At 43.2% G+C, this 56,588-nt stretch carries 59 protein-coding genes and 1 riboswitch (2 of these 60 only partly in view); of the genes, 36 read left to right on the plus strand and 23 right to left on the minus strand.

All coding sequences use genetic code 11. The features are described 5' to 3' along the window. On the minus strand, positions 1–921 hold the 5' portion of the coding sequence (locus ABN702_RS02200; protein ID WP_417899211.1) for a 1,4-dihydroxy-2-naphthoate polyprenyltransferase. The gene continues 18 nt to the left of window position 1, outside the view; only the first 921 of its 939 coding nucleotides appear in the window; its start codon is at positions 919–921; its stop codon lies beyond the left edge, outside the window. Between the two features lie 256 nt (positions 922–1,177). Here ABN702_RS02200 and ABN702_RS02205 point away from each other — a divergent pair, with 256 nt between their 5' ends. The 11 genes from ABN702_RS02205 to ABN702_RS02255 all read left to right on the plus strand — a co-directional run bounded on the left by ABN702_RS02205 (position 1,178) and on the right by ABN702_RS02255 (position 12,961). After that, complete coding sequence (locus ABN702_RS02205) at positions 1,178–2,572, plus strand: isochorismate synthase (RefSeq protein WP_417899212.1); 1,395 nt, start codon at positions 1,178–1,180, stop codon at positions 2,570–2,572. Further along, positions 2,572–4,329, plus strand: coding sequence for a 2-succinyl-5-enolpyruvyl-6-hydroxy-3-cyclohexene-1-carboxylic-acid synthase (gene menD / locus ABN702_RS02210; RefSeq protein WP_417899213.1), 1,758 nt, complete (start codon positions 2,572–2,574; stop codon positions 4,327–4,329). Before ABN702_RS02205 ends, menD begins: the two co-directional genes overlap by 1 nt. Then, the gene (gene menH / locus ABN702_RS02215) at positions 4,326–5,138 is read left to right on the plus strand and encodes a 2-succinyl-6-hydroxy-2,4-cyclohexadiene-1-carboxylate synthase (RefSeq protein WP_417899214.1); all 813 of its coding nucleotides are present in this window, start codon (positions 4,326–4,328) and stop codon (positions 5,136–5,138) included. Before menD ends, menH begins: the two co-directional genes overlap by 4 nt. A gap of 21 nt (positions 5,139–5,159) precedes the next feature. Beyond that, positions 5,160–5,981, plus strand: a complete 822-nt coding sequence (gene menB, locus ABN702_RS02220) for a 1,4-dihydroxy-2-naphthoyl-CoA synthase (RefSeq protein ID WP_386646030.1) — start codon at positions 5,160–5,162, stop codon at positions 5,979–5,981. Positions 5,982–6,065: 84 nt separating this feature from the next. Next, positions 6,066–7,568, plus strand: a complete 1,503-nt coding sequence (locus tag ABN702_RS02225) for an o-succinylbenzoate--CoA ligase (protein WP_417899215.1) — start codon at positions 6,066–6,068, stop codon at positions 7,566–7,568. Then, positions 7,555–8,673 (plus strand): o-succinylbenzoate synthase, encoded by a 1,119-nt coding sequence (menC, locus tag ABN702_RS02230; RefSeq protein ID WP_417900791.1) that lies wholly within the window; start codon positions 7,555–7,557, stop codon positions 8,671–8,673. The genes ABN702_RS02225 and menC overlap by 14 nt, the downstream gene beginning before the upstream one ends. Positions 8,674–9,020: 347 nt before the next feature. Continuing rightward, positions 9,021–9,947: a metal ABC transporter solute-binding protein, Zn/Mn family gene (locus ABN702_RS02235; RefSeq protein ID WP_417900792.1), complete on the plus strand. Its 927-nt coding sequence runs from the start codon at positions 9,021–9,023 to the stop codon at positions 9,945–9,947. An 18-nt stretch (positions 9,948–9,965) separates the two neighbouring features. Further along, positions 9,966–10,712, plus strand: a complete 747-nt coding sequence (locus ABN702_RS02240; protein WP_386646019.1) for a metal ABC transporter ATP-binding protein — start codon at positions 9,966–9,968, stop codon at positions 10,710–10,712. A 10-nt stretch (positions 10,713–10,722) separates the two neighbouring features. Next, the gene (locus ABN702_RS02245; protein ID WP_417899216.1) at positions 10,723–11,808 is read left to right on the plus strand and encodes a metal ABC transporter permease; all 1,086 of its coding nucleotides are present in this window, start codon (positions 10,723–10,725) and stop codon (positions 11,806–11,808) included. 65 nt (positions 11,809–11,873) lie between these two features. After that, the gene (locus tag ABN702_RS02250; RefSeq protein WP_417899217.1) at positions 11,874–12,080 is read left to right on the plus strand and encodes a hypothetical protein; all 207 of its coding nucleotides are present in this window, start codon (positions 11,874–11,876) and stop codon (positions 12,078–12,080) included. Then, a complete protein-coding gene (locus ABN702_RS02255; RefSeq protein ID WP_417899218.1) occupies positions 12,077–12,961 on the plus strand; it encodes a metal ABC transporter permease in 885 nt (294 codons plus the stop codon). The genes ABN702_RS02250 and ABN702_RS02255 overlap by 4 nt, the downstream gene beginning before the upstream one ends. Positions 12,962–13,038: 77 nt before the next feature. Here ABN702_RS02255 and ABN702_RS02260 read toward each other — a convergent pair whose 3' ends face one another. Then, positions 13,039–13,200 carry a DUF1540 domain-containing protein gene (locus ABN702_RS02260; RefSeq protein WP_386646012.1) on the minus strand — a complete coding sequence of 54 codons (162 nt, stop codon included), beginning with the start codon at positions 13,198–13,200 and terminating at the stop codon, positions 13,039–13,041. Positions 13,201–13,642: 442 nt separating this feature from the next. Between ABN702_RS02260 and ABN702_RS02265 the strand changes: the two genes are divergently transcribed. After that, complete coding sequence (locus ABN702_RS02265) at positions 13,643–13,921, plus strand: DUF2325 domain-containing protein (RefSeq protein WP_417899219.1); 279 nt, start codon at positions 13,643–13,645, stop codon at positions 13,919–13,921. 44 nt (positions 13,922–13,965) lie between these two features. On the opposite strand, the gene ABN702_RS02270 is transcribed toward ABN702_RS02265, so the two are convergent. Both ABN702_RS02270 and ABN702_RS02275 read right to left on the minus strand, forming a co-directional pair. Continuing rightward, positions 13,966–14,997, minus strand: a complete 1,032-nt coding sequence (locus ABN702_RS02270; RefSeq protein ID WP_417899220.1) for a cytochrome d ubiquinol oxidase subunit II — start codon at positions 14,995–14,997, stop codon at positions 13,966–13,968. A gap of 15 nt (positions 14,998–15,012) precedes the next feature. Continuing rightward, a complete protein-coding gene (locus ABN702_RS02275) occupies positions 15,013–16,365 on the minus strand; it encodes a cytochrome ubiquinol oxidase subunit I (protein ID WP_417899221.1) in 1,353 nt (450 codons plus the stop codon). A 252-nt stretch (positions 16,366–16,617) separates the two neighbouring features. On the opposite strand from ABN702_RS02275, the gene ABN702_RS02280 reads away from it, so the two are divergent. Further along, positions 16,618–17,568 (plus strand): CobW family GTP-binding protein, encoded by a 951-nt coding sequence (locus tag ABN702_RS02280; RefSeq protein ID WP_417899222.1) that lies wholly within the window; start codon positions 16,618–16,620, stop codon positions 17,566–17,568. Positions 17,569–17,824: 256 nt separating this feature from the next. Here the strand turns inward: ABN702_RS02280 and ABN702_RS02285 are convergent, their stop codons facing one another. Both ABN702_RS02285 and ABN702_RS02290 read right to left on the minus strand, forming a co-directional pair. Further along, positions 17,825–18,856, minus strand: a complete 1,032-nt coding sequence (locus tag ABN702_RS02285; RefSeq protein WP_417899223.1) for a metal ABC transporter solute-binding protein, Zn/Mn family — start codon at positions 18,854–18,856, stop codon at positions 17,825–17,827. Between the two features lie 89 nt (positions 18,857–18,945). After that, positions 18,946–20,127, minus strand: a complete 1,182-nt coding sequence (locus tag ABN702_RS02290) for a GTP-binding protein (RefSeq protein WP_417899224.1) — start codon at positions 20,125–20,127, stop codon at positions 18,946–18,948. 164 nt (positions 20,128–20,291) lie between these two features. On the opposite strand from ABN702_RS02290, the gene ABN702_RS02295 reads away from it, so the two are divergent. After that, positions 20,292–20,858, plus strand: coding sequence for a beta-class carbonic anhydrase (locus tag ABN702_RS02295; RefSeq protein ID WP_417899225.1), 567 nt, complete (start codon positions 20,292–20,294; stop codon positions 20,856–20,858). Here the strand turns inward: ABN702_RS02295 and yidD are convergent. Next, positions 20,855–21,082: a membrane protein insertion efficiency factor YidD gene (gene yidD, locus ABN702_RS02300; protein ID WP_417899226.1), complete on the minus strand. Its 228-nt coding sequence runs from the start codon at positions 21,080–21,082 to the stop codon at positions 20,855–20,857. The genes ABN702_RS02295 and yidD overlap by 4 nt on opposite strands. A gap of 138 nt (positions 21,083–21,220) precedes the next feature. On the opposite strand from yidD, the gene ABN702_RS02305 reads away from it, so the two are divergent. From ABN702_RS02305 to ABN702_RS02315, 3 genes are all read left to right on the plus strand, one after another. After that, positions 21,221–21,694, plus strand: coding sequence for an S-ribosylhomocysteine lyase (locus ABN702_RS02305; RefSeq protein ID WP_204418218.1), 474 nt, complete (start codon positions 21,221–21,223; stop codon positions 21,692–21,694). A gap of 411 nt (positions 21,695–22,105) precedes the next feature. Then, a complete protein-coding gene (locus ABN702_RS02310) occupies positions 22,106–23,113 on the plus strand; it encodes a permease (protein WP_417899227.1) in 1,008 nt (335 codons plus the stop codon). A 17-nt stretch (positions 23,114–23,130) separates the two neighbouring features. Continuing rightward, positions 23,131–24,105, plus strand: coding sequence for a TIGR03943 family putative permease subunit (locus ABN702_RS02315; protein ID WP_417899228.1), 975 nt, complete (start codon positions 23,131–23,133; stop codon positions 24,103–24,105). A 99-nt stretch (positions 24,106–24,204) separates the two neighbouring features. Here ABN702_RS02315 and ytzI read toward each other — a convergent pair whose 3' ends face one another. Further along, the gene (ytzI, locus tag ABN702_RS02320) at positions 24,205–24,366 is read right to left on the minus strand and encodes a YtzI protein (protein WP_417899229.1); all 162 of its coding nucleotides are present in this window, start codon (positions 24,364–24,366) and stop codon (positions 24,205–24,207) included. A 149-nt stretch (positions 24,367–24,515) separates the two neighbouring features. Between ytzI and ABN702_RS02325 the strand changes: the two genes are divergently transcribed. Beyond that, positions 24,516–24,956 (plus strand): Dps family protein, encoded by a 441-nt coding sequence (locus ABN702_RS02325; protein WP_417899230.1) that lies wholly within the window; start codon positions 24,516–24,518, stop codon positions 24,954–24,956. A gap of 72 nt (positions 24,957–25,028) precedes the next feature. On the opposite strand, the gene ABN702_RS02330 is transcribed toward ABN702_RS02325, so the two are convergent. Next, complete coding sequence (locus tag ABN702_RS02330) at positions 25,029–25,277, minus strand: DUF6154 family protein (protein WP_417899231.1); 249 nt, start codon at positions 25,275–25,277, stop codon at positions 25,029–25,031. Between the two features lie 138 nt (positions 25,278–25,415). Between ABN702_RS02330 and ABN702_RS02335 the strand changes: the two genes are divergently transcribed. The 3 genes from ABN702_RS02335 (at position 25,416) to ytkD (ending at position 26,795) form a co-directional block, all read left to right on the plus strand. Further along, positions 25,416–25,814, plus strand: a complete 399-nt coding sequence (locus ABN702_RS02335; RefSeq protein ID WP_417899232.1) for a phage holin family protein — start codon at positions 25,416–25,418, stop codon at positions 25,812–25,814. Between the two features lie 78 nt (positions 25,815–25,892). Further along, the gene (locus ABN702_RS02340; protein ID WP_417899233.1) at positions 25,893–26,213 is read left to right on the plus strand and encodes a hydrolase; all 321 of its coding nucleotides are present in this window, start codon (positions 25,893–25,895) and stop codon (positions 26,211–26,213) included. Between the two features lie 111 nt (positions 26,214–26,324). After that, positions 26,325–26,795, plus strand: a complete 471-nt coding sequence (gene ytkD / locus ABN702_RS02345; protein ID WP_417899234.1) for an RNA deprotection pyrophosphohydrolase — start codon at positions 26,325–26,327, stop codon at positions 26,793–26,795. An 11-nt stretch (positions 26,796–26,806) separates the two neighbouring features. Here the strand turns inward: ytkD and ABN702_RS02350 are convergent, their stop codons facing one another. From ABN702_RS02350 to ABN702_RS02360, 3 genes are read right to left on the minus strand one after another with little or no spacing between them, the layout of a single operon-like run. Continuing rightward, positions 26,807–27,613 carry an ABC transporter permease gene (locus ABN702_RS02350; protein ID WP_417899235.1) on the minus strand — a complete coding sequence of 269 codons (807 nt, stop codon included), beginning with the start codon at positions 27,611–27,613 and terminating at the stop codon, positions 26,807–26,809. Beyond that, positions 27,591–28,370 (minus strand): ABC transporter ATP-binding protein, encoded by a 780-nt coding sequence (locus ABN702_RS02355; RefSeq protein ID WP_417899236.1) that lies wholly within the window; start codon positions 28,368–28,370, stop codon positions 27,591–27,593. The genes ABN702_RS02350 and ABN702_RS02355 overlap by 23 nt, the downstream gene beginning before the upstream one ends. An 11-nt stretch (positions 28,371–28,381) precedes the next feature. After that, complete coding sequence (locus ABN702_RS02360) at positions 28,382–29,377, minus strand: ABC transporter substrate-binding protein (RefSeq protein WP_417899237.1); 996 nt, start codon at positions 29,375–29,377, stop codon at positions 28,382–28,384. 79 nt (positions 29,378–29,456) lie between these two features. On the opposite strand from ABN702_RS02360, the gene ABN702_RS02365 reads away from it, so the two are divergent. Beyond that, positions 29,457–30,275 carry an alpha/beta hydrolase family protein gene (locus ABN702_RS02365; protein ID WP_417899238.1) on the plus strand — a complete coding sequence of 273 codons (819 nt, stop codon included), beginning with the start codon at positions 29,457–29,459 and terminating at the stop codon, positions 30,273–30,275. A 736-nt stretch (positions 30,276–31,011) separates the two neighbouring features. Here ABN702_RS02365 and pckA read toward each other — a convergent pair. Beyond that, positions 31,012–32,598, minus strand: a complete 1,587-nt coding sequence (pckA, locus tag ABN702_RS02370; protein WP_417900793.1) for a phosphoenolpyruvate carboxykinase (ATP) — start codon at positions 32,596–32,598, stop codon at positions 31,012–31,014. A gap of 265 nt (positions 32,599–32,863) precedes the next feature. Further along, a riboswitch (SAM riboswitch) is annotated at positions 32,864–33,031 on the plus strand. A gap of 175 nt (positions 33,032–33,206) precedes the next feature. On the opposite strand from pckA, the gene metK reads away from it, so the two are divergent. Beyond that, a complete protein-coding gene (metK, locus tag ABN702_RS02375) occupies positions 33,207–34,406 on the plus strand; it encodes a methionine adenosyltransferase (RefSeq protein WP_204418205.1) in 1,200 nt (399 codons plus the stop codon). 388 nt (positions 34,407–34,794) lie between these two features. Here the strand turns inward: metK and abc-f are convergent, their stop codons facing one another. The 5 genes from abc-f to ABN702_RS02400 all read right to left on the minus strand — a co-directional run bounded on the left by abc-f (position 34,795) and on the right by ABN702_RS02400 (position 39,454). Then, positions 34,795–36,690, minus strand: a complete 1,896-nt coding sequence (abc-f, locus tag ABN702_RS02380) for a ribosomal protection-like ABC-F family protein (RefSeq protein WP_417899239.1) — start codon at positions 36,688–36,690, stop codon at positions 34,795–34,797. A gap of 132 nt (positions 36,691–36,822) precedes the next feature. Next, positions 36,823–36,954 carry an RAxF-45 family protein gene (locus ABN702_RS02385; RefSeq protein WP_417899240.1) on the minus strand — a complete coding sequence of 44 codons (132 nt, stop codon included), beginning with the start codon at positions 36,952–36,954 and terminating at the stop codon, positions 36,823–36,825. A gap of 100 nt (positions 36,955–37,054) precedes the next feature. After that, on the minus strand, positions 37,055–38,197 hold the full coding sequence (locus ABN702_RS02390; protein WP_417899241.1) for a glycosyltransferase family 4 protein: 1,143 nt from the start codon (positions 38,195–38,197) through the stop codon (positions 37,055–37,057). Positions 38,198–38,226: 29 nt separating this feature from the next. Further along, complete coding sequence (locus ABN702_RS02395) at positions 38,227–38,778, minus strand: phosphatase PAP2 family protein (protein ID WP_417899242.1); 552 nt, start codon at positions 38,776–38,778, stop codon at positions 38,227–38,229. A 157-nt stretch (positions 38,779–38,935) separates the two neighbouring features. Next, a complete protein-coding gene (locus ABN702_RS02400; protein ID WP_417899243.1) occupies positions 38,936–39,454 on the minus strand; it encodes a gamma carbonic anhydrase family protein in 519 nt (172 codons plus the stop codon). An 82-nt stretch (positions 39,455–39,536) separates the two neighbouring features. Here ABN702_RS02400 and ABN702_RS02405 point away from each other — a divergent pair, with 82 nt between their 5' ends. From ABN702_RS02405 to ABN702_RS02415, 3 genes are read left to right on the plus strand one after another with little or no spacing between them, the layout of a single operon-like run. Beyond that, entirely contained in the window at positions 39,537–40,328 is a 792-nt protein-coding gene (locus tag ABN702_RS02405; RefSeq protein WP_417899244.1) for a lysophospholipase, read from the plus strand. Positions 40,329–40,330: 2 nt separating this feature from the next. Then, complete coding sequence (locus tag ABN702_RS02410; protein WP_417899245.1) at positions 40,331–41,404, plus strand: tetraprenyl-beta-curcumene synthase family protein; 1,074 nt, start codon at positions 40,331–40,333, stop codon at positions 41,402–41,404. Further along, a complete protein-coding gene (locus tag ABN702_RS02415) occupies positions 41,404–41,544 on the plus strand; it encodes a hypothetical protein (protein ID WP_417899246.1) in 141 nt (46 codons plus the stop codon). The genes ABN702_RS02410 and ABN702_RS02415 overlap by 1 nt, the downstream gene beginning before the upstream one ends. A 127-nt stretch (positions 41,545–41,671) precedes the next feature. On the opposite strand, the gene ABN702_RS02420 is transcribed toward ABN702_RS02415, so the two are convergent. Both ABN702_RS02420 and ABN702_RS02425 read right to left on the minus strand, forming a co-directional pair. After that, positions 41,672–42,244 (minus strand): class I SAM-dependent methyltransferase, encoded by a 573-nt coding sequence (locus ABN702_RS02420; RefSeq protein WP_417899247.1) that lies wholly within the window; start codon positions 42,242–42,244, stop codon positions 41,672–41,674. Beyond that, complete coding sequence (locus ABN702_RS02425) at positions 42,241–43,206, minus strand: TIGR01212 family radical SAM protein (protein WP_417900794.1); 966 nt, start codon at positions 43,204–43,206, stop codon at positions 42,241–42,243. Before ABN702_RS02425 ends, ABN702_RS02420 begins: the two co-directional genes overlap by 4 nt. A gap of 188 nt (positions 43,207–43,394) precedes the next feature. On the opposite strand from ABN702_RS02425, the gene ABN702_RS02430 reads away from it, so the two are divergent. The 7 genes from ABN702_RS02430 (at position 43,395) to ABN702_RS02460 (ending at position 50,525) form a co-directional block, all read left to right on the plus strand. Next, positions 43,395–43,658: a YtzC family protein gene (locus ABN702_RS02430; RefSeq protein WP_417899248.1), complete on the plus strand. Its 264-nt coding sequence runs from the start codon at positions 43,395–43,397 to the stop codon at positions 43,656–43,658. 17 nt (positions 43,659–43,675) lie between these two features. Then, the gene (locus ABN702_RS02435; protein ID WP_204418196.1) at positions 43,676–43,843 is read left to right on the plus strand and encodes a glycogen biosynthesis protein GlgD; all 168 of its coding nucleotides are present in this window, start codon (positions 43,676–43,678) and stop codon (positions 43,841–43,843) included. 158 nt (positions 43,844–44,001) lie between these two features. Next, on the plus strand, positions 44,002–45,195 hold the full coding sequence (locus ABN702_RS02440; protein WP_417900795.1) for an MDR family MFS transporter: 1,194 nt from the start codon (positions 44,002–44,004) through the stop codon (positions 45,193–45,195). Positions 45,196–45,350: 155 nt separating this feature from the next. After that, positions 45,351–47,231: a molecular chaperone HtpG gene (gene htpG / locus ABN702_RS02445; RefSeq protein ID WP_417899249.1), complete on the plus strand. Its 1,881-nt coding sequence runs from the start codon at positions 45,351–45,353 to the stop codon at positions 47,229–47,231. Positions 47,232–47,409: 178 nt separating this feature from the next. After that, positions 47,410–47,982, plus strand: coding sequence for a TetR/AcrR family transcriptional regulator (locus ABN702_RS02450; protein WP_417900796.1), 573 nt, complete (start codon positions 47,410–47,412; stop codon positions 47,980–47,982). Between the two features lie 18 nt (positions 47,983–48,000). Next, positions 48,001–48,918 (plus strand): ATP-binding cassette domain-containing protein, encoded by a 918-nt coding sequence (locus ABN702_RS02455; RefSeq protein WP_417899250.1) that lies wholly within the window; start codon positions 48,001–48,003, stop codon positions 48,916–48,918. After that, a complete protein-coding gene (locus tag ABN702_RS02460; RefSeq protein ID WP_417899251.1) occupies positions 48,915–50,525 on the plus strand; it encodes an ABC transporter permease in 1,611 nt (536 codons plus the stop codon). Before ABN702_RS02455 ends, ABN702_RS02460 begins: the two co-directional genes overlap by 4 nt. Positions 50,526–50,774: 249 nt before the next feature. On the opposite strand, the gene ABN702_RS02465 is transcribed toward ABN702_RS02460, so the two are convergent. Then, positions 50,775–51,197 (minus strand): organic hydroperoxide resistance protein, encoded by a 423-nt coding sequence (locus tag ABN702_RS02465; protein ID WP_417899252.1) that lies wholly within the window; start codon positions 51,195–51,197, stop codon positions 50,775–50,777. Between the two features lie 180 nt (positions 51,198–51,377). On the opposite strand from ABN702_RS02465, the gene ABN702_RS02470 reads away from it, so the two are divergent. Then, positions 51,378–51,803, plus strand: a complete 426-nt coding sequence (locus ABN702_RS02470; RefSeq protein ID WP_417899253.1) for a MarR family winged helix-turn-helix transcriptional regulator — start codon at positions 51,378–51,380, stop codon at positions 51,801–51,803. A gap of 36 nt (positions 51,804–51,839) precedes the next feature. Here the strand turns inward: ABN702_RS02470 and ABN702_RS02475 are convergent, their stop codons facing one another. Together ABN702_RS02475 and ABN702_RS02480 are read right to left on the minus strand one after the other, a co-directional pair. Next, entirely contained in the window at positions 51,840–52,691 is an 852-nt protein-coding gene (locus ABN702_RS02475) for a hypothetical protein (protein WP_417899254.1), read from the minus strand. A gap of 167 nt (positions 52,692–52,858) precedes the next feature. Further along, complete coding sequence (locus ABN702_RS02480; RefSeq protein ID WP_417899255.1) at positions 52,859–53,614, minus strand: hypothetical protein; 756 nt, start codon at positions 53,612–53,614, stop codon at positions 52,859–52,861. Positions 53,615–53,766: 152 nt separating this feature from the next. On the opposite strand from ABN702_RS02480, the gene ABN702_RS02485 reads away from it, so the two are divergent. Together ABN702_RS02485 and ABN702_RS02490 are read left to right on the plus strand one after the other, a co-directional pair. Beyond that, positions 53,767–55,137, plus strand: a complete 1,371-nt coding sequence (locus tag ABN702_RS02485; RefSeq protein WP_417899256.1) for a sigma-54 interaction domain-containing protein — start codon at positions 53,767–53,769, stop codon at positions 55,135–55,137. Between the two features lie 246 nt (positions 55,138–55,383). Further along, positions 55,384–56,588, plus strand: partial view of a GntP family permease gene (locus tag ABN702_RS02490; protein WP_417899257.1) — the 5' portion only. 118 nt of this gene lie beyond the right edge of the window; 1,205 of the gene's 1,323 nt are visible here — the first part of the coding sequence; it begins with the start codon at positions 55,384–55,386; its stop codon lies off the right edge, out of view.

Consider the following 56,588-nt stretch of genomic DNA (forward strand, 5'->3'; position numbering starts at 1 on the left):
TACCAAACCAATTCCGAGCAGAAAACCGAAAATGGTATTGGTCTGTGCAGTTGCCACCATTGCAGGCATCATGGTGACATTGCTTTTGTTGTTCGAAAAGCCTTTTATGGCAGATAACGGCTTGACGATGGACAAGAATACTAATAATGACCAGAGTGATGCGTAGTCCAATGCGATAAAGAGCACAATAAGCGTATAGGATATGATGAACATAGCCGCAAGCAGTGTGATGGCGTTTTTACGCCCAATCAAGATTGCCACCGTTTTACGACCGTTCTCCTTGTCGCCAACGATATCACGTATATTGTTTGCCAAGAGAATAGCCCCAACAAGTATGGAGATTGGGATGGAAATAAGCATGCTTGTCGAAGAGACTGTCCCAGTTTGAATATAGAATGAAATCAGGATGATCACAAATCCCATAAAGAAACCTGCTACAATTTCTCCAAATGGGGTATAGGCAATAGGGTAGGGACCACCTGTATAAAAGTACCCCGCTGCCATACAGGCTGTGCCGATTGCGGCAAGCCACCATGTACTATTAAGGCAGATGTATACACCGAGCAGTGTGGCAATCCCAAAGAAAATAAAGGCCAATTGCAAAACAGTCTGGGGCTTGACTCCGTGACGCACGATCGCGCCACCGATCCCGACTGAATTTTCATTATCCAGGCCTTTCTTGAAATCGTAGTATTCATTGATCATGTTTGTTGCTGCCTGGATTAAAAGGCTTGCCAATAACATGGCTAAAAACATTGGCCAATCGATGGCCGTTTCATAAAGGGCGAGCGATGTACCAATAAAGACAGGTACAAATGCTGCGGTTAATGTATGTGGACGCAACAGGTTCCACCAGACCTTCCATCTTTTTTCAGAAGGTGCTTGAAAACCAGGTTGTGAAGAAATAGTCTGAGGCTGCATGATGACCCCTCCATCTAATAAATGAAATACAGAAATATAATATTATAAATACAGTATAAGTGTATGTAAAGGGACAAAGGGTGTCAACGGTTTTTCATAAGAAATAAAGGGAAGATTTAACATGCTATAATAATAATGAAGATAGTAGAAAATATAGGGTCATTTTGTTGACATAAAAAGGTTTTGAGGTGTATCTTAAAGGAAGCTATTCGAGAGACTAAAGTCTTGCGGTATCAAGGCCTCGGGGGAGTCTTACATGATTACAAAGCAATATCATCATATAGTGGGTTTATGGGAAGAAGCAAAGGTGAAAGCAGCTTCCATAAATCATCCGGTACTTATCAGCTATACAAAAAAGGTGGATCAGTTGCATCCCATGCAATTCTTTCAAGCAGGTGCACATTATTTTCCTGGACAACGTTTTTATTGGTCCAATCCATCCAAGAACCATGTCATGGTTGGAGCCGGTGTCACGAAAGAATTTACTGCTGGTGGGAATGAGGAAAGATTTCACCAAATTGAAGAAGAATGGAAGCGTTTTACCGAGCAATCGGTGAAAAATCAGGACACGCAGCATATCGGACCAGTAATTTATGGCGGCTTTTCTTTTGATCCAAAGAAGGAAAAGACAAAGCTCTGGAAAAATTTTGCGGATGCCCTGTTCGTCCTTCCGACTATTATGCTTACTTCAATTGATAACGTGACGTATTTGACCATCAATTATTGGAGCGACTGTGAAGAGTCACATCTACAGGAGCTTATGAGAATAAAAGAGGAGCTGATTGAAGGAGGCTCTTCTATTAGGCATGCATATGCACCAGGGATTGTGAAATGTTTGGAGATGGATCCGAATGATTGGAAGGATTCCATTCAAACCGTCACAAACCGGATTTCTGATGGAATAATGGATAAAGTTGTCCTGGCTAGAGAGCTAAGGGTGCTGTTCCACGACGAAATCAATGTAGATAGCGTTTTGGAGAACCTATTGGAAGAACAGACGAACAGCTATCTTTTTACCGTAGAAAGAGGAACGGATTGCTTTATAGGCGCAACGCCGGAGCAATTGGTGAAAAAGGCTGGGAATGAAGTGCATTCCATGTGTTTGGCTGGTTCGACAGGGAGAGGCGCCACTTTGCAGGAAGATGAGAAGCTGGGGAAATGCCTATTAACTGATAAAAAAAATATTCATGAACATGAGCTTGTCGTTCAAATGATTAAAAGTGCCCTGCAGGAAGTGTGTCATGATGTTACAACACCAAATGAACCGAACCTTTACAAGATGAAGCACATCCAGCATCTTCACACACCCGTGATGGCAAGTACAGATAAGGAAGTAAGTCTGGCTGATCTGGTGAATCTGTTACATCCAACCCCGGCACTTGGCGGCTATCCAAGGGAAATATCCATGGAAACGATCAGGGAAGTGGAAAAACTGGACCGTGGCTGGTATGCAGGACCACTTGGCTGGATGGATGCGCAGAATAATGGGGAATTTATTGTGGCAATCCGTTCCGGGCTGCTGCAGGGCAAAGAGGCATCCCTGTTTGCAGGCTGTGGGATTGTCGGCGATTCTGATCCTGAGAGTGAATACCGTGAAACACAAATGAAATTCAGACCAATGTTATCTGCATTAGGGGGCATCAAGGAATAATGAAAGAATCAGACGACATGACATATTATCTTGCGGCTTTTGTAGACGAACTGGTACAGAGCGGAATGACGGATGTAGTGATCAGTCCAGGCTCCAGATCGACCCCTATTGCATTACTAATGGCAGAGCACCCCAAGCTTGAGGTGACAGTTCTTATTGATGAACGCTCTGCTTCTTTTTATGCACTTGGGCTGGCTAAGACAACCGGCAAGCCGGTGGCAATACTTTGTACGTCAGGTACAGCCGCAGCAAATTATTATCCAGCTATTGTGGAAGCGTTCCAGGCACGGATACCTTTGTTGGTGTTAACGGCTGATCGACCGCATGAACTCAGGGATATCGGTGCGCCGCAAGCGATCGATCAGATTAAAATGTACGGAAGCTATGTAAAGTGGTTTGTGGAAATGTCCTTGCCGGTTGATGAGCGGTCGATGATTCAGTATTCCCGGACCATGGCAGCTAGAGCAATTGGAACTTCTGTTAGTGCGCCGGGAGGACCAGTTCATTTGAACTTTCCACTTAGGGAGCCGCTGCTTCCGAATCTGCAGTTTGAAGACCTTTGGACCAAATATGGGGAAGCGAATGGCTCAATTGTCAATGTTCAAGTAGGAGGCTATACGATTACCGAGGACCGTGCGAAATTTTTTGGACAGCTTTTCTCGGCAAAGAAAAAAGGAATTATTGTCTGCGGAGAAATGCCTGGCAGGTCCGATTTTTCTGAACTGGTCACAGAGCTTGCGGAAGCACTTCAATATCCGATTTTTGCAGATCCTTTATCCGGCTTGCGGGCAGGATCACATGCCAAAGAGATGATATGCGAAGGATATGATGCTTTTTTAAGAGAAGAAGCGGTCAAGGAAGCATTGGAGCCAGAGGTTATTATTCGTTTTGGATCCATGCCGGTTTCCAAGTTTCTGATGCAATACATAGCTAGAGCTTCTAGTGCGGATCATATTGTCATTGACGGAGACGGTGGATGGCGTGATCCGACCCTGCAGGCAAGTTTTATGGTGCACTGCAAGGAGGATGTGTTCTGCAAAAAAATCCTCCCATTACTTGCACTGAGAAAAGAATCTTCTTGGCTTCAGAAAGTCATCTCAGTAAATCAACGCACAAAAAATCTCCTATCTTCACCTGTAAAGAGTGAAAGCCTGTTTGAAGGGAATGTCATCACGGAGCTTCAAGCGCTGCTCCCGGAAGGATCTGCTATTTTTGTTGGAAATAGTATGCCAATTCGGGATGCCGATACTTTTTTCCTTACAGATGATAAGGACATAAAGGTTTTGGCCAATAGAGGCGCAAATGGAATTGATGGAGTAGTATCGACTGCATTGGCAGCAAGTAAAGCTTTTAAACGTTTGGTTCTGGTGATAGGGGATTTGTCTTTTTACCATGATATGAATGGGCTACTTGCAGCGAAACTTTTAAAGCTTGATGTAACAATCGTGCTGATCAATAACAATGGCGGTGGAATTTTCAGTTTCCTGCCACAATCCAAAATCGAGAATCATTTTGAAGCGCTGTTCGGTACACCGATGCACATGAATTTTGAGCACGCAGCAAAACTGTATGATGCGGACTATTCACTTATAGAATCATGGGAAGAGTTTCGAAGTAAGCTCTTGGGATCCTTGTCACATAAAGGCTTGCATATCATCGAGGTTCCGACAAATCGCGAGGGAAATGAACAAGAGCATCGTAAATTGTGGAAAAGTGTTTCCCAGGAAATTAAATTGTCATTAAGTCGTGAAATATGATGGAAGTAAATGGTGTATCTTATCATTTGGAGACGATTGGCAATGGTCCCAAAAAGCTTCTGTGGCTGCACGGATTTACGGGAAAGGGTAATAATTTCAAAGAAGCATTGACTTTTTTCGAAAACCATGAAGAGTACACTTTTATTCTATTGGACTTTTTGGGTCATGGAAACAGTTCCATTCCAGTAGATTCCGGGCGTTATTCGATGGAGAATACAGTCGAGGATATCAAAGTGATCCTGGATAAGATGGGGATTGCAAAAATATCATTGTTGGGTTATTCCATGGGGGGAAGGGTCGCACTTGCTTTTACCGCAACATATCCATCCTACGTGGAAAAACTAGTTCTCGAAAGTGCCTCTCCAGGGTTAAGGGCGGAAGAGGAACGTCTGGAAAGAACAAAGGCTGATAAAAGATTAGCTGAGAGGATCCTGCATGATGGATTGGAAGACTTTGTGGAATATTGGACGAACATCCCGTTATTCCAGACACAAAAGCAGCTTTCCGATGATAGGCAACTGCAGATAAAAGAACAGCGGCTCCAGAACTCACCCATTGGATTAGCCAATAGTCTTTCAGGGTTGGGAACCGGATCGCAACCATCCTACTGGGAACGTCTTGAAGATTGCAAAGTCATGGTCCTGCTGCTCGCAGGGGGAGACGATAAAAAGTTTGTCTTGATTGCAGAAAAAATGAAAAGACTCATGAAAAATGCTCAGTATGTTAAAATAAGTGGAGCAGGACATGCAATTCATGTGGAACAACCAAGAAAGTTTGGTAAAATAGTAAGTGAGTTTTTGTCGAATTGAAAATATAGGGAGGAAACAGACATGGCAAGAGAGTGGATAGCAGGCCCTAAACAGTATGAAGATATTTTATATGAAACATATAATGGGATTGCAAAAATTACAATCAACCGTCCGGAAGTACATAATGCATTCCGTCCTAAAACGGTCATGGAATTGATTGAGGCATTTGCCTATGCCCGTGATGACGCGAGTGTTGGCGTTATCATCTTAACAGGTGCAGGAGATAAAGCATTCTGTTCTGGTGGAGACCAAAAAGTCCGTGGACATGGCGGATATGTTGGGGAGGATGAAATTCCTCGCTTGAACGTATTGGATCTTCAACGTTTGATCCGCGTGACACCTAAGCCTGTAGTTGCGATGGTGGCTGGCTGGGCAATTGGCGGGGGACATGTTCTTCATATCGTATGTGATTTGACGATTGCGGCAGATAATGCCCGCTTCGGTCAAACTGGCCCTAAAGTGGGAAGCTTTGATGCTGGATATGGTTCCGGTTACTTGGCACGTATTGTTGGACACAAAAAGGCTCGCGAAATCTGGTACCTATGCCGTCAGTACAATGCACAGGAAGCATTGGATATGGGGCTGGTAAATACAGTGGTACCTTTGGAGCAATTGGAAGATGAAACAGTTAAATGGTGTGAAGAGATGCTTGAGAACAGTCCAACTGCTCTACGCTTCCTGAAAGCGGCATTTAACGCAGATACTGACGGATTGGCTGGTATCCAGCAGTTCGCTGGTGATGCAACATTACTTTACTATACAACCGATGAAGCGAAAGAAGGCCGTGATGCGTTCAAGGAGAAGAGAAAACCAGACTTTGGTCAATTCCCTCGCTTCCCTTAATGATGAAAGTATGGGGGCAATTTAGAAGCATGGTGCTTTTAGATTGCTCTCCTTTTTTATATTACAAGATGGTGAGGTGCTAAAGTGAATTTGGTTCCCAATTTTTTGTTGAAAAGAGCAAGCCTCACTCCCAATCGAATTGCGATTGAAATGGACCAACAAAAGCTGACTTTTGCGCAACTGAACCAGCGGTCCTTAGATATTGCTTCAAAGCTCTATGCTAATGGTGTCAGAGCTGGTGACGCTATTTCGGTATTCATGAAAAATAGTATGGAAATGGCGATTCTTCTTTTCGCATTAAAGCATATTGGCGCGATAACTGTTTTACATAACTTAAGATTGACTCCTAATGAGCTGGCGTTCCAACTAAAGAATTCCAGGTCAAAATTGCTGGTTACAGATGCAGAGAAAGTGAACCCACTGCTTAAAGTTCTGGTCGAAGAGGAAGGTGGCATCATCTCGATGGACGCTCTGTCTCAATGGGAAGCAGGTCCGTTTCCACTCGTGGAGGAATTTCAACTTGATTTAGTGGATACAATCATGTACACCAGCGGAACAACAGGCCATCCAAAAGGGGTGAAGCAAACTTACGGGAATCACTTTTGGAGTGCATCAGGTTCGGCACTGAATCTTGGGTTATATGAAAAGGATGCCTGGCTTGCCACCGTACCATTGTTCCATATTAGCGGTCTGTCGATTTTGATGCGTGGAGTTATCTATGGGATGAGGGTTGTGCTTCATGAGAAATTTGATGCTGAGAAAGTAAATGAGGATATTATGAGTAAAGGAGTAACCATTGTTTCCGTGGTTAGTACCATGCTGCAGCAGCTTTTGGATGAGTTGGGTGAAAAAACGTATCCAGGAACCTTCCGATGCATGCTGGCTGGCGGAGGTCCAATTCCATTGCCAGTGTTAAAGGAATGTGAAAAAAAGGGGATACCGGTGTTCCAGACATATGGGATGACAGAGACATGCTCCCAAATTGTAACACTCTCTCCGGAAGCGGCACTTTTGAAAATCGGGAGTGCAGGTAAGGCCCTTTTTTCCTGCCAGGTAAAAATAGTAGATGAGAACAAAGAAGTTCCGGCAGGCCAGGCAGGTGAAATCGTGGTAAAGGGGCCGAATGTCACGCCAGGCTATTTTCATAATGAGGAAGCCACAACCAGAGCAATCAAAGATGGATGGCTCCATACAGGTGATATCGGGTATTTGGATGAGGATGGATTTCTGTATGTCCTAGATCGCAGAAATGACTTGATTATTTCAGGTGGAGAAAATGTATATCCGGCTGAAATCGAGGCTGTACTTCTGGAGCACCCTTCCATTGGGGATGCAGGGGTTGCACCGATGGAAGATGACCGTTGGGGACAGGTCCCTGTGGCTTTTGTGGTGCTGAAGAATCTGGATGTTTCCGAGGATGAAATAGTAGATTTCGCCTCACAGCGATTGGCAAGGTATAAGGTGCCAAAAAAGATTTTGAAGGTGACTGAATTGCCTCGTAATGCGGCTAATAAACTTGTACGAAGAAGGCTGATGGAATACATGCCTAAGCCAGGTTCTACTAGGAGTCATGATCATGAAGATTAAGAAAATCGAGATGTTTCTCACCAAAATGGAGCTTTTGCAGCCTTTCCGTACTCATTTAGGAACGGTATCTGAGCGCGAGAGCATCCTCTTGAAAATGACGGACATGGACGGAGTCAGCGGTTGGGGAGAGGTTGTGGCATTCTCCTCCCCCTGGTACACCGAAGAGACGATTCAAACTTCCTGGCATATGCTGGAGGATTTTTTTATTCCCTCGCTTTTACAAGGTCAATGGGAGCATCCAAGTGAGATACATGATGCTTTACTGGTATGGAAGGGAAACCCGATGGCAAGAGCGGGAGTAGAAATGGCAGGATGGGACCTTTTTGCCAAGAAAGCAGGAAAATCTTTATCAGACTATATTGGTGGAACTCGTAAAAAGGTCGAAGCAGGTGTGGTTGTCAGCGTGGACTCGCCAAGCAGCATGATTGAAACGATTACCTTGCGTGTGAAGGAAGGCTATCAGCGGGTGAAAGTGAAAGTCGATCCCGGATATGATTATGAAATGCTGCACGCAATCAGAAGTGAATTTCCGAAGCTTGCTCTAATGGCGGATGCGAACTCTGCATATACGCTTGATGCTGTCGATAGGTTAAGGAAACTAGATGAGCTTCAGCTTATGATGATCGAACAGCCGCTTGCCTCAGATGATATTGTGGAGCATGCGGAGCTGCAAAAGCAGTTAACTACTCCAATTTGTCTGGATGAAAGCATCGTTTCCTACCAGGATGCTGTGAATGCTATCAAGCTTGGAAGCTGTCAGGTGATCAATATAAAGATTGGTCGAGTCGGCGGACTTACAAATGCCATCCGCATTCATGACCTCTGTATGCGGAATAGACTACCGGTCTGGTGTGGTGGGATGCTGGAAACAGGCATTTCAAGATTGTTCAATATTGCCCTAGCTTCCCTGCCAAACTTTACAATTCCCGGTGATATATCCGCCTCCTCCCGTTATTGGAAGAAGGATGTCATTGAACCGGAGGTAGTAGTTACAGAAGGAAAAATAACCGTTCCCACATCACCTGGCATCGGTTATAGAGTGAACGAAAGATATATAAGAGACATAAGTGCAAAAACAAACTCCTACCCAAAAGTAGACCTATAAAACCGAAAGCCCCTGCAGCTCGCAGGGGCTTTTCCTATATCCACCAACCTCTAAGGATTCGACATGAATGGTCATTCCCCTGCCAGGGCCAGACCCCAAAAATAAAAATAGTTTTCAAAAAACTTTGCTTGACAAAAGTTTGCTCAGGGTTTAAGTTTTGTATTAGGGAAACATTTTGAGATGAAGCTCAAATTAGTGATCTTGTCAAAAACAATGACACATTTTTTCTGGAATCCGCATAGATTAAATTGGAATCTGGTGAGAATGTGTATATTTTTACCATAAAACTTGCGTTAGAGAAACATTTGTTGCTATACACAATTTTACGAGGGAGAGGGAATACAATGATGAAAACGATGTTTATGAAATTTTTACTTCTTGGCGCCATCAGTTTGGGATTGACAGCATGTTCAGGAGCAGCAACAGGAAACGAAAGTGATAAATTGAAAGTTACCACCACCATTGCACAGATCGGGGACATTGTCACAAATGTTGGAGGAGAGCATGTTGAAGTGGAATCTTTGATGGGACCAGGAATTGATCCCCATCTTTATCAAGCGTCCCAAGGTGATATCGGTAAACTGAGCAAAGCGGAAATCATTTTTTATAATGGCCTTCATTTGGAAGGGAAAATGGGAGATATTCTTGAGAAAATGTCTAAAGATAAACCGACTGTAGCAGTGGGAGAAAAAATTCCTGATGAACTTCTTCTTACAGCAGATGGAGATACCACGAAGAAAGATCCACATGTATGGTTTGATATCACGCTATGGATTCATGCAGTGGAGGCGGTAACGGAAACCTTGGTGGAACAGGATAAGGATAATGCGGCTACGTATGAAGAAAATGCTAAAAAGTATATAGAGGAATTAAAGGAACTGGATGCCTACGGAAAAGAGAAGATTGCAACTATTCCTGAAGAAAGCAGAGTGCTTGTCACCGCCCATGATGCATTCAAGTATTTCGGTGAGGCATATGGAATGGAAGTTACCGGTTTGCAGGGACTCAGTACCGATGCAGAATTCGGGTTAAGGGATGTTCAGAGCATCATTGACTTATTGGTTGAAAGAGATGTAAAAGCAGTGTTTGTGGAAAGCAGTATTTCGGAGGATTCCATCAATGCAGTGGTAAAAGGTGCGGAAAGCCGCGGCCATACTGTAGTCATCGGCGGGGAGTTATACTCTGACGCCATGGGGGAAGCCGGTACAGAAACAGGAACATATCTGGGCATGTTCAAACATAATATTGATACAATCGTGGAAGCCCTAAAATAAGAAGGTAAGGTGAACATCATGGAACCAGTAAAGATTGAGAATCTGACAGTGGCATACCATCGGAAACCAGTATTGAAAGAAATCAGCTTTACCGTTCCTGAAGGAAAGCTGATTGGCATCATCGGACCGAACGGTGCAGGTAAGTCGACCCTTATAAAGGCAGCGCTGGAACTGATACCGAAAGCTTCAGGAAGCATCTCCATCTACGGTAAGCCTTATCGATCACAGAGGAAGTTGATCGGCTATGTTCCTCAACGCGGTTCAGTGGACTGGGATTTCCCGACGAATGCGTTGGATGTGGTGCTCATGGGAAGGTATGGACACATTGGCTGGATAAAAAGACCGAGCAAGAAAGATATTGAATTTGCTTACGAATGCCTGGATAAAGTCGGAATGAGAGATTATGCAACAAGACAGATCAGCCAGCTTTCAGGCGGACAGCAACAGCGGGTATTCCTGGCAAGGGCACTTGCCCAGGATGCGAGCATCTATTTCATGGATGAACCATTTGTCGGAGTGGATGCAGCAACGGAAAAAGCGATCATCACCATCCTGAACGAGTTGAAGTCTCAGGGGAAGACCGTATTGGTAGTCCATCATGATCTACAAACCGTCAAGGAATATTTTGATTGGGTGTTGTTGATTAATCTGAGAAAAATAGCGATAGGACCGACGGATGAAGTCTTTACGATGGAGAATTTACAAAGAACATATGGCGGCCGTCTGGCATTTCTAGATCAAAATCAGGCAATCGTAGAACAGTAGGAGTGACAATATGGATACGATACTTTATATGCTGAGAGATCCAAATGTACAATGGGTTCTATTAGGGACAGTATTGCTTGGCATTGCGAGTGGAGTGCTTGGCAGCTTTGCATTGCTTAGAAAGCAAAGCTTGCTCGGAGATGCCATGGCGCATGCAGCACTTCCTGGAATATGTATTGCATTTTTGCTCTATGGGGCGAAATCCATGTCCTGGTTCCTGATAGGTGCTGCAGTTTCTGGACTGATTGGAACCTATTGCATACAGGCAGTCATCAAGCATTCAAGAATCAAAGAGGATACGGCAATCGGGCTTGTACTTTCCGTCTTTTTTGGAGCGGGGATTGTACTGCTGACATATGTACAGCATCATGGTAAGGGAAATCAAGCAGGTCTTGATTCCTTTATCTTCGGGCAGGCAGCCGCAATAGTTGGAGTGGATGTGCAAATTATCAGCACAATAGCGTTTGTCCTGATTTTTATCACCTTCCTCTTATTCAAGGAATTAAAGCTTATCACTTTTGATCCTCAATTCGCCCAAGGCTTGGGAATGCCGGTAAAATTGCTGAACGGTCTCCTTATGACTTTGATTGTCGGAGCGGTAGTGATTGGTCTCCAGGCAGTGGGAGTGATCCTGATGGCAGCGATGCTGATTACTCCGGCTATAACGGCGAGGTACTGGACAGAACGATTAGATCACATGGTAATTTTAGCTGGCTTGGTTGGTGCCATTTCAGGCGTTATCGGGACTCTGTTAAGTACATTATCCAGAGGAATGCCGACTGGTCCCCTCATTATCCTGGCAGCGACTATTTGTTTTATCTTTTCTTTACTGTTTGGAACAAAGAAGGGCTTGGTTCCAAGAGCCATCAAACAGATGAAAGTAAAGAATCAGATTACAAGCGAGAATATCTTATCGTCCTTGTATGAGCTTTCGGAAGGATCTTTATTGAATACAGAAGGCAAGTCAATGGGAAGCTTTTCTCTCGGATCAGTCCTTGACCTCAGACCAACACATACAATGGTCTTGCGGAAGGTATTAAAAGAGCTTAGACAGAAAAAGCTGATATTCATCGAAGACAACGGGGTATTGGATTAACTGAAATAGGGCTGAAGCATGCCCATGGAATTGTCCTCAAAAACCGTCTCATGGATATGTATCTTATGTTTGAAAGTAAGTTTCCTGAATCTAATTGGAGAGAAGGCAGCATGGATCTATTGGATGGACCGAAGGAAATAGTGGAGGAGCTGCGCTCTTTACTAAAAGATTTCGGAAAAGATCCGATTGCTTATCCGCTATATGAGGCAAAGTGCAAAAGGAATTCAGCTGGGCTTCAATCCATCTTGAAAGGGAGTGCCGGTCCATTATGAGTTATGAAGGATGGATTATCTTAACCGGCTCGCTTGTAGGTATCACGAGCGGAATCACCGGATGTTTTCTTATATTAAGAAAAATGGCGATGCTTGCTGATGCTATCAGCCATACCGTCTTACTTGGAATCGTTGGGGCATATCTGGTGTCAAGCAGTCTAGAAGGAATATATATGTTCGTTGGAGCCCTTTTGGTGGGACTGTTGACCGCTTTCTTTGTTCAGCTTCTCCATTCATCCGGTGTGCAATCCGATGCAGCAATTGGTGTAGTTTTCACTTCATTGTTTGCTTTGGGGGTCATCCTCGTATCTATGTATGCAGGAAAGATCCATCTGGATGTGGATCATGCGTTGATGGGAGAGATTGCATTCGTGCCATGGGATACCTTCGTTTTTGCGGGGATGGAGCTTGGACCTAAAGCCGTCTGGATGCTCGGAACGGTTCTCATCATTAATATTGCATTGATCGTCTTTTTCTATAAGGAGCTGAAAATCTGTGCGTTTGACCCGGAGATGGCAGCAGCAATCGGCATACCGGTCATGTTCATGCATTATCTTTTGATGGGGATGCTCTCCATCACGACTGTCGCATCCTTTGACAGTGTCGGGGCAATTCTGGTAGTGGCCATGCTGATAGCACCAGGAGCAAGCGCCTACCTCTTGACCGATAGATTGAGTGTGATGCTTGTATTAAGTGCTGTCATAGGGGTAGCTTCTGCTGTACTTGGCTACTACTTTGCTTACTTCTATAATGTTTCCATTTCCGGATCTATGGCAATGATGGCAGGGGTATTGTTTGTTCTTACTTTTTTCCTGTCACCAAAACATGGTATTGTGATGAAGTGGATTTTCAGAAGATCTTTAACAAAAGAATCGGTATAGGTTGCAGAGGACATCTGCAGGAAATTGCTAATAAAGAGGACTAGGGTCAATATCCCTAGTCCTCTTTTGTTTTCATCTTAATGTGAAGGTTCAAATGTTTTGCAATCCGTATCCTTGCTATCATGTGCCGTGTTTCCTTTGTGGCTTACTACATAGATAGCATCAGCGTTACAACGGTTTCCTTGTCCCCAGAAGTTGCAATTTTCCACTTCGCATAAAACCTCAACATCTCTAGCCATTGTCTCGTCCTCCTTTTGTTGTGGCCCTGTATACCCGCTGTTGATTTCCGCACTAGGCTGCGCTTTCCGCGGGGCGGTGCTCGAGCCTCCTCAGGCTTCGCCTTGCGGGGTCTCCAGCCTACCGCTATCTCCCGCAGGACAAGGAAGGCTTCGGCAGCGATTCATCGCACGAAGAAAATGCTCGCATTTTCGAGGAGTCTTCGCCTATTGCTCCAATCAACAGCTAATATTGAAATAACTCTTTTCTTTAACAGAACCTATGTGTAGAAGATACCTTCTTAATTTCTCCTCAGTTGCAAATCCCATTCTTCCTTTTTTAGGAAATATAATAAATCATGAATAATTTATATAATTTATTGACAAAGAGAATCATTCTCAATTATTATAGATTCAACAAGAGAGAATCATTCTCAATTAAAAAGTAGTGAAAGGGTGTTAAGCGATGACATCATTAATGGTGGTAGGAGCAGATCATTTAGGGAACATTCAGGACAAGTTGAAGAATTTCGGTTTTGAGGATATTGTTCATGTGGATGGGAGAAAGGTACAGGTCGTGAAGCGTTCCATTCCGGATCACGTGGATTTGATACTGGTATTGACGGATTACATCAATCATAATTTGGCAAAAGTCATCAAGCAGAAAGCGAAGGAATGCAACAAGCCAGTGTACTACTGTAAAAGGTCCTGGAGTTCGATTCAGCAGACATTAAGCAGGGTGTAGGGAAGTTTTATCAAATAAAAAAGCCAAGAGGAATCCCCTTGACCTTAATTTTCACTCTTAATATATCGGTCATCCTTCATAAACAAACGCCAAAAGTAAATAAAACCAGGAAACAGAATGACAAAGCCGACTATATAGGAAATGAATAGCGCCCGAAATGAGGCTGGATCTGTAAATCCATTCTCGATGGTGACGTTAGGATAGATGATGAACGGCAAATGTGCCCGCCCGTAAGCGTAGCTTGCTAAAGCATATTGAATAAATGCCGAAACCACAGCAAGCCGAGGCAACCCGGTCCAGCCCTTCCTTTTATCCGGTAAAACGAGAGCGACACCTGTAACGACAAACATGCCTGCTGAAATGAACAGCCACACCAGATAATCCATCATCCCATTAAAAAGCCAACCTGCTTCATATCTCATGGTAATCATAATCAATAATGCCCCGAACAGTGAAACAGGTCCAAGAATAAGGGCATCACGGCGATAGATTTCATAAGCATCCTTATCATTTGCCACTTTAGAAAAGTCAGCAAGCAAAAGAGAGGACAGGAATAACGTACTGCTGATGGCAAATAGGATAAAGGAGAGGGCATGTGGGCTTGCCAGAAGACGGCCAAGCATCAGCTGATCCACTCCATCTACCGTATCAACATACCCACCGTGTGTAACTGGCAGTACAAGAATAAGAAAAGCGGGAATCAAAAATCCGGTAATACCTGAAATATAGGTTAACGGCTTTTGATAGTCCTCTACAATATGAGAAAAAACCAGAAAACCGCTTCGGACAGCCAGTAGCAGCAAAATGATGCTTCCTGGAATCAATAATACCGTTCCCAATGTATAGGCTGCACTCGGAAAGAAGCTATAGATGGCTACCACCACTGCCACGATAAATACATTGGTCACTTCCCAGGTCGGAGATAGGTAGCGGTTTGCGATATTGGTTGCGTTCGTTTTTTTATTTTTTATATAGAGCATCGACCAGAAGCCTGCACCGAAATCCATTGTGGCCATTACCGCATAGATGAAAATAAACCCCCAGAGTACAGTAATAGCAAGTATTGCATCTGTCATAAGATCAGTTCCTTTCTAAACTTGAACCCCGGAATTGGAAGGAGGAAGCTCATTCAGTTCGTCCTCAAGTGGATGCCGCTTAAAGTAGTGGCGAAGTACCCATATCACTGCAACACCTAGTAGTACATAAATAAAAGCAAAAGCGATAAAAAGAGCAGCAAGGTTCTGATTTCCTGTTACTGCTTCTTCCGTCAGCATGACACGGTAGATGACCCAAGGCTGACGGCCGGTACAAGCAAATATCCAGCCAAATTCTATGGCGAGCATTGCCAATGGTCCAGCAGCTACAAAAAGCCACATAAGCAATTTAGGAAAAGTGGGCTTTTTCAAAATCTTGCTCCAAAAGAATCCAACAAGGGATAAGAAAATCAGCATCGACCCGATCCCCACCATTCCGTTGAACAGCGTGTGCACAAATAGTGGAGGCCAGTACTCCTCGGGAAAATCGTTCAAGCCGACAACAACGGTATCAAATCGGTCATCGGCCAAAAAGCTCAGCGCCCAAGGTATTTCAATGCCCCATTTGACATCTTGGGTTTCACGGTCGGTGAATCCGCCAACCGCCAAGGGAGCGTATGCCTGAGTTTCAAAAAGACCTTCTGCAGCAGCAAGCTTTTCAGGTTGATATTGATGCAGCAGCTGAGCGGATTCATGGCCATTTATTGCGGTCATGAAAGAGAAGATGCCTCCTACTACTAAGCCCATTATCAATGCCTTTCGATGAAATTTATATACTCGTTCGTTATGTTTGTTGCGAAGCATTTTATAGGCAGCGACAGAGGCAATGACAAAAGCTCCTGTCATGAATGCAGATACCGCCACATGGGCAGCAGTAACGATAAAACTTGGGTTGAAAAAGGCAGCCCAAGGGTCGACATCCACTATTTCCCCATTTTCAATACGAAAGCCTGCTGGTGTCCCTTCAAATGCATGCACATTGGTAATTAAAACAGCCGAAGCAGCAGCCCCAATTGTCACTAAAGTCACACTTAAAATCCGCATCCAAGGTGATATGCGATCAGCTGCATACACATAAATGGATATAAACAGAGCTTCAATGAAGAATGCATAGATTTCTATTTGAAAAGGAAGTGCCATCACCTTACCTATTACTTCCATGAAGCCCGGCCATAATAGGGAGAGCTGGACACCTGCAATAGTACCAGTCGGGATGGCCACACCTAATAGAACGGCCTTTGCCTTTGTCCATCTTTTGGCCATTACGGCATATTCCCGATTTTTTGTTTTCTGGTACATCAATTCCGCAATTAAAATCATAAGCGGGATACCGACTCCGAGTGTCGCAAAAATGATATGAAATCCCATCGTCGTTCCAAAGAGGGATCTTGCAATAACTACATCATCCATACAGATACTTCCCTTCGCACAAATCTGTTCCTATCTTCTACCAGTTATAGTCCACATTTTTCCACTTAATATGCATTTTTTTCTAAAAGAAGTAGGAAAGGAAAAGGTTCAAGTAGAATGATTGATAAGGGATAAGAATAATAGTATAATTAAATAGTAATCATTACGTTTTATGCGGATGATTATTTTCTTTTATTATTTATCTATATAATGGGTATTAGAAAAGAAAGTCTATTGGAAGGGGTGCTTTGATTGAAAACGAAGGTACCGGTGTATGTAATCAGTGGATTTTTAGGCAGCGGAAAGACAACCATACTTTTACATATGATCAGTCATTTTAGTAATAGCGGAAAAAAGCCTGGTATCATCCTGAATGAACTTGGTGATGAAAATGTGGAAAACCATCTTTTTGAAGGACAGCAGGTGGTGGAGCTTTTAAATGGGTGTATTTGCTGCACCATCCAGGACGATTTGAAAACAACCTTAAAAGGTTATATAAATGAAGAAATTGACGTGCTCTTGATAGAGGGGACTGGTGTTGCGAATCCATTGGAGATCAAGGATGTTCTGCTAGATCCGTTGTTTATGGAGCATTTTGAATTGCAGTCCATGATCAGCCTCGTGGATGCGAGTCATTATTTGGAGTATCAAAGCTTTTTTAACAGCTCCAAGGAAATAAGGGCCCTGTTAAAAGAGCAGGTCTCCTCGGCCAATTTGCTGGTTCTAAATAAAATCGATTTGGTGTCGGAAAAAGAGTTGAACAAAGTGGAAGCCAAGCTGGCAGATGAATTGGATAATCATGTTCCGATCTACAGAACAAGCTTTGGTGAAGTTCCATTGGAGCTGATGCTTGAGAAACGATTCCATGTCAGGGAGGTTACCCATTCCCATTCAACCCATGAACATACTCACCACCATCACCATCACCATATTGAAGCGACAAAGCTGAGAGTGGAGAGCCCGGTAAAAAAGGATGTACTGGAAAAACAGCTGAAAAAGCTTTCAAAACATGTTATCCGAGCTAAGGGGATCATTCAGCTTGCAGACGATTCAGGATATGTTGAGTTTCAATATGCTGCAGGGCAGTTGCGGCTCAATAAAATAGAAGAACCGAATGGAATAACCCCTACGGTTGTTCTGATAGGTGATAAATTGGAGCCGGAAAAAGTGGAGAGGTTCTATAAAGTGCTGACAGAACAGTAAAAAGGCATGAAAAAGCCCCAACTTTTTATTGATAAAAAAGTTGGGGCTTTTTTAAATTTAAACTCTCCCCTGTTTATTGGAGCGCAAGGGGTGAGACTCCTGCGGGAGCAGCGTGTCAAGGGAGACCCCACAGGCGCAATTACGCCGAGGAGGCTCCCGAGGCCGCCAAGGGATAAGCGAACCCCTCTCGCTGCAATCAACAGGGTGTTTAAAGTAGGCACTAAATTTTCAGGAAAGCGAAAGAAAAAATAGGCAATTAGTTCAATGCCTTCTTCAAGGTTTCTAAATTCTTTCTCATCAGGCTGAAATAGTCTTCTTCATTTTTTACATCTTCTTCTGTTGCTGCTTCAAGATTATGCAAAGTTAATGCTTCTGCTTTTATTTCATTCTTTACTACTTCCGCAATTTTACCGCTGATATTCTGATCGAAAATTACGTATTGAATGTTGTTTTCTTTTGCTTTAGCAATAATTTCAGTTAGTTGCTTCTGAGATGGCTCCTGTGTTGGAGATAAACCATTTACGCTGATTTGCTCCAAGCCATATTCCTTTTCCCAGTAGCCATAAGCTGCATGAGATACCAGTATCTTATTTGTCATGGCTGATTCCATTGTTTCTTTAAATTCCGAATCCAACGCTTCTAATTCCTTTTTTAGAGATTTAAAGTTAGCCTCGAAATCTTCCTTTGCCTCTGGCTTTAATTCCACCAAAGCATTTTTTATATTTTCCGCTAAAGATATAGAAAGAGTAGGGCTTAACCATACATGTGGGTCTCCATCTCCGTGATTGTGCTCATTTTCGTCGTGAGCGTCCTCTTCATGTGCGTGCTCATCTTCCTCGTGAGCGTCCTCTTCATGATTGTGTTCATCCTCTTCATGTGCGTGCTCATCTTCCTCATGAGCCTCTTCTTCATGGGAGTGTTCATCTTCTTTCATTAACTCAATTTCCTGAGCAGCAGCCACTACTTTAACTTCTTCATTTTCCAAGACATCTTTCGCCTTATCCGCAAAGCCTTCCACTCCAACACCTGTGTAGATGAAGGCATCAGCAGAAGCCATCTCACTCATGGTTTTCGTGGAAGGTTCAAATGTATGTGCGTCCGCACCTGGAGGGTAGACGGATTTTACATCCACATGATCTCCTCCAATTTTATTCGTGAAATCCTCCAAAGGAAAAATGGTTGTATACACTGTTAGTTTTCCTTCAGAGGATTGGTTATCCGAATTACAGCCAACTAAAAATGTGAAAAATATAAGTATTAGAATGGATAAAATTGATTTATTTTTCATTGTGTTCTCCTCTCATTGAGTATCCTTGAACATTATATCGTAATTATTACGATTTGAGAACTGAAAAGGAAATTGATTAATAATTTTTATTACTCTGTAACAAATGCGGGTATCGGATCATGGAATTTTGTCCAGTCCTCTAACATCTCTTCTTCAGTAAGTAGGCATGTATCCAGTGACTCCTCTAACGCATATCGATCTAGATCAAATCCGATAAAGACTAACTCAGTCATTCTATCCCCATAAGTATCATCCCATTTGGCTAAAAGCTCAGGTTCTTCTTTTAACGTCATTTCCCTATCCATTTCACTATAAGCTGCTACCCAAAGTCCTGCCCCCTGAAGCATGATGGAGGCGCCAGCCTGTGATAGCAATCCAGCCATGTCATTTCTTGAAGCCAGCCAGTAAAATCCTTTTGCACGATCTACATTTTCCGGCCATTTTTCCAGCCAACTCATGAATCTCTCAGGATGGAATGGCTTTTTCCTTCTATATACAAAGGAGGATATTCCGTATTCTTCAGTTTCCGGAATATGATCTTCATTCAATTCCTTGATCCAACCCGCTGCCTGGCTTGCCTGCTCGAAATCAAACAGGTTTGTATTAAGTATGCTTTGAAGATCAACCTTGCTGTGTGCCGAAGGAATGATTTTCGCTCCCGGATTCATTTTACGCAGAAACGCTTCCATATCTTTCACATCCCCATGATCGAGGAGGTCTGTCTTATTCAATAGCAGGATATCAGCGAATTCAATTTGATCTATGAGCAGATCGGAAACCTCACGAGTGTCGTTTTCGTCGGTTCCCTCCATACGATCAAGCAGACTTTCACCGGAATTGTAATCTTCAAAGAAGCGGAATCCATCCACGACAGTAATCATCGCATCAATATAGCATTTGGAGGTCAAATCGATATTAAATTCCTCATCTATATACGTGAATGTCTGAGCAACAGGTATCGGTTCACTGATTCCAGAAGATTCAATAACGATATAATCGATATTCCCTTCATCTACCAGTCGTTCTACCTCTTTCATCAGATCCTCACGCAGCGTACAGCAGATACAGCCATTCTGCAATTCCACTAGCTTTTCCTCTGTTCTGGAAAAGCCACCGTTCTGGACTAGTGCCGAATCGATATTGACTTCGCTCATATCGTTCACAATTACAGCGATCTTTAAACCCTGTCTATTGGATAAAATATGGTTAAGTAAAGTGGTTTTTCCTGATCCTAAATATCCGCTTATCACGGTAACTGGTATTTTTGACATAATAAAATACATCCTTTCTGTTTGTAAAACGTAATCTTTACGATTTATACTTTTCTATAGTACAAGAAAGCGGAACACCTGACAACTCATTTTTATTGTCATTATGTTTTTTTTTTGTCATATTGGAAGAGACGAAAAATTTGTTGCAGAAAGAAGGTAGTAGGATGAAATTGTTAAATGAAATATTAGATCATAATCGAAACTTTGTGGAAAGTGAAGAGTACGTCCAATTTCAGACAACAAAGTTCCCGGATAAAAAGCTTGTTGTTTTGTCTTGTATGGACACAAGGTTGATAGACCTTTTGCCAAGTGCAATGAATGTAAGGCACGGGGATATGAAAATGGTTAAAAATGCTGGTGCCCTCGTATCCCACCCATTCGGAAGCATCATGAGAAGCATATTGGTTGCGGTCATGGAACTCAATGCAGATGAAGTGATGGTCATCGGCCACCATGATTGCGGAATGGGAAAAGTGAATTATGATTCGATAAGAGAAAAAATGGAAGCAAGGGGAATAAAGAAAGAAACGATCGATGACCTGAAATACGCAGGGATTGATGTGAAAACTTTTCTAAAAGGCTTTGACAGTGTAGAGGAAAGTGTCAGGGAGAGTGTCGATATGATTGCCAACCATCCGTTGATGCCTGATGGAGTCCCTGTACATGGACTGGTGATAGACCCTAACACAGGTAAACTCGATTTGGTAGTGGATGGTTATCAATCGGTTTAAACTTTTTCTTTCTTCTCTGGAACATGGTCAATTCCACCCGGATGAAACGGATGGCACTTCAGGATTCTTTTTATGGTTAGCCATCCTCCTTTAAATGCACCAAAACGGCTGATTGCCTCCATCCCGTAATGGGAGCAGGTCGGATAGAACCGGCATGTCGGTGGAGTCAATGGAGATATGACCTTTTGATAAAAGCGAATTAGCAAAAGAAAGATATGTTTCATATACTGTCACCTCAGAATAAATTATAGCGGATTTTTCCCGGAACGGAAAATTTATTGAATTCATATAAATCAGATGAATTTAATTGGAATTAAAACTATGCTATAATATGTGTAACTTATCAATAAGGAGATGTTTTCATGCCTTCAGTAGAAAGCTTTGAACTTGATCATAATGCAGTAAAAGCTCCATATGTCCGCCATTGCGGTGTACACAAAGTAGGGACAGATGGTGTAGTGAATAAATATGATATCCGTTTTTGCCAGCCGAACAAACAGGCAATGAAACCAGATGCGATTCATACTCTTGAGCATCTGTTGGCGTTCAATATCCGTACCCATTCAGAAAAATACGATCATTTCGATATTATCGATATTTCACCAATGGGTTGTCAGACAGGCTACTATCTGGTTGTCAGCGGCGAACCGACAGTGGATGAGATTGTCGACCTGATGGAAGATACATTAAAGGATGCTGTACAGATCGAAGAAATTCCTGCGGCAAACGAAAAGCAGTGCGGACAGGCGAAACTGCATGACCTTGAAGGCGCAAAACGCCTGATGCGCTTCTGGTTGGAACAGGACAAAGAAGATTTAAAAAAAGTGTTTGGTTGATAATGAGAAAAAGGGATGGCCCCAGGGTCATCTTTTTTTTAGGCTCTGTTATTGAGTATTGTTGATTTCCTAAGAATCTAGCTGTTGATTGGAGCAATAGGCGAAGACTCCTCGAAAATGCGAGCATTTTCTTCGTGCGTTGAATCGCTGCCGAAGCCTTCCTTGTCCTGCGGGAGGAAGGGACAGGGGAGACCCCGCAGGCGAAGCCGAGGAGGCTCCCGGACCGCCCGCGGAAAGCGCAGCCTAGTGCGGAAATTAACAGCGGTGTTTAATGTGCAAAAACAAAATCTAGTAAATTCGATTGAAGTATCATAATTTTAATAGAGATACATATATTGTTAATAACTAGAGTGAAAGTTTCCCAGACCTCTATGCTATAATGCAAATAGATTAAATGTAAGGAGTCGAAAAATGAGGACAAGCAATAATCTCTTAAAAGATATCATTGGCCTTCTACTCATCGGATTTTTTCTATATCTGTTCTTTTTTATGGATATGAAAGATTTCTCTGAGAAGATTCCGGGCTCATTGCTTAATGTAAATACTATATTCTTGAGTATCGTAATTGAAGCTGTACCGTTTATATTATTGGGGGTATTTGCCTCTGCATTGATTCAGACATTTGTGTCGGAGGAGAAGATAAAAAAATTCCTCCCGAAGAATGCATTTGCTGCAATTATTCCTGCAGCGATTCTTGGGGCCATTTTCCCGATTTGTGAATGTGCCATCATACCAGTGGTCCGCCGTCTGATCAAAAAAGGGATGCCGCTTCATGTAGGGGTTGTTTTCCTTGTTGGCGCACCAATATTGAACCCGGTTGTAGTGGCTTCCACTTTCTATGCCTTTAATGGAGACCCAACTATTCTGTACGGTCGCTTCGGTTTGGCATTTGTACTATGTATTGTAATAGGGTTGTTGATGCTATTACTTTTTGATAATAAAAATCAGCTTCGCTGGACGAAAAATGAACTGCAAGGAAGAATGGATCCCGAGGTTGAACAGTCAGGACCGACGAATAAATGGAAAGCCACTTTCTATCATGCAAGTGATGAATTCTTCGATATGGGTAAATACTTGATCGCCGGTGCGTTCATTGCAAGTTTATTCCAAACCTTCCTCGACCGGGATGTACTTGTTGCACTTGGTTCAAATGAGGTCTTGTCACCCGCTGTCATGATGGCCTTTGCTTACGTACTTTCCCTATGTTCAGAAGCGGACGCATTTGTTGCAGCATCCTTTGGTTCAACCTTTACCACAGGATCGATACTTGCCTTTTTAGTTTATGGACCAATGCTGGATCTGAAAAACACATTTATGCTATTTGCCTATTTCAAGACGAAATTCGTACTAGCCTTCATGGCTGTTGTGACAATTGTCGTGTTTGCAGCAATCCTTATTTTCCAGCAGATTGTGTTGTAAGGAAAGGATGAGATTGAATGGAAAATAATCGAGATTATGGATTCCACATATATTTGCGCGGAATCATATTATTAGGCTTTACTCTTCTGTTCTTTAAGCTATTAGTGACTGGAAACATTACGAACTTTATTGCGCCCCGAATGATGCCTTTCATGTATTTTGCCGGTGCGACACTGTTCATCCTTGGGATAGTGCAAATATGGAGAAGCGGTTCCAAGAACAAGGAGGAATTGGTATGCAATTGTGGATTTGATCATGGTGAATCCTCTACACCCATCCAATCCATTGTCATCTATTCCATGTTTGTGCTGCCTGTTGTGACAGGTTTCATGTTTCCCGATAATATTTTGGACAGCTCCATCATTGAAAAACGCGGGTTTACGAACTCCAAGCAGATCGTGGATGAGCGTCAGCAAGCTGGAGCCTTTGAGGGAACAGCGGAAGCGGAAGGTTCTACTTCCCGTGCAGAAGAGTATTTGAAGGATCCTGAAAAATATATGGATGAATCAGGAGAGCAATCCATTGATGAAAAACTGGCAGATGCACCTCTTGAGCATCCGGAAGGGTTTGAAGTGCAGGCCCCGCCGGAAGGGTACTATGAAGAGCTAAAGGCTGAGCTATTAACACAGGATACGATTGTTGTGGAAGATGACCGATACATTCCCATTATGAACATAATTGATATGAACCCTGAAGAATTTGTCGGGAAGAAAATCGAAATGGTCGGGTTTGTTTTCCGGGAAGCAGACTTCACATCCGATCAGTTTGTGGTAGCAAGATTTGGACTCTCGTGTTGTGTGGCTGATGCCTCCGTTTATGGGACACTATCCACACTCGCAGAAGCAAGTGAATTGGAGAACGATGAGTGGGTAAAGGTGAAAGGGACATTGACCGTAACCGAATACAATGGATGGAACCTTCCTTATGTGGAAATCGAGAGCCTGGAAAAAGTAGAACAGCCTGAAACACCATATATCTACGAATATTACTAAGCAGGATAAAGATAAACTTGAAAAACCCCAAGCAAGCCCTCTGAGAAGATGGCACGCTTGGGGTTTCCGTGTTTATGGAAGGATGTTTAATTGTCAGGGTCATCGATTGTTGCTGTTATCGTCTTCTTCTTTTTCTTCGCCTGGCATCGGGTCAACCGGGTCGATCTTATGTTCATATTTATAAGCTTTATTGGTGGTTAGTATGGTCAGTAAAAGAACGATAAGAACTATAATGACGCATATGATTAATACGGTAGTCATTGTTGAGAATCCCTCCTTGCACAATACTACCCCTATTCTACCATTATTGCTCTAGGCTAGAAAGCATATGGAAGGATAATGAATTTGTTTAAGGGGAAGATAGAAAGGGTAAAAAAAGGTAGATACTTATTGGTCAAGGAGGAATTAAGATGTCAAATCAATTAACGGATGTAGTGAATAAGCAAGTCGCGAACTGGAGTGTTTTATTTACGAAGTTACATAATTATCACTGGTATGTAAAAGGACCTGAGTTCTTCACACTTCATGAAAAATTTGAAGAGCTTTATAATGAAGCGGCAACCCATATCGATGAATTAGCAGAGAGATTGTTGGCAATTGAAGGAAAGCCTGTTGGAACTATGAAGGAAATCCTGAAGATTTCCACTATCCATGAAGCAGAAGGAGGAGAGTCAGCTGAGCAGATGGTCAACAATATTGCCAGTGACTTCTCCACTCTAATTGAAGAGTTGAAAGAAGGCATGGAAGTAGCCGATTCTACAGGAGATGAAACAACCGGTGATATGCTTTTAGCCATCCATCAAAGTGTGGAAAAGCATAATTGGATGCTCCACGCCTTCTTAGGAAAGTAACTTTTTACCACAAGTATTTAGCCCGATGCAAGGGGAGGTCCCTAAGTATCGGGCTACTTCTGTTTTTAACATTTAGTGAAGGAATCCTGATCCATCCCTCTCAATATCCTCATCAGCATTTATTAATATTGCCTTCACCTTATCCATAACAAAAAGTGCTACGATCTGATGAAGTTCTTCGTCAGTGAGTTCATTTAATAATCCCAGGCATTGTTCTCGCGTAAAGCTATTAACAATCGCGTATGCGACAGCATCCACATCTTCGTCATCTCTCAAAAATCTTTTTTGATATTTTTCTATCATTTCTTCTATGGTTTTCATCAGCTTTCACCTCCATATGCAGCTGCCTCTCTAGACGTTAGCTTTCTCTATCTTTTTCACTTCATACAAAAAAGGCAGTTTCTACTTACACACTTAATAATCAAGTGCATAAAATAGAGTATAAAAAGGGGGAGTACTATGGACAAGTACACAGTTATGTACATTGTAGCCGTTTCACTCACGGGTTCAATTGCCTCCCTGCTCTTTGGTGGAATCAGCAAACTACTGCTCTTCCTGGTTGCATTTGTCATTGTCGACTATATAACAGGGGTACTTGCAGCTTTAGTGGAAAAGAAGCTCTCCAGCAGGATCGGCTTTAAGGGGATAACGCAAAAAGTATTCATCTTTGCCCTGGTAAGTATTGCACATGTGTTGGATATCATATTAGGCACTACGGTCATCATGGATGTCACCATTCTTTTTTACTTAGTGAATGAATTTATATCCATCATGGAAAATGCCCACAGGATGGGTGTTCCTATTCCTGAGCTGATGAAGAGGATGATTGAAACGGTTAAGAAAAAATCAGGTCTCTAATAACTTTCATCCTATGGAATAAAGCGGAGATCCTTTTGGGAAAATAACAAAAGGACGTTCTAGGAAAGGGTGAAAAGGATGGAAAGAAAAACCTATTATATATCACTAGGCGAAGGTAATATCTCACAAGTTAGAACTGCAAATTCATGGGACTATCAGATACAAGCGACGGATGAGGAAATTACTCGTCTAAGAGAGCTGTTCGATCAAAATTATTCTTCCGATTGGCAAGGTTTTTGGCGAGCGCATATTCCATATATTGAGTACCATTTCGACCGCCCCAATGATGGCTACGACACTGGATTACAGCAGGTATATAAAATGCTCTATGAGCTTGGTGACGAAGAAACAAAGGTGCATATTAAAAACGAAGGTTTGATGGACGACTTAATTGAATAAAATGACGAATTCTTTTGTATGATGGTCTAAAAAGGATACTTGACTCTCACAATTTCGATGCTACTATGTTAAGATGGAAGAAGAAAAAAGAGGTATTGGAGTTTCGATAGTATGTATGAGTTTGAAGACATTTACCATAACCGAGTGATGTTATCCTTTAAAGACCATCCTTATTCATCCAGTCCCAAGCATGTGTGGGTCATTTGCCAATTGGAAGATCAATGGCTCTTGACCAGTCATAAAAACCGCGGACTGGAATTTCCCGGTGGAAAAGTCGAAGAAGGAGAAAGCGCAGATCAGGCGGCAATAAGGGAAGTAAAAGAAGAAACAGGCGGACAAGTATCCAAGCTGCATTACATAGGGCAATACAAAGTGGAAGGCAGAGAAAAGGTCATCATCAAAAATGTATATTTTGCTGAGATTGCACGTTTAGAGAAACAACCTACATATTTCGAAACAAATGGTCCGGTTTTACTGAAACAGCTTCCCACCAACATAAGGAAAGACAATCGTTTCAGCTTTATCATGAAAGATTCGGTCCTCACGTATAGTTTGCAGCGAATTAAAGAGAGCAACTTTTGAGTTGCTCTCTTTTAATTATTTTTAACAAGCTTCTTCTCCAAATAATCGACAAGCTGGTACATGATTGTGGCAAATACGGCAATAATCAAAAGGCTCAGCAATACGAGCGTGAAGTTGAACACCTGGAATCCGTAGATGATCATATAGCCAAGCCCCTTGGAGGAAACAAGAAATTCCCCGACTATCACCCCGACCCATGAAAGCCCGACATTCACCTTTAATGTAGAAATGATGGTTGGATAGGAGGCAGGCAATACAGCCTGGGTAAAGAGCTGCCCTCTGCTGGCACCGAACGTCCGAAGAACCTTCAGGTAATTGTCATCCACTTCCTTAAAAGCCGTATAGACGACAATGGTGGTAATGATAACCGAAATGATAGCCCCCATCGTAATGATGGAACCCATGTTAGGGCCAATGGCGACTATTAGAATGGGACCCAGTGCCACTTTTGGCATGGCGTTCAGGATGACCAAGTAAGGCTCAAGCACTCTGGATGTCATAGGGGACCACCACAAAATCGCTGCAAGGATGGTACCAATCAATGTCCCAAGTATGAAGCCGAAAATGGTTTCTGTTACTGTAATGCCTATATTGCTAAGGAGCGACCCATCCTGCATCTTCTCTATAAAAAGACGATATATCTTACTTGGATAACTGAAAAGCAGAGGGTTGACCCAGCCGTTTTTCCCTGCAAGCTCCCAAAAAGAGAAGAAGACGATGAATATGATGAGCTGATAAAGCCGTACTTGCAGCTTTACTTTCTTTCTTTTCTGCAGATAATCTGTATGAAGGAGATTAATATTCCGCTGCTGTTTCAAGCTGCTCCAGCTCCTTCCAGATGTTTTGGAACAAGGAAGAAAACTGTGAATGCTGCCTTGCTTCAAAAGGAATGCTCTCCCTTAATTCAGATGGAACGATAAATGTTTTGGCAACTCGGCCTGGATTAGCTTTTAAAAGAAAAATCCGATCGCTCATGGCGATGGCCTCTCCGATGTCATGTGTTACAAGGAGAGCGGTCTTTTGAAAGGATTTAAGCGTCGTAAATACAAGATCCTCGAGCTTCAGTTTTGTTTGATAGTCCAACGCAGAAAAAGGTTCATCCAGCAGTAACAGCAGTGGATCCGTCGCTAGTGTCCGAACAAGTGCAACACGCTGCCGCATTCCTCCGGACAACTGCGAGGGATACAGTTTTTCTACATCATGCAAACCCATTTCCTTTAAAAGCTGCAATGTCTTCCGCTTTGAAGCCTCTGTTAGAGAGTCGGATAATTTTAATCCCAACAGGCTATTTTCTTCAATTGTCTTCCAGGGAAAAAGATAGTCCTGCTGTAGCATATAACCGATTTCCGAGACACATTCCCTGGGGCGTCTGCCCTTTAGTGTCACGTTTCCTCCGGTAGGGTCCAAAAGACCAGCGATAATGGAAAGCAAGGTCGTCTTTCCACACCCGCTTGGGCCGAGGAAGGAGATGAACTCCCCCTCCTCGATGGTGATGGAAATGTCCTCTAAAACTTTTGTAGCACGCTCTGGAGTGAAATAAATATGTTCAATTTGATCTATCGATAGAAAGCTCATAGATCATCATCCTATTCTCCCATTACATCTTCCGCAATGTTTGTATTTACTAATGTTTGATGCTCTACGTACTCAGGCAGTTCCCCGGCTTCATCCATGATGTTCTGCAGATTCTCCCATTCCGCTATATCGAGAATCGGATCAGTGGCAAAGGATCCTTGGCTCTTATAGCGGTCCACGACTGTCTCGACTAATTCAACCTCTGTATCTTCAAAGTATGGCAAAATAACCTCAGCCACTTCTTTGGCACTGTGTGAATCAACCCATTGCTGAGCTTTATAGAGAGCTCTTGTGAATTTCTCCACCGTATCAGGATTCTCTTTGATATAGCTTTCCTTTGCCATAAAGGTGGTGTAAGGAATAAGGCCGGATTCTTCTCCGAAGGATGCAACGATATGGCCGATCCCTTCCGCTTCAAATATACTTGCCTGCGGCTCGAATAGCTGGACAAAATCTCCTGTACCGGAAGCGAAGGCACTAGGAATATTCGCGAAATCCACATTCTGAATCAGATTCAGATCGTTCTGCGGATCGATACCATGCTTTTTCAAGGCAAACTCTCCTGCCATTTGCGGCATGCCGCCTTTCCGTTGGCCTAAGAATGTGCTGCCTTTTAAATCCTCCCAGGAAAAGTTCTCAAGCTTATCTCTTGATACCAGGAACGTTCCATCTGTCTGTGTAAGCTGGGCAAAATTGATGATTGGATCATTTGAGCCTTGTGCATACACATAAATCGACGTTTCAGATCCGACAAGTGCCACATCGGCACCATCCGCCAATAGGGTGGTCATCGTTTTGTCGCCGCCCCATGTTGTGGTCAGCTTTACATCCAACCCTTCTTCTTCAAAAAATCCTTTTTCAATCGCAACATATTGGGGAGCATAAAAAATGGAACGAGTCACTTCCGCAATCCGGACCGTTTCTTTTTTACCACCACCGCAAGCAACCAATGCGGCTACAAGTACAAGACACAAACCAATACTTAGGGCAATCTTAAAAAATCTCATATTCAACCTCCTCAGGCTTTAGGCAAAAGTTTTGTATGTTTATATAAAATACAGTATGATTTGGCCTAAATATGTGTGAATGCCCAGTAGGGGAATTGGAGGGAAAATATTGAAGGACGGCTTAATAACAGAGAAGGTGCGATACCCGTCACCAAGTCCACATATTGATGTGTATATGGTGACCTATTATAGCAGTGGATTAAAGGTGAAAGGGATGCTGGCTGAGCCTAAGGGAGAAGGGACTTATGAGGGGTTTCTTTATCTGCGTGGCGGAATCAAGAATGTCGGACAGGTCAGGGTAGGGCGCATCGTTCAATTTGCCTCTGAAGGTTTTGTCGTGATGGCGCCTTTTTACCGGGGAAACCAGGGAGGGGAAGGTAATGAGGACTTTGCCGGTGAGGATCGGGAGGATGCATTCTCGGCGTATAGATTGCTTGAGAAGCATGAAAAAGTGAAGTCAAACCGGATCCATGTATTCGGCTTCTCACGTGGAGGCGTGATGGCCCTGATGGCCGGAATTAAGTTCCCGGATGCTTGTTCCGTTGTCAGCTGGGGAGGGGTCTCTGATATGATTCTTACCTATGAGGAACGGGTTGACTTGAGGCGTATGATGAAGCGTGTGATAGGAGGTACGCCGAGTAAGGTTCCTGACGAATACAAGTGGCGAACACCGTTGTTTGAGCTTGAGAAGCTTCAGGCTCCCATATTGATAATACATGGCGAGAAGGATCTGAACGTTTCCGTTGAGCATTCCTATCGTTTGGAAAAGCGCGCAAAGGAGCTTGGGAAGCAAGTTGAAAGCTGGTATTATCCGGAGTTTACACATTACTTTCCGCCAAAAGAGAACAGGAGGCTTGTTGAGAGGCTGACCTCTTGGATGAAGGAGCAGGGGGAGTGAAATCATTGGGATGTGGTGATTTTGGATGTGTGTGATGAAGTGGATTTTGGTGGTAGCTTGTGCTGGAAAGACCAGTCAAAGGGTTGATGAAGTGCATTTTGTTGCTCGCTTGGGCTTGAAAAGTCCATCATAGGGTGGATGAAGGACCTTTTGAGCATCGATCCCTATGAAAAAGTCCATCATCAGGAGTATGAAGGACCTTTTGAGCATTGATCCCTATGAAAAAGTCTATCATCAGGAGTATGATGGACGTTTTGGGCATCGAGCCTTATGAAAAAGTCCATCATCAGGAGTATGAAGGACCTTTTGAGCATTGATCCCTATGAAAAAGTCTATCATCAGGAGTATGAAGGACGTTTTGGGCATCGAGCCTTATGAAAAAGTCCATCATCAGGAGTATGAAGGACCTTTTGAGCATTGATCCCTATGAAAAAGTCCATCATCAGGAGTATGAAGGACCTTTTGAGCATCGATCCCTATGAAAAAGTCCATCATTGGGTTGATGATGGACGTTTTGGGCATCGAGCCTTATGAAAAAGTCCATCATCAGGAGTATGAAGGACCTTTTGAGCACCGATCCCTATGAAAAAGTCCATCATCGTGTTGATGAAGGACCTTTTGAGCACCGCCCCCCATGAAAAAGTTCATCATAAGCTCCAATTTCTAATAGGTTCAAATATCAAAAGAGCCATCCGAAAGACAACTTAATGTCATTTCGGATGGCTCCAATATATTGTTAAACGGTTGGTCCACCAAGTCCTAGCACGTCTTCCGGTACGTTTTTGAACTTTGTGAAGTTTTCTTTGAATTTACCAGCCAATTCACGGGCAGCAAGATCATACTTCTCATCATCATGCCATGTTTTCTTAGGCTGCAGCACTTCATCAGGTACACCTGGAACATGCAGAGGGATCTCCACTCCGAAATATGGATCTTTTTCTGTTTCCACATTTGTAAGATCGCCTTCAAGAGCAGCTTGAACCATTGCTCTTGTGTATGAAAGCTTCATACGGCTACCTACTCCGTACTCTCCGCCAGTCCAGCCAGTGTTAACAAGGTAGACCTGGGCATTATGCTCATCGATTTTCTTGCCAAGCATCTCTGCATACGTAGTTGCAGGAAGTGGCAGGAATGGAGAACCGAAGCAAGTGGAGAACGTTGTTTGCGGAGAAGTGATTCCGCGCTCTGTTCCGGCCAATTTACTTGTGTACCCACTCAAGAAATGGAACATTGCCTGCTCTTTAGAAAGCTTGGAGATTGGAGGCAATACTCCAGTTGCATCAGCTGTCAAGAAAACAATGGTTGTCGGGTGTCCCGCGATACTTGGCTGTACAATGTTGTCCATTGCTTCAAGTGGGTAGGCGGCACGGGTATTTTCTGTTAAAGTGGAGTTGTCATAGTCAGCGATTCTTGACTGACCATCGATTACCACATTTTCAAGTACAGATCCAAAACGGATGGCATCAAAAATTTGCGGCTCTTTTTCGTGCGTCAGTCCGATGCATTTCGCATAGCAGCCGCCTTCAATATTGAATACGCCTGTATTGGACCAGCCGTGCTCATCGTCACCGATCAGCTTTCTGTTAGGGTCAGCGGATAATGTTGTCTTGCCAGTACCCGATAAACCAAAGAATAGTGCTACATCGCCTTCACGTCCTACATTGGCAGAGCAGTGCATCGGCATGATACCATTCTCAGGAAGCAAGTAGTTCATGACAGAGAAAATGGATTTCTTCATTTCACCTGCATATTCTGTCCCGCCGATAAGAACGACGCGCTTTTTAAAGGAAATGATGACAAATGCTTCAGAGTTCGTACCGTCAACTGCAGGATCAGCCTTGAAGCTTGGTGCAGAGACAACACTGAATGCGGTTTCATGTTTGGCAAGCTGTTCGTCATTTGGTCGGATGAATAGCTGGTGCGCAAAAAGGTTATGCCATGCAAATTCGTTGATTACCTGGATAGGCAATTGATATTTTTCGTCCGCTCCTGCGAAGCCCTTGAACACGAAAATTTCATCTTTATTTTCTAAGTAGGTTAGTACTTTTTCATATAAACGTTCGAATACTTCCTCAGAGATCGGGCTGTTTACCTTTCCCCAGTCAATCTTATCCTTGGAGATATCCTCTTCCACAATGAATTTATCTTTAGGGGAGCGACCCGTATATTTTCCAGTTGTAGCAACAACTGCACCGGTAGATGTCAGGCTGCCTTCATTGCGGTTTAATACTTTCTCCACTAATTGAGGTACAGAAAGTTGCATTTGCGTGTTGCTTCCGTATATTAATTTAGTTAAACCATTATCAATACCAACCGTTTTCATCATGGATAACTCTCCTTCAACTTGTATATTAATTTCTCATCTGTTAAAAAGTATAACACATTTAATCCAATAGTCCATACTAATTAAAATATTTTATGAAATAAAGTGTGAATCCGTTAACATTTTGTGAAAAAGAGGCTTATGTACATGGACAAATCTACTTAATGATAGCATATGTTTTTTCCTGTTTCTTCATTTAAATAATTTGCCGTTTTTTGTTGACAATAAAGCTTTTATTACGCTAATATAGAACCTTGAACGGATACTCTTATTCCGAGCTGGTGGAGGGGCAGGCCCTATGAAACCCAGCAACCTGCTCAAAGGTAAATGGGCGAGCGCGAAAAAGCACTTCGCTGATTTTTTTGGACAAGAAAATTGTCGCTTGAGAAAAGGTGCTAAACCTGAGCAAGGCATTGACCTTGACCGATAAGAGTGAAAGGCTAATTCTTGAATTCAAACCTTTCCTCAACATTATGGAAAGGTTTTTTATATTTTGCACAAGATAACAAAGAACATCACACAACAGGAAATGAGATCCGTATCAAACATACTGTTATACATGAAGAGAGGTAAAACGCTTTTCATATACAAAAGGAGGAACTTTTTTAATGACTAAACAACGTCGTTTATTTACTTCTGAATCCGTAACGGAGGGACATCCGGATAAAATTTGTGACCAAATTTCCGACTCCATCCTTGATGCTATTCTTACTAATGATCCAAATGCACGTGTAGCGTGTGAAACTTCTGTAACAACCGGATTGGTGCTTGTTGCTGGAGAAATCACTACCTCTACTTATGTAGATATCCCAAAAATCGTTCGTGAAACCATCCAAGGAATCGGATACACTCGTGCGAAGTACGGTTTTGACGCAGAAACTTGTGCGGTTCTTACTTCCATCGACGAGCAATCCGCTGACATCGCAATGGGTGTCGACCAAGCATTGGAAGCTCGTGAAGGACAAATGTCAGATGCGGAAATCGAAGCGATCGGTGCGGGAGACCAAGGTTTGATGTTCGGATTTGCTTGCAATGAAACTAAGGAATTAATGCCTTTACCGATTTCATTGGCTCATAAGCTTTCCCGTCGCCTAACAGAAGTAAGAAAAGAAGAAATCCTTCCATACTTACGTCCAGATGGAAAAACTCAGGTAACTGTTGAATATGATGAAAACGATCAACCGGTACGTATCGATACAATCGTTATCTCTACTCAGCATCACCCGGAGATTTCTTTGGAGCAGATCCAACGTAATGTGAAAGAACACGTAATCAAGCCGGTAGTTCCTGCTAACTTGATTGACGAAAACACAAAATACTTCATAAACCCAACTGGCCGTTTCGTTATTGGTGGACCTCAAGGGGATGCTGGATTGACTGGCCGTAAAATCATTGTTGATACGTATGGCGGATATGCTCGTCACGGTGGTGGAGCATTCTCCGGTAAGGACGCAACGAAAGTTGACCGTTCTGGAGCATACGCAGCACGTTATGTTGCAAAAAATATCGTAGCAAGCGGCTTGGCTGACAAATGTGAAGTTCAACTTGCTTACGCAATCGGTGTAGCACAACCTGTATCCATCGCAGTGGACACTTTCGGAACTGGTAAAGTTTCTGAAGAGAAGCTAGTGGAACTGGTTCGCAACAACTTCGACCTTCGTCCAGCTGGAATCATCAAAATGCTAGACCTTCGTCGCCCTATCTACAAGCAGACTGCAGCATACGGTCACTTCGGTCGTAACGATCTTGACCTTCCTTGGGAGCAAGTGGACAAAGCTGATGCATTGAAAGAGCAAGCGAACGCTTAATAATTATTGTGGCTGCCGCCAAATCAGGTTATGTGCCTGGTTTGGCGGCAGTTTTTTGTTTTGGGGAGTGGCTTGCTAGTTGCATTGCGTAGAGATGTCGGATTTTGTGAGAAAATGCGTTTTATCGATATGCAACTGTTTTTCGTTGATATATTTTTATTTTCATTGATATAATTTTTTTCTCGTTGATATAATGTCCGGAATCGTGGATATATGAAAATTTTCGTTGATATCTTAAAATTGCCTTGCGAAATCCACCTGGGAAACTTCGTATTTCATGAAAAGTAACCTATATAAAAAAAATTCACTCGAAACTGCACAAAAAAACAAGCCATACAACAAAAAAACAGGCGAAATAGATCGCCTGTCTACACTTCTCAAAACTGGTTTAAAGCGCATCCTCCAACAATTCATAGAGGGAGGAGCGTTCTGATTCTCTGTTATTCCATTCATCTTGATACTTTTGCAGGGCCACAAGATCTGTCTCTTTTTCCATCTGTGCTTCCAACTCGAATATTGCAAGTTCCAGTTCCTCCAATTTTGCCTCTATCTTCTCGGGCTCGATGGTAGTTGGGGCATTACTTCTTACTCGTTCCTTAGAAACAATTTCCTTCTTTCTTTCCGTATCTGAAACAACGGTTTGCAATTTATCTTTTTCCAATTCTTTTCTCTTATTCCGAGCATATTGGTAGTTGCCGGTATAAGTGGTGAGCCTCCCGCTTTCGAGCCAGCAAGTTTTCTCAAAATATTTATTCAAAAAGTAGCGGTCATGCGACACGGTAACTATCGTGCCGCCGAAATCCTCTAGCGCTTCCTCCAGGACTTCCCGAGATTCAATGTCCAGATGGTTGGTCGGTTCATCGAGTATAAGGAGGTTGATATCTTGATACATCAGCTGGGCCAAACGTAAACGCATTTTTTCTCCTCCGCTTAAATTTTCCACCCTTTTAAATACAGAAGGACCGTAGAAAAGAAACTTCGCAAGAACATGTCGTGCCTGTTCCTGGGTGATTGGTACGTATTCCCGAAAAGCGTCGATCAGCGTCTGTTTAGGGGTGGCGGCCTCCACATGCTGAGAGAGGTACCCGATTTTCACATTGCTGCCTACCTTTAATTCACCTGAATCATGACTTTCCTCGCCCAAAAGAATTTTCAGGAGAGTGGTTTTTCCTGTTCCATTTTGGCCGATAATCGCTACTCTTTCCTGAAAATAAACATGGAAATCAAGCTGATCAAAGAGCGTACGTCGGCCAAAGGATTTTGCCAAACCTTCCATTGTAAGGACGTCTTTCCCGCTCCGTTCGCTTCCTTCAAATTGAAGACCCATTGCCTTTCTCTCCAGAATAGGACGTTTCACCTTTTCCATTCTATCCAGGGCCTTTTGCATGCTTTTTGCGCGTCGGTGCATCGCAGCATTTGGCGGATTCGCCTGGTTGGCCCATTCCTTCAGGCGTTTAATGGTCTCTTTCATCTTTTTGATTTTTTTCTGCTGCTCCTGATAGGCTGCAAACTCAAGGAGTAGGCGCTCTTCTTTTTCTTTAATAAAACCGCTGTAGTTTGTGTGGTAGACATGTGTTTCCCCATCTTCAAGATCGATGATTTTGGATGCAACCTCGTCCAGGAAGTAGCGATCATGGGAGATGACAACAACTGTACCCGAGTAGTCACGCAAATATTGCTCCAGCCACTCAACCGAGTAAATATCCAGATGGTTGGTCGGTTCATCCAGTAATAGCAGTTCCGGGTTTTGCAATAGAATAAAACCAAGACAAATTTTCGTCTGCTCTCCACCACTTAGGCTGTCAAACTTTTGTGAAAGCAGATGTGAAATCTTTAATCCGTTTGCTATCTTCTGTATCTCGGCTTCGATTTCATAGCCTCCCATAAATGAGAAGCGCTCCTGAAGGACACCATACTCCTCCATTATTCGTTGAAGCTTGGTTTCATCTGTTTCCTGGGTCATATGCAGCTCAAGTGCCCTCAGCTTTTCCTGTATCACCATTGCTTCGGAAAAAGCTGATGAAAGTACATCCTCTCCTGTGGTACCGTCAGGGAAAGAAGGAATCTGTGATAGATATCCGACGTTTATGCCTTTCTTAATATGAATGGCCCCTGTATCAGATGCCTCTTTTCCGCTAATCAGCTGAAAAATCGTGGTTTTGCCACTGCCATTCCTGCCGACTAATCCGATTCGGTCCTTTTCCTGAATATCGAGGGATAAGTTTTCGAAGATTTTCGTTCCTGCAAAGCTTTTGCTTATTTCATTTATTGTACATAGCATCATGTTAATGAGCTCCTTAAGAATATTTTTTTGAACACAAAAAAACCATGAGTAAGAAGGAGTCTTCTTAACCCATGGCTTTCATTACATACCCACAATGAAAAGTGGGATTATGGAGGGGTGAGAGATCTCTTACTATCTGCAGCATGTATTCAGTTTGTTAAAAAAGGACAGACGTATCCCGTTAACAAATGAATCATGAAAAATCGCGCGGCATAAATGTAAGTACGACAAGTATTGCCCGCGAAGCTTTACAGATAGTAACATCTCATTTCCTCCTTTCCGTTCGTCAGATTATCATTATTATATACAATAATATCGGAAGGTTGCAAGTTTTCTGTAAAAGGGAATTACTCTATTCCTTGAACTAAGCGAGTTCCTGAAGTTCCTCAACTTGTAATGCAAGATGATATTCGGACAATAATCTTTCAAAAATGGCGTCCCATGACTGCAAGAGGGCATATTGCCTGCCGGCCAAGCCCATCCCTTTTCGCAAGGATGAATCATGAAGAAGGGAAGCAATGGCTCCTGCAAAAGCTTCGATATTTTTTTCTGGACATAATATTCCTGTCACACCGTTCTCAATGATGGTACGTACACCTCCAGCGTCTGCCCCGATTACCGGAGTTCCACAAGCCAGGGATTCAAGGACGACATTGCCAAAAGTTTCTGTTGCAGAAGGAAAGACAAAAAGATCGGAGGCTGCATAGATTTCCGTCAGCTCGGAGCCTGAACGGAATCCGCCAAAGGTCATGTTTGAAGGTGCCTGCTTCATTAAGTCCTGCTTCAGAGGACCATCTCCGACAATGAGCCAGTGTGTATGTTCACGGATATGCTGTGGCAGGGCTGCTTCAATGGCAGGCAGTAGTGCCACATCTTTTTCAGGTGCAAGTCTGCCTACAAAGCTGATCAAGTATTTTTCTTTGATTTGGAATTTTTCTTTTATTGAAGAAGAGGTTGTTCCGGGATCAAACAGATTGCAATCCACCCCTCGCGGCCAAATGGCGGTATTGGTGAAGCCGTGTTTTTTCAAGTGCTCCTGGGTATCAATAGAAGGTACGAAAATTTTTCGTAGCGGCCGGTGAAACCATCTCATGTATGTCCATAGAAATTTGGTGAGAAATTGAAGGTCGTAATATTCGAGGTATTTATCAAAGTCGGTATGATAGGAACCGACAACCGGAATGTTGAGTTTTTTTGCGTAGTGCAAACCGCATAAGCCGATGTTGAACGGGGTTGCCACATGAATGATGTCTGGCTGGAATTTCTGTAACTCAGCCTTTACGGAAATCATATTAGGAAGCGCAATCCTGCATTCAGGATACAGGAAGAAGGGAAGGCTCGCAAATCGATGTACGTGACTCGAGAACAGGTCTTCCCCTGAGCTAACAGGTGCAAAAACCCGATATTCGATGTTGTTCTTCTCTAAATATGCGGTAAATCTCTTTAACGTCCTGGCAACACCATTAACATCCGGTGCAAAAGTATCGGTGAAGATCGCTATTTTCATAAGAATCCCCCATTTCAACAATTTATCTTTTATATAAGTGCATTTGGATAAAATGAAGCAAGTGCCATATAGGATAAGCATCCTACAGAGGTTCCGAGGATACAGCCGACTGCCACATCTGATGGATAGTGAAGACCGAGGTACATCCTCGAAATGCCCACGCTTATTGCCAGAGGAAGGAGAAAGGCTGCAAGCATAGGTGCATACAGGATGAATGGGAGAACAGCCGAAAAAATGGCAGTGGTATGGCCGGAAGGGAAGGAATGATCCTTTAATGGGTTGCTGGCCACTTTTATTTCGGTTAATGCAAGATAAGGGCGTTTTCTCGGATAGAATTTTTTCATAATCGATACAGGAATATGGCTTATTGCAAGGGCGAGCCCGCTTGCAATGGCTGCGTATTTCAAAGAACTGGATGCAAGGAGAATAATGAATAGAATAGTGCAGATAGTAAAGGTTGCGCCACCGGCATGAGTGATGGTGCGGAAGAAAAGGTTTAGTGCTTTCTTTTCGAAATGCCGATTAATTCCACGAAATACATGACAATCAAAGTCATAAAAATTGTGTAGGAATTTGATCATTTTCCACAACCCCTTAACAAAGAAATTGATTTGTTAACTATATTGTAAGTAGTGATTATTTAGGAAATGATAAGCGATTGTAAAAAAAGGGTTAATTTATCCCGATGAAAATAAAAAAACCGTTATGAAATCATAACGGTCGCGGTAAAGAAGCGAGTTACGTCTGCAGCGATTTGTAATATTGACCTTTTTCCACATACTCTCTGCGAATTCGTGCCATGTCCTTTTTATCCTCCTCGGTCAATTCACGGACCACTTTTGCAGGACGTCCGAAGGCAAGCGTGTTTGGTGGGATCTTTTTTCCGGGGGAGACAAGACTGCCCGCACCGATAAAGGAGCCCTCCCCGATTTCTGCACCATCAAGAATGATGGAGCCCATTCCGATCAAGGCGTTTTTTCTGATGAAGGAACTATGTAAGGTGCATTGGTGGCCAACTGTCACGTCATCTTCTATAATAAGAGGTCTATTCGGACTTTGATGCAAGAGGGACTGATCCTGGATGTTGACTCTGTCCCCGATGATGGTAGGGGCGACATCCCCGCGAATGACAGTGTGAAACCAGATGCTGCTTTCTTTCCCGATTGTTACATCCCCTGTAATGACGGAAAAATCAGCGAGAAAAGCAGTGGAATCTATCTGGGGTTTTTTATCGTGATAAGGGTATATTTTATACATGAGTGCCTCCAACTTGTCATATAGATTTGTTTTATTTTATTATATCAGAAAGATACTTGAAGTAATTAAGGGAGTGTTTTTTATGTGGAAATGGGAGGGCGAAAATCCGAAGGGAACCGTGGTGATCGTCCATGGTGCCCAAGAACACCATGGGCGTTATCCATGGTTGATCGACCAATGGAAGGCAAATGGGTTCAACGTGGTGATGGGGGATCTGCCTGGTCAAGGACTTTCCACTAGAAGAAGAGGACATATCGATACGTTCGATGAATATATAGAAGAAGTGGAAAACTGGATCAAGGAGGCGTACCTTCTGAAGCCGCCAGTTTTTATTATCGGTCATAGCATGGGAGGCCTGGCAGTCATCCGGACACTACAGGAGAAAAGTCCGTTGCTTGTGGCAGGGGTCATTCTTTCATCACCATGCTTGAAGTTGCTTCATCATCCGGCTAAAGGGCTGGATGTACTTTCGAAGGGCTTGAATTTTATTCTGCCAAAGACAAAATTCAATACCGGGCTGACAATTGACAAGGCTACACGCAACGAAGAAATTATCAAAAATGCTGCCGATGACCAATTGTATATTACCAAGGTTTCCGTCAGATGGTATCGTGAGCTCGTCCAATCGATGAACCATGCATATACGAGCATTGATAAGTTCCCGGATATTCCTGTTTTGCTTATGCAGGCTGGAGATGATTTAATTGTAGATAAAGAAGCATCTGTCATATGGTTCAATTCCTTAGGGGCCAAAGAAAAAAGCTATAAGGAATGGAATGGACTATATCATGAGATTTTCAATGAACCGGAGCGGGATAAGGTATTCCGCTATGCGAAATCCTTTTTTGACTTACAATTAGAAGGAAGTGAATAAGCTTGAAGGTACCTACCCATCCTTTTTCCCTTATGAAAAGTGTGTATTGTCATGTTTTTCCTGTTGTCTATGAAGAATTGGTCTATTGGAAAAGTAGGGCCAGTGAGATTCCGGATGCTGAATTAAGGACGCAGGCACTGGCCAGCATTGATTCAAAAGCGTTTCATTGCGAGGGTGGGGGAATCCTTTCCTTGCTGGCAGGCGCCGATATTCAAAAGGCGATTAAGTTTATTGTAGCCTACCAGACAATCAGTGATTATCTGGACAACCTATGTGACCGAAGCACCTCACTCGATCCAGTCGATTTTGAAGCGCTGCATGAATCGATGAAGGATGCGTTGACTGTCGGTTCCCCTGTCAAGGACTATTACCGCTTTCGGGAGGAACAGGAGGATGGCGGGTATCTGGCTGACTTGGTAAGCACCTGTCAAAGTGTGCTGAAAGATATTGAACACTACCCCATTATTTTTCCCCATTTATTGAAGCTTTGCCAATATTACTGTGATCTGCAAATACATAAGCATGTTGTGGTGGAGGAGCGGGTTCCACGGCTGGAAAAATGGTTCGCCACATATAGGGAGGAGCTTCCCCAGATGGAATGGTATGAATTTTCTGCATGTTCAGGCTCGACCCTCGGTATCTTCTGTCTGGTATCCCAATCGTTTCGTGAGGATTTTTCGGAGCAGCATGCCTCGAAAATCGTAGGTGGTTATTTTCCATACATTCAGGGTCTCCACATTTTGCTTGATTACTTTATCGACCAGGAGGAGGACTTGGCAGGTGGGGATCTGAACTTTTGTACGTACTATAGCGATGAAGAAGTCTTGATGGAGCGGCTGAAGCATTTTGTTGCAAAAGCGGATGAGCATACTACTGGACTGCCTTTTGAGAAATTCCACCGGTTGATCAATCGTGGGCTGCTCGGGGTATATCTCTCCGATCGCAAAGTCCATGATTGCAAAAATGTTTCCGGGATGGCAAAAAGTATTATCCGCTCGAGTGGCGGAACGGCGTACTTTTTTTATGTGAATGGACGTGCTTACCGTAGAATTCAGCGCTGGCGTGAGAGTTCGTAGTGACGTGTTTACAATTAAAGGAAAAGTCCTTCATAGCGGTTATGAAGGACTTTTTCATGGTGATGCAGTCGCAAAAAGTCCATCATAAAGCGGATGAAGGACTTTTTCATGATGATGCAGTCGCGAAAAGTCCATCATAAAGCGGATGAAGGACTTTTCCATGATGATGCAGTCGCGAAAGGTCCATCATAAAGCGGATGAAGGACTTTTTCATGGTGATGCAAGCACAAAAAGTCCATCAAAAGCACTTCATCCCGCAGCTACGCGCTATTTCTTTTCAATCGCAATAATAAAAGGTGGGTTGTTCACTTGATTCATAAATCGGTACTGCAGGACATGGGCTCTTTTTTGGTCAAGGGTTGTAACATAATCCAGCAGTTCGTCCCGTTCGACCTGACCTTCAGGGTGGCCATGGTAGACGACAAGCACGATGACCGCTTCCTTTTCCATAACTGACAAAAGCTGTTCCACCGCAGCAATCGTACTTTCGGCAAGTGTCACAATTTCCTTATCGCCGCCCGGAAGATACCCCAGATTGAAAATTGCCCCGCGTATTTTGGAGTGATCGGCTTTTAGAATCAGTTCCAAAAGGCGGGCGTGACTTTCCTGAAATAATGTCACGCGATCCGTAAACTTGGATGTCTGCACTTGCTCGACTGTGGCGCTGATTGCTTCCTTTTGGATATCGAAGCCATAAACATGTCCAGTTGGTCCGACCAATTCGGCAAGAAAGACTGTGTCATGGCCGTTTCCAATGGTGCAATCCACAGCAATATCCCCCTCGGAAACGGCGAGCTTCAATATTTTTTTGCTATATGGCAATACTCGCTCCAGCTTCATTCCATCGCCTCTTTTTTCGGTACATAATATTTTCCTTGATAGCTGTCACGCTGTTTCAGTTCTGCATCTATCGCATTCAGCACGGACCACTTGTCCACGCTCCACATCGGCCCGATCATGATATCAATGGGACCATCGCCTGTTATTCGATGAACAATCATCTCTGGTGGAAGGATCTCAAGCTGGTCACATACTAGCTTGATGTAATCATCGAAGGTTAAGAACTCAAGCAGGCCTTTTTCATATTGCTTGACCATCGGCGTCCCTTTCAAAAGGTGAAGGAGATGGATTTTGATGCCTTGCACGTCTAGGTCAGCAACAGCTTGTGCCGTTTCCATCATCATTTTAGTATCTTCCAACGGAAGTCCGTTGATAATATGGGAGCAGACCCTGATGCCGTGTTTACGGAGTTTTTGGACGCCTTCTTTATACATCTCAAAATCATGCGCACGATTGATTAGCAGGGCAGTTCTTTCGTGAACGGTCTGAAGTCCCAGCTCCACCCAAAGGTAGGTCCGCTCATTAAGTTCTGCCAAATATTCGACTACATCATCAGGCAGACAGTCCGGCCGAGTGCCAATGGACAATCCCACCACACCTTCCTGACTTAATACGGTCTCGTACTTTTCACGAAGCTCTACTACAGGTGCATGGGTATTGGTGAAGGCTTGGAAATAGGCCATGTATTTTCCGTCTTTCCATTTATGGTGCATTTTATCTTTTACTTCATTAAATTGTGTAATTAAGTCATCTGCACGGTTGCCGGCAAAATCACCGGATCCTGCTGCACTACAAAATGTGCATCCTCCGTGTGCCACCGTGCCATCACGGTTTGGACAATCAAATCCACCGTCCAAAGCTACCTTGAATACCTTATGTCCGAAGGTTTGGCGTAGATGATAGTTCCAGGTGTGATATCGCTTGTCCTCAACGGAATATGGAAACGGATTTTTACTTTTTATATTGGTCATCCGTCATCCTCCTCTTTTTTTAATCCTACATGATTTTAGCACGTATGAGGGAAGGCTTACAATTTGATTTCGGACTTTCATTTATTGACAAGAATTTTCCTGTAGGCTTTTACCGAATGCCACAAAGAAAAATGTGCAAAATAAAAAGGAGCATCACAATTAAGTGTGAGGTGAAAAAAATGGCAACTAGACAATCAGTGGAACAATTTATTCAGCAATGTGAGGATACTTTACGGAATGCACATGCGCAATATAGCGAAGCGCAGCAGCTGGAGCACTACAATGATACAGAGTTTACGAATGCACAGGAACAGATAGAAACGACCTATAATGATTTGATGCATCTTTCTTACAGCTGTAATGCCCAGCAGCGTGAGCAGCTCAATCGTATGAGACTGCAGCTGCAAAGTCTTCAAAACGACATGACCTTGTTAAGGCACTAACATCGGAGGCGAATTTAATGAAAAAGCGTTCCAAACAGAATAATCCTGAACAAAAGACAGGAAACACCGTGGAAATGGGTGCAGAATATAATCCCGTGAAAGATGTAAAGCAACAGAACCTAAAGCGTTCCCAACCGGTCAGATCCAAAAATCACAGCGAAAAAGAACAAAGGCGTGGCCATTAGGCTGCGCTTTTTTCTTTAAGGGGCCAGACCCCAAAATTGTCTTAATTATTACATTTTCCCATTTCAAACAATTTGTATTGAAACTGGGAACAAAACCGATTACAATTATTTTGGCTTTCGAAATAATTGGTTAAAGGAGGGCATGCAATATGTTGAAAATGCCCAAAGCTCTTTGGTTGCTTGTTGTTGGTATGGCAATAAACGTAACAGGGGCTTCTTTTTTATGGCCGTTAAATACTATATATATTCATGATATTCTAGGCAAATCCTTGTCTGTTGCAGGGCTTGTGCTTATGGTCAATGCAGGGGCAAGTGTTCTTGGAAACCTGATTGGCGGGTACCTGTTTGATAAAATCGGTGGTTATAGGTCGATTCTGCTCGGTATTTCCATCACAATCACCGCATTAATAGGGATGACGGTAAATCATTCATGGAATTTTTATATCATTTATTTAACCATCATCGGTTTCGGATCAGGAATCGTTTTTCCTTCCATGTATGCAATGGCTGGATCTGTTTGGAAAGAAGGCGGAAGAAAATCATTCAACGCGATGTATGTGTCGCAGAACCTGGGGGTTGCCATAGGTGCTGCGCTTGGAGGACTTGTAGCGGATATTCGCTTTGACTACATATTCCTGGCGAACACAGTAACGTATGCGATATTCTTCCTTATTGCACTGATTGGCTACAGAGGCATTCAGGCGAATCCGACCGTCCAGTCATCAGTCCTGGATCATTCCAAAAAAATCAAAGATCATACAAAGCTTTATGCACTTCTGATTGTTTGTATTGGATACCTTCTTTGCTGGATGGGATATGTACAATGGCAGACTTCGATCGCAACGCACACGCAGTCTCTTGGGATATCACTTAAGCAGTACAGTATTCTTTGGACGATCAATGGTGCGCTAATCGTATTGGCCCAGCCTTTGATATCCTATATTGTAAAAAGGTACACGAAGACGTTAAAAGCACAAATCATGGTAGGGATGATGATATTTATCGCTTCCTTTGCCGTTGCCGGGACAGCTGAGCAGTATACGGCCTTTGTCACAGCCATGGTCATCCTTACCGTAGGCGAGATGTTTGTCTGGCCTGCCGTGCCAACCGTTGCAAACGACCTTGCGCCTAAAGGAAGGGAAGGCTTCTATCAGGGTATTGTAAACAGCACCGCAACCGGGGGCAGGATGCTCGGTCCATTGATGGGTGGAATATTGGTGGATCTTCATGGCATGGAAATGCTGTTTGGCGTGCTGATGGGCTTGATGCTCATCGCCATTTTCACCACTAGCATCTATGACCGGAAATTGAAAGGGCAAATAAGTGTACCTGACATTTCAAAAAGCGCTTAAAAGTGGCAGTACATTTCTTTGTGAAATGTACTGCTTTTCTTTTTGCTCAAAACTATTGACATAAAATATCCAAATGTGATAATTATTTAGTGGGGTTAGCACTCTTAATAGGAGAGTGCTAAATACATATTCATATCTGGAAGGAGATTGTGAGCATGGCTAAGAAAGAATTCCAAGCTGAATCGAAAAGAATATTAGAAATGATGATTAACTCGATCTACTCCCAGCGAGAGGTATTTCTTCGCGAGTTGATCTCCAACGCAAGTGACGCGATGGATAAAATCTATTACAGAGCATTGACGGATGATTCGATGACGTTCGATAAGGATAACTACTTTATAAAAGTGATTCCAAACAAAGAGGAACGTACTTTAACAATCGTGGATACAGGGATTGGAATGACGAAGGAAGAGCTTGAAGCGAATCTTGGTGTCATTGCAAAGAGTGGCTCCTTGGCTTTCAAAAAGGAAAATGAAATCAAGGATGGCTTTGATATTATCGGACAATTTGGTGTCGGCTTCTATGCAGCGTTCATGGTTGCGGATGTTGTAACAGTAATCAGTAGGGCGTTAAGGCAGGATGATGCCTTCAAATGGAAGTCAGAGGGTGCAGAAGGTTATACGATTGAACCTGCTGAAAAGGAAACAGTTGGCACAACGATCATATTGAAAATAAAAGAAAACACCGAAGACGAGAGCTACGATGAATATTTGGAGGAGTATCGTCTAAAAGCGATCATCAAAAAATACTCCGACTTTATCCGCTACCCGATCAAGATGGATGTCACCACTACCAAGCCTAAATCCGAAGACGATCAGGAGTTGGAGGAAACACGTGAGGAACAGACCATCAACAGCATGGTCCCGATCTGGCGGAAAAATAAAAACGAATTGACGAAAGAAGACTACGAGAAATTTTATCAGGAAAAGCATTACGGCTTTGATAAGCCACTCAAGCATCTTCATGTGAGTGTAGATGGTACGATTCGATACAATGCCATCCTCTATGTTCCGGAAAATATGCCGTATGACTACTATTCTAAGGAGTTCGAGAAGGGCTTGGAGCTATATTCGAGCGGCGTGCTGATCATGAACAAGTGTGCCGACCTGCTGCCTGATCACTTCAGTTTTGTCAAAGGCCTTGTGGATTCGGAGGACCTATCGCTGAACATCTCCCGTGAAATGCTGCAGCAGGACCGCCAATTGACATTCATAGCGAAAAACCTGGCAAAGAAAATCAAAAGTGCACTTCAAAGCATGCTGAAGGATGAGCGCGAAAACTATGAGAAGTTCTACCAGGCTTTTGGCCGCCAATTGAAATATGGCATCTATGCAGATTTTGGTGCGAACAAAGAAGCATTGCAGGACCTCATCATGTTCTTCTCATCCAAAGAGAAAAAGCTGGTTACCTTGGATGAGTATGTTTCCAGAATGCCTGAGGACCAGAAGTACATCTACTATGCAACAGGTGAATCCAAGGAGCGAATCGAAAAGTTGCCACAGACCGAAATGGTGTTGGACAAAGGTTATGAAATGCTCTATTTCACAGAAGATATCGATGAATTTGCCATTAAGATGCTCATGAACTATAAAGAGAAAGAATTCAAGAATGTGTCCAGTGGCGATCTTGGAATTGAAACAGATGATAATGATAAAGCTACGGAAGCGAAACAAGAAGAAAACAAGGAATTGTTTGAAGCGATGAAGGAGCTTCTTTCTGGAAAAGTTAGCGAGGTAAAGGTGTCCAAGCGCCTGAAGACCCATCCTGTTTGCTTGTCCACAGAAGGCGAAGTGACCATCGAGATGGAAAAGATCCTTGCAGCGATGCCGGACAACCAAAACATCAAAGCAAACAAGGTGTTAGAGATAAACACCAACCATGAAGTGTTCCAATCACTGAAGGATGCACATGCCACAGATAAAGAAAAGCTGGCACTCTACACTAGCCTGCTCTATCATCAAGCACTATTGATTGAGGGTCTGCCAATCCATGATCCAGTGGAATTCACGAATGATATCTGTAAAGTGATGGTATAAATACGAAAAGCTTCCCATTGATGTTTGGGAAGCTTTTTTTGTTTAATCAATAATTACATATTGACCAGTCTGGTCACTGGTGATATATTTGAAGTGACCACAATGGTCAAAAGGAAGAAGGTGAACAAAAATTAATTCTAAATTCCATAACTTAGCTTATGAAAAAAGAGCAATAATTATTAATGCTTCCTTGCAGGAATTTACGAGCAAGGGATACCAATTGGCATCAACCAATGAGATTGTCAAACATGCAGGCATTTCCAAAGGTTCGCTTTTCAACTATTTCAATAATAAGAAGGATTTGTATTTGTTTTTGATCGAATATGGTATAGGGGTTTCCCGAGAGATAATGACAGAAATTGATTTCAATGAAACGGATCTACTTGAGAGGTTAAGGCAAATTACCATCGTCAAGTTGAGAGTGATTAAGAAATATCCGGAGGTTTTCAGTTTTCTTCAAGGCGCGATTGCAGAAAGTTCCGAAGAGGTAAAGCAGGATGTGGAGCAGATTACCATGCAATTTGCCAAGGAGAGCTATCAAAAATTGTATGAAAACCTCGACTATTCCAAGTTCCGGGATGATATCGACATACAGAAAGCCATCAAGACGATCTACTGGACCATTGAAGGAATTGGTAATGAAAGCAAAGAAAAAATCAAGTTCATTAGCGCAGACGGCTTTGATATAAATGCGCCATTCAAGGAAATGGACGGATATATTGAACTTTTTCAGAAAGCTTTTTATAAATAAAAGGGCGGAGGGGCTAGGATGTCAGTAATTCAATTGAAGGATTTAACCAAGTATTATGGGAAGGTTCTCGCACTAGATGGCGTCGACTTGGAGGTGAAAGAGGGAGAGGTGTTCGGCTTTATAGGTCCCAATGGAGCAGGTAAATCGACCACCATTCGGATTCTACTCGGCCTTTTGCGAAAAACAAGTGGCGAGGTCAGTCTGTTAGGTAAAGACCCATGGAATGATGCGGTAGAATTGCATAAGCGAATCAGCTATGTTCCCGGTGATGTGAATCTGTGGCCGAATTTGACCGGTGGGGAAGCCATTGACTTATTCAGCCGCCTGCGTGGGGATATGGATAAAAAACGCCGGAATGAGTTGCTCGAACGATTCAATCTCGATCCCACCAAAAAATGTCGTACCTATTCCAAAGGTAACCGTCAAAAGGTTGCACTTGTATCTGCCTTTGCATCTGATGCGGAACTGTTTATTCTGGATGAACCTACATCAGGATTGGACCCATTGATGGAAGCGGTGTTTCAGGAATGTGTTGCGAAAGTAAAAGCCGATGGGAAAACGGTGCTCTTGTCTAGTCATATCCTGGCAGAGGTTGAAAAGCTGTGTGACCGTGTAGGAATTATTCGTGAAGGGAAAATTGTTGAGTCGGGTACACTTGAAGAGTTGCGCCATTTGACAAGAACCTTTATCACGGTTCAAGCAGGTCAAAAGCTTGAAGGACTTGAGACTCTATCTGGTGTGCACCAGCTTGAGGTAAGAGGCAAGGAAGCAAGTTTCCAAGTGGATTCCTCCAAAATGGATGGAGTCCTACGTTTTCTGACCCAGTATGAAATCAAGACATTGACCAGCACGCCACCAACACTGGAAGAGCTTTTTATGCGACACTATGGAGATGATACGAATAATGCTACTGCTAAAGGTGGTGCTACTCAGTGACAAAACAGCAGACCTTATCGGGAACATGGACCTTGCTCCGATTTATGCTTCGCCGCGATCGAATACAGATACCGGTCTGGTTTTTCAGTATTACATTAACGATTCTAGCTACCCTTATTAGTTTTGAAGAGCTGTACCCTTCAGAAATGGATCGCCAAGCGATTGCTGGCACAATGGCCACACCAGCCTCCATTGCGTTGACAGGTCCGAAACTATATTTGGAAGACTATCATTTCGGTTCCATGATGTCCCATCAAATGCTGAGCATGGTAGGAATTGCGGTTGCATTGATGAGTATTTTCCTAATTGTCCGCCATACTCGTAAAGAGGAGGAGACAGGCAGGTCGGAGCTTGTTCGGGCATCGGTTGTAGGTAGACATGCCAATGCAACAGCAGTATTAATTTTTGCGATTGGAGCGAATCTGTTACTTGGCTTAATTGTGGCTGTTGGACTTGGGGTAACAGGTGTCGAGTCGATAACCTGGGAAGGATCTTTTCTGTTTGGTACTGCAATGGCATCCATCGGCATATCTTTTTCAGGCTTGACTATTGTCATTGTCCAACTGATGGAGCATTCACGTGCAGCATCTGGGCTTAGTTCTGGTATTCTTGCAATTGCTTTCAGCCTTCGTGCAGTCGGTGATTTGGGGAATGAGGCATTGTCATGGATTTCCCCAATCGGATGGGCGCAACAGACAGAAGCATTTTTGGGGAATGACTGGACTCCTTTATTACTTAGTCTATTTTTTACCATTGTGCTCATTGTTATTGCTTATCCATTAAGTAATATGAGGGATGTAGGTGCAGGGCTGGTCCGTCCCCGACCGGGAAGGGAGGATGCTCCAAAATCCCTTTCTAGCCCATTGGGACTTGCGTTTCGACTTCAACGGACGAATCTTTTTATATGGTCCTTTGCATTGCTCCTTTTCGGGATGTCCTACGGTGCCTTTATCGGGGAAGCGGAAGAGATGTTTGGAGCACTTGGCGATTCTTTGGAAGGTATGCTACCTGAAATGTCAAGCGGGGTCCTTGCGGATAGTGTTGCCGCAATGTTTATGACAGTATCTGCAATGTTTGCTTCCATACCGGCACTCCAAAGCATATTGAGGCTAAGAAGTGAAGAAAAAGCAGGTCGGCTTGATTCCTTGCTTTCCACTCCAGTTGCCAGGAAACGACTATTGGCGAGCTATTTGTTGATTGCACTAAGTAGCAGTGTCGTCTTCCTTTTTATGGCAGGTTTTGGGATGGGGATAACAGGAACTCAGAGTATGGGAGACATTAGTTACCTTCCTGCCCTTACCTTCGCTGGGCTTGCCTTTGCACCGGCATTGTGGGTCGCCATAGGCTTAGCTGTTTTCCTATATGGACTTTTTCCTCGTAAAGCCGGATTCAGTTGGGCGATTGTCGTCTACGCCTTTTTTGTCCTTTATCTTGGTGGGGCTCTTCAACTGCCTGAGTGGCTGACTGAGCTGTCTCCGTTTGGGCATATACCAAGTATGCCCGCGCAAGATTTTGAACTCGTTCCATTGCTCGCTCTGACTGGAGTGGCATTAGTTCTAGTAGTCATCGGCTTTATTGGATATGGAAGAAGGGATATAACAAACTGATTGATTTAAGACGTATCCAAATGGGATGGCGAGTATAATAGTTGATTTTTCACCGTTCTGGCAGGTAGATGGAACGGTGTTTTTTTGTTGGTGAGAGAAGTGGAGCGGAAATGCCAGGTCGTGTGTGGAGCGAAAAAATTTGATGAGAGTGGGTTAAGCAAGTTCGTTTGAGCTATAGACCACAATTAATTTAGCCGTATCAAAACAACATGCGCTCTTCATGAAGAGCGCATATCTAAATTTCATTCATTATTTTGCGATTGTATGGATTGCAACATCCATATTTCCTCTGATAGCTTTGGAATAAGGGCAAACCTGATGTGCTTGATTTACTAGTTCCTCCGCCTCCTCCTGGGAAGCACCACTAATTTCTACTTGGAGGACTGCTGTCAATTTGAATCCGCCATCCGTATCCTTACCGATGGAGATCTCGGCAGTAACACTTGATTCAATTCGCTTTTTAGCTTGTCGGGCTACTAGATTCAATGCACTGTCGAAGCATGCAGCATAACCTGCTGCAAACAGCTGCTCAGGGTTGGTGGCTCCTTCTTTTCCTGTTCCTCCAAGTGATTTTGGCATCGCTAAGGCTAAATCCAGCGTGCCATCATTACTTTCAATTTTCCCAGATCTTCCACCTGAAGCGGTAACCTTTGCAGTGTATAGTAATTCCATTGAAAAGTCACTCCTTATAATATTGTTTAAAATTAAATTGTGTGCAATACAAATTACTCTTATATCCTACCTCGCATTAGTAAGGATGTCAACAATTTAGTTGCGCAAAATAAAATTGTGCATGCATTGGTAGAGTTTGTACTATAATAGTTATTGAAGTCAAAGGAGTGGAAATACTGAATGGAAGATAAATTGAAGCTTGAAAACCAGATCTGTTTTAAAATTTATTCTGCAGAGCGCAAGATTACAAAATTATATAGAAATCTTTTGGATGATCTAGATGTGACCTACCCGCAATACCTTGTACTGCTGGTGCTATGGGAGAAGGATGTCACATCTGTAAAGGAACTGGGGGAGAAACTGTTCCTGGATTCCGGAACATTAACACCGATGTTAAAGAGAATGGAGGGGAACAGCCTAATTGAAAGAAATCGTTCCCGAGAGGATGAGAGAAGTGTCATTATTTCTCTTACTCCAAAAGGCAGGCAATTAAAGGAGAAAGCCGAGTGCATTCCAACTCAGCTGCTCGATAACCTTTCCATGGATTATCAGGAACTCCAAGCGTTTAATCGAACGTTAACCCGCATCATGGAAAATATCCCATAATAAAGGAGTGCTCCCCTATTTGGAAGAGCACTCCTTTTAGTCATTTTCGAGGTGAAGAAACCGATAAGTCAAAACAAGTCCACCTATAAAAAGGGTAGCAGCAAAATAAGCAGGAAGCAGATGAATGAGCGTCGTATAGCCGATAGCAATATGAATATTGATTCCTGTAATGAAAGCAGGAAGGCCTCCTACAAGAAACGTCCACCATACCCATCTTTTCCCTTCATGAATTCCCCAGAGCGCGAGCATCAGAACCAAAAGGCCGACACTTAGCAATGCACTGCCAAAACCGGCCCGATCATGAGCAAGAACCGGTATCAACCGCTGATTAAACGCCTCCAACATCTCGGGTGGCATACAAATATAAATAATGTCAGTCGGCACAAATACCGACGTTACCCCGATATAGGAAATAATAATGCCGCCAACCACAAAGGAAAAGCCAAGAATTACAAACAGGAGCTGTCCGTATAAGGATGCCTTCCATTTGGAATGATTTTTTAGATTACCGGATGAGGGTGTTCCGTTAAGACCTTTGGTTTTCAAAAATCCATTTAAATAAAAAGGCAACAAAACAAGCCAGAACAAAAGATGTAGCCAATCGAAATATCCGTATCCGATAAAAGAATAGATGCCTAGAAAACCGATGATGGCCGCTGCATCAATCGCTTGTTTGGCCCAAAGTAGACCGTGTCTGACTCCGTTTTTAGCCAGCTGCATATAAACAATCCCACCAGAAATCATCGTTCCTGCCAATGTCAGCCGGTCATGTGCCATAAACAGCATGATCCGTTCATTAAAGAGCCATATCTCCTCTTTTTTCATCCCAAGGAAATGCTCATCATATGGCAGTACAATGGAAGTCACCCCAAAAAGAAAGGCAAGCATTCCACCAATCAGGATGAATAAACCGAAAAGCCAGTAGGAAAACCATCCCTTGTTTGCTGGCTCTCGTTGTTCCAGCCTACCTAACAGAGATTCGTTGATCCGTTTAGTAAGTCCCGGTCCTGAAAATACATAGCCGTCTGAGAGTAGTACCAGGTCTGCACCGGCATTCAGCAGTTCATGTGCCTGCTCGGGCTCCGAAATTCCCCTGAGGTAACAATGGTTTTCTCGTAACCTTTTTGTCTAAGAAGTTTAACCGCCTCTGCCAGCTCAAAATCTGCTACTTTCTCTTCCACTACTACCCCATCGAAGGAAATTAGCGCTCTCGGTGACAGTTCTGTCGTGGAGGACGTTGCAATCCAAATCGGTTTATTGGTGTGAAGACCCAGCTCAGTCTGCACATTCTCCACAATATAGCCATCAGCATAGGGATCAAGTTCTGCAGCCATCCTCTCAACCTCTTGTATGCTGCCGGAGAGTCGAATGAAAATCGGCTGTTTTTTTGTTAGTTTCCGAAGCTTATGGATTGTTTTCTCTAAACCGATAGATGATAGTACTTCAGGAAAACTTATGCGCTTTGTTTTATTATCTTTTACAGGATGATGCCCGTTTTCCCGAGGTTCCAATGTAACAGGGCCGATTTCTATAAAACCGAAACCTAAATTCGAAAAAGCCCTGGTACCTGAGAGCATAGGATCAATCTTCCCGGACAAACCAACAGGATTCTTGAAATCTATGTGATGAATTTCCTTATGTAATAGTGGAGAGCATTCTTCACGCCCCAGAAAATTGATGATATGTGATCCCAACCCGAATGGAAGAGAAGCGATGGTATTCATTCCACGATGTATGAACTCCCTTGCCGCAAGTGGCGGCAGTATGGAAAGGACAGGTTTGAAAATGCCATGGTAGGACCAATCTGGCATGGAGCATTCCTCCCTGATGAATATTGATATGTTAGGTTCATTGTAACATTTTTGCAAAACACGAAAACTGATTTTCTGCAATATTATTCCTTTAAAGTCTTGTCAGAATTTTATGATATATTAATAGGGTGGACATGCAGGAGGGATATTGGATGGGAGTTAAGGATAGTTTACTGACGGATGAAATGATGGATACGATCATTGCCAATGCTTTTGAGTGGATTGTGGTGGTCGACCATCGTGGGGAAATCATCTATTTGAACGACAGCTATAGCGCTTTTTTGGACGTGGATAGCAAGACTGTCATCGGCAAGCATGTTACTGAGGTTATTGAAAATACCCGCATGCACCATGTCGTCCAGACAGGCAAGGAGGAGCTGGCGGACTTACAATATATTAGGGGCAATTACATGATTGCCAATAGAGTGCCAATTTTCAATAGCAACAAAGAAGTGATTGGTGCATATGGAACAGTAATATTCCGTGATACAAGTGAATGGGATAAAATGAACAGCCATGTAAAAAGCATGCTTGGACGTATTCGAAATTATTTGCAGGAATACGAACAGCAAACAGGGGTCAAATATACTTTAGAGGACATTATCGGAAAGTCGAAGCTCATACAGACGTTGAAGGAAAAGGTCAAGCATATCGCATCAAGTGATGTGTCCGTTCTGATACGTGGTGAGAGCGGCACCGGCAAAGAACTTTTTGCTCACAGTGTTCACCAACTGAGTAACAGGAGCTCCATGCCATTTATTAAAATAAACTGCGCCGCAATACCTGAGCATCTTCTGGAATCGGAGCTTTTCGGGTATGAGGAAGGTGCCTTTACAGGTGCGAAAAAGGGAGGAAAGAAAGGGAAATTCCTTCTGGCTGATGGCGGAACCCTATTTCTTGATGAAATTGGGGATATGTCGCTTCCGATGCAGATGAAATTGCTTAGGGCGCTACAGGAGGGGGAAGTGGAACCGATAGGAGCGAATGAGCCGATACAAGTGCATGTTCGGGTGATTGCAGCCACCAACCGTCCTCTGGAAAAGATGATGGAGGAAAAGCGGTTCCGTGATGATCTCTATTATCGAATTCACGTCATTCCATTCCATATACCATCTTTAAGAGAAAGAACCGAGGATATCTCGATGCTTGTGGAGCATTTCATCCAGAAAATATGTAAAAGGACCGGCAGGAGAATTACATCTGTGACTCCGGATGCACTGGCAGTATTATCTCGTTACCGCTGGCCGGGTAATATCAGGGAATTGGAAAATGTGATTCAGGCTGCCGTACACCTTTCCACAGGAGATAAGCTGACGCTTGATGCGTTGCCTGATTATCTGACTGAGTCATACTCCATTCCGTTCGGTTCCAAATCACTGAAGGAAACCTTGGAAGAAGCAGAAAAGCAAGCAATCATTCAAACACTTGATAATGTGAATGACGATAAGCTGGAAGCCGCAAAATTGCTTGGAATAAGCAAATCGAGTTTATATGAAAAAATCAAGAAATATCACATAGGATAAGCGAGTCCAGAATTTTGGAAATTAGTCCAGGAATCTGGACTCGTTTTTTTTCAAGGTAGAAGAAGGTTATTTGAAAGTTAGTCCAAATTTTCGGAAAATACAGAAGTTCGGAAAATTGAAACATTTGCGCGGAGTGGATTCGTGATGTTGGCACGTTTTTTGCATATAAGAAAGAGGAAGACAAAATTAACAGGAAAATGCTTCATTCAAATGAAAGCGTTTACCGTAAAACAAGGGGGAAAGAAAATGCTCAGCATGATTGGTCTTATCGGAGGTTTGGCACTTTTAATTTTTTTAACGATGAGAGGGATGAACCTGCTTGTAGTAGGTCCGCTGTCAGCATTATTTGTTGCAGTATTAAGTGGAATGCCGTTGTTTCCACAATTGGTTGGAGAAGGGGAAGTTAACTTTGTAAGCAGCTATATGGGCGGTTTTTCTTCCTTCGTCACTGCCTGGTATCTAATGTTCCTGCTTGGGGCCATTTTCGGGAAAGTGATGGAGGATAGCGGAGCAGCAGACTCTGTTTCCAAGTTTATTGTAGATAAGCTTGGGATGAAATATGCCGTACTTGCCATTGTGGCAGCATGTGCCATTTTAACCTATGGAGGAGTCAGCTTATTCGTAGTTGCTTTCTCTGTTTATCCAATGGCAATCAGCTTGTTCAAACAGGCTAATTTACCACGTCGATTCATTCCGGCAGCACTTGCATTCGGTTCCGTCACATTTACGATGACTTCTGCCGGTTCCCCGGAGATCCAGAACTGGATTCCGATTGATTATCTTAACACAAGTCCTTATGCCGGTTGGGAAGTCAGTTTAATTGTTGCTGTATTCATGATGATCTTTGGTTACTGGTGGTTAAAGCGCATGATCAAAAAAGCGGTAAATCGTGGCGAAACGTTCACAGCAAGAGCATCCGATCCGGTTATGGATGCCAACAGAAAACTTCCAAACCCGTTTGTCAGTATGATTCCGTTATTGGTGGTCCTTGGAATCTCCTTCTATTTCCACGATGACCTAAAACAATCTGCCTTGATCATTGCTTTATTGGGTGGAATCATAGCCACTTACATTGTTGGTAGAGCCTATTTCAAATCCTTCTGGAACGCGATTTCCGAAGGTACGATGGGAGCATTGATCGCCATTGGTAATACGGCCGCTGTAGTAGGATTTGGTGGAGTCGCTAAAGCAGTGCCAGCATTTGGCGAGGTTGTGTCCGCGATGACGAGCATCCCGGGAAGCCCTTTGATCGGTGCTGCGATTGCAGTCAGCGTTATTGCCGGTATGACAGGATCCGCTTCCGGTGGGCAGGTTATCGCACTTCCATTGATTGCACCGCATTACATCGATATGGGTGTAAATCCTGAAGCCCTTCATCGTACAGTTGCCATATCTTCTGGTGCGCTGGATTCTCTTCCGCATAACGGATATGTTGTAACAACCGTCCGTGC

The sequence above is a fragment of the Bacillus haimaensis genome, assembly GCF_048270625.1.
Lineage (GTDB): Bacteria > Bacillota > Bacilli > Bacillales > Bacillaceae_I > Sutcliffiella_A > Sutcliffiella_A haimaensis.

Excerpts from the sequence above, each read along its gene's own strand:
- ABN702_RS02295 (WP_417899225.1), top strand. The coding sequence starts at position 20,292 with ATGAAATTGTTAAATGAAATATTAGATCATAATCGAAACTTTGTGGAA.
- ABN702_RS02270 (WP_417899220.1), bottom strand. The coding sequence starts at position 14,997 with ATGACAGATGCAATACTTGCTATTACTGTACTCTGGGGGTTTATTTTC.
- ABN702_RS02305 (WP_204418218.1), top strand. The coding sequence starts at position 21,221 with ATGCCTTCAGTAGAAAGCTTTGAACTTGATCATAATGCAGTAAAAGCT.
- ABN702_RS02395 (WP_417899242.1), bottom strand. The coding sequence starts at position 38,778 with ATGATCAAATTCCTACACAATTTTTATGACTTTGATTGTCATGTATTT.
- ABN702_RS02240 (WP_386646019.1), top strand. The coding sequence starts at position 9,966 with ATGGAACCAGTAAAGATTGAGAATCTGACAGTGGCATACCATCGGAAA.
- ABN702_RS02405 (WP_417899244.1), top strand. The coding sequence starts at position 39,537 with ATGTGGAAATGGGAGGGCGAAAATCCGAAGGGAACCGTGGTGATCGTC.
- ABN702_RS02485 (WP_417899256.1), top strand. The coding sequence starts at position 53,767 with ATGGGAGTTAAGGATAGTTTACTGACGGATGAAATGATGGATACGATC.
- menH (WP_417899214.1), top strand. The coding sequence starts at position 4,326 with ATGATGGAAGTAAATGGTGTATCTTATCATTTGGAGACGATTGGCAAT.
- ABN702_RS02275 (WP_417899221.1), bottom strand. The coding sequence starts at position 16,365 with ATGGATGATGTAGTTATTGCAAGATCCCTCTTTGGAACGACGATGGGA.
- ABN702_RS02435 (WP_204418196.1), top strand. The coding sequence starts at position 43,676 with ATGAAAAAGCGTTCCAAACAGAATAATCCTGAACAAAAGACAGGAAAC.
- ABN702_RS02480 (WP_417899255.1), bottom strand. The coding sequence starts at position 53,614 with ATGCCAGATTGGTCCTACCATGGCATTTTCAAACCTGTCCTTTCCATA.
- ABN702_RS02315 (WP_417899228.1), top strand. The coding sequence starts at position 23,131 with ATGGAAAATAATCGAGATTATGGATTCCACATATATTTGCGCGGAATC.
- ABN702_RS02470 (WP_417899253.1), top strand. The coding sequence starts at position 51,378 with ATGGAAGATAAATTGAAGCTTGAAAACCAGATCTGTTTTAAAATTTAT.
- ABN702_RS02465 (WP_417899252.1), bottom strand. The coding sequence starts at position 51,197 with ATGGAATTACTATACACTGCAAAGGTTACCGCTTCAGGTGGAAGATCT.
- ABN702_RS02390 (WP_417899241.1), bottom strand. The coding sequence starts at position 38,197 with ATGAAAATAGCGATCTTCACCGATACTTTTGCACCGGATGTTAATGGT.
- ABN702_RS02420 (WP_417899247.1), bottom strand. The coding sequence starts at position 42,244 with ATGAAGCTGGAGCGAGTATTGCCATATAGCAAAAAAATATTGAAGCTC.
- ABN702_RS02455 (WP_417899250.1), top strand. The coding sequence starts at position 48,001 with ATGTCAGTAATTCAATTGAAGGATTTAACCAAGTATTATGGGAAGGTT.
- menB (WP_386646030.1), top strand. The coding sequence starts at position 5,160 with ATGGCAAGAGAGTGGATAGCAGGCCCTAAACAGTATGAAGATATTTTA.
- ABN702_RS02285 (WP_417899223.1), bottom strand. The coding sequence starts at position 18,856 with ATGAAAAATAAATCAATTTTATCCATTCTAATACTTATATTTTTCACA.
- ABN702_RS02265 (WP_417899219.1), top strand. The coding sequence starts at position 13,643 with ATGACATCATTAATGGTGGTAGGAGCAGATCATTTAGGGAACATTCAG.
- ytzI (WP_417899229.1), bottom strand. The coding sequence starts at position 24,366 with ATGACTACCGTATTAATCATATGCGTCATTATAGTTCTTATCGTTCTT.
- ABN702_RS02335 (WP_417899232.1), top strand. The coding sequence starts at position 25,416 with ATGGACAAGTACACAGTTATGTACATTGTAGCCGTTTCACTCACGGGT.
- ABN702_RS02340 (WP_417899233.1), top strand. The coding sequence starts at position 25,893 with ATGGAAAGAAAAACCTATTATATATCACTAGGCGAAGGTAATATCTCA.
- ABN702_RS02205 (WP_417899212.1), top strand. The coding sequence starts at position 1,178 with ATGATTACAAAGCAATATCATCATATAGTGGGTTTATGGGAAGAAGCA.
- ABN702_RS02365 (WP_417899238.1), top strand. The coding sequence starts at position 29,457 with ATGCCCAGTAGGGGAATTGGAGGGAAAATATTGAAGGACGGCTTAATA.
- pckA (WP_417900793.1), bottom strand. The coding sequence starts at position 32,598 with ATGAAAACGGTTGGTATTGATAATGGTTTAACTAAATTAATATACGGA.
- ABN702_RS02250 (WP_417899217.1), top strand. The coding sequence starts at position 11,874 with ATGTTTGAAAGTAAGTTTCCTGAATCTAATTGGAGAGAAGGCAGCATG.
- abc-f (WP_417899239.1), bottom strand. The coding sequence starts at position 36,690 with ATGATGCTATGTACAATAAATGAAATAAGCAAAAGCTTTGCAGGAACG.
- ABN702_RS02385 (WP_417899240.1), bottom strand. The coding sequence starts at position 36,954 with ATGTTACTATCTGTAAAGCTTCGCGGGCAATACTTGTCGTACTTACAT.
- menD (WP_417899213.1), top strand. The coding sequence starts at position 2,572 with ATGAAAGAATCAGACGACATGACATATTATCTTGCGGCTTTTGTAGAC.
- ABN702_RS02440 (WP_417900795.1), top strand. The coding sequence starts at position 44,002 with ATGCCCAAAGCTCTTTGGTTGCTTGTTGTTGGTATGGCAATAAACGTA.
- ABN702_RS02310 (WP_417899227.1), top strand. The coding sequence starts at position 22,106 with ATGAGGACAAGCAATAATCTCTTAAAAGATATCATTGGCCTTCTACTC.
- ABN702_RS02260 (WP_386646012.1), bottom strand. The coding sequence starts at position 13,200 with ATGGCTAGAGATGTTGAGGTTTTATGCGAAGTGGAAAATTGCAACTTC.
- ABN702_RS02430 (WP_417899248.1), top strand. The coding sequence starts at position 43,395 with ATGGCAACTAGACAATCAGTGGAACAATTTATTCAGCAATGTGAGGAT.
- ABN702_RS02245 (WP_417899216.1), top strand. The coding sequence starts at position 10,723 with ATGGATACGATACTTTATATGCTGAGAGATCCAAATGTACAATGGGTT.
- ABN702_RS02400 (WP_417899243.1), bottom strand. The coding sequence starts at position 39,454 with ATGTATAAAATATACCCTTATCACGATAAAAAACCCCAGATAGATTCC.
- yidD (WP_417899226.1), bottom strand. The coding sequence starts at position 21,082 with ATGAAACATATCTTTCTTTTGCTAATTCGCTTTTATCAAAAGGTCATA.
- ABN702_RS02355 (WP_417899236.1), bottom strand. The coding sequence starts at position 28,370 with ATGAGCTTTCTATCGATAGATCAAATTGAACATATTTATTTCACTCCA.
- ABN702_RS02330 (WP_417899231.1), bottom strand. The coding sequence starts at position 25,277 with ATGAAAACCATAGAAGAAATGATAGAAAAATATCAAAAAAGATTTTTG.
- ABN702_RS02235 (WP_417900792.1), top strand. The coding sequence starts at position 9,021 with ATGAAAACGATGTTTATGAAATTTTTACTTCTTGGCGCCATCAGTTTG.
- ABN702_RS02360 (WP_417899237.1), bottom strand. The coding sequence starts at position 29,377 with ATGAGATTTTTTAAGATTGCCCTAAGTATTGGTTTGTGTCTTGTACTT.
- ABN702_RS02290 (WP_417899224.1), bottom strand. The coding sequence starts at position 20,127 with ATGTCAAAAATACCAGTTACCGTGATAAGCGGATATTTAGGATCAGGA.
- ABN702_RS02255 (WP_417899218.1), top strand. The coding sequence starts at position 12,077 with ATGAGTTATGAAGGATGGATTATCTTAACCGGCTCGCTTGTAGGTATC.
- ABN702_RS02325 (WP_417899230.1), top strand. The coding sequence starts at position 24,516 with ATGTCAAATCAATTAACGGATGTAGTGAATAAGCAAGTCGCGAACTGG.
- metK (WP_204418205.1), top strand. The coding sequence starts at position 33,207 with ATGACTAAACAACGTCGTTTATTTACTTCTGAATCCGTAACGGAGGGA.
- ytkD (WP_417899234.1), top strand. The coding sequence starts at position 26,325 with ATGTATGAGTTTGAAGACATTTACCATAACCGAGTGATGTTATCCTTT.
- htpG (WP_417899249.1), top strand. The coding sequence starts at position 45,351 with ATGGCTAAGAAAGAATTCCAAGCTGAATCGAAAAGAATATTAGAAATG.
- ABN702_RS02475 (WP_417899254.1), bottom strand. The coding sequence starts at position 52,691 with ATGCTTGCCTTTCTTTTTGGGGTGACTTCCATTGTACTGCCATATGAT.